The 54,304-nt window shown below is 62.7% G+C and carries 61 protein-coding genes, 1 tRNA gene and 1 pseudogene (2 of these 63 running past the window's edge); 27 read left to right on the forward strand and 36 right to left on the reverse strand.

Going from position 1 to position 54,304, the window contains the following annotated elements:
• From purB to AB4Z43_RS14890, 3 genes are all read right to left on the reverse strand, one after another.
• Window positions 1-528, reverse strand: the start of a protein-coding gene (gene purB, locus AB4Z43_RS14880) for an adenylosuccinate lyase (RefSeq protein ID WP_038646437.1). 780 nt of this gene lie to the left of the window's left edge; the window shows 528 of its 1,308 coding nt (coding positions 1-528); the start codon lies at window positions 526-528; its stop codon lies beyond the left edge, outside the window.
• Window positions 529-686: 158 nt separating this feature from the next.
• Window positions 687-1,199 (reverse strand): hypothetical protein, encoded by a 513-nt coding sequence (locus AB4Z43_RS14885; protein ID WP_441938105.1) that lies wholly within the window; start codon window positions 1,197-1,199, stop codon window positions 687-689.
• Window positions 1,196-1,921 carry a DUF2259 domain-containing protein gene (locus AB4Z43_RS14890; RefSeq protein ID WP_038646442.1) on the reverse strand — a complete coding sequence of 242 codons (726 nt, stop codon included), beginning with the start codon at window positions 1,919-1,921 and terminating at the stop codon, window positions 1,196-1,198. The genes AB4Z43_RS14885 and AB4Z43_RS14890 overlap by 4 nt, the downstream gene beginning before the upstream one ends.
• Before the next feature lie 131 nt (window positions 1,922-2,052).
• Here AB4Z43_RS14890 and AB4Z43_RS14895 point away from each other — a divergent pair, with 131 nt between their 5' ends.
• On the forward strand, window positions 2,053-2,307 hold the full coding sequence (locus AB4Z43_RS14895; protein WP_010909112.1) for a DUF2171 domain-containing protein: 255 nt from the start codon (window positions 2,053-2,055) through the stop codon (window positions 2,305-2,307).
• Window positions 2,308-2,316: 9 nt separating this feature from the next.
• Here AB4Z43_RS14895 and AB4Z43_RS14900 read toward each other — a convergent pair whose 3' ends face one another.
• The gene (locus AB4Z43_RS14900; RefSeq protein WP_441938107.1) at window positions 2,317-3,342 is read right to left on the reverse strand and encodes a P1 family peptidase; all 1,026 of its coding nucleotides are present in this window, start codon (window positions 3,340-3,342) and stop codon (window positions 2,317-2,319) included.
• On the reverse strand, window positions 3,342-4,409 hold the full coding sequence (locus tag AB4Z43_RS14905) for a branched-chain amino acid ABC transporter substrate-binding protein (protein ID WP_019857799.1): 1,068 nt from the start codon (window positions 4,407-4,409) through the stop codon (window positions 3,342-3,344). The genes AB4Z43_RS14900 and AB4Z43_RS14905 overlap by 1 nt, the downstream gene beginning before the upstream one ends.
• Window positions 4,410-4,589: 180 nt before the next feature.
• Between AB4Z43_RS14905 and AB4Z43_RS14910 the strand changes: the two genes are divergently transcribed.
• The 7 genes from AB4Z43_RS14910 to AB4Z43_RS14940 are packed head-to-tail and all read left to right on the forward strand — an operon-like array spanning window position 4,590 to window position 10,937.
• The gene (locus AB4Z43_RS14910) at window positions 4,590-5,117 is read left to right on the forward strand and encodes a flavin reductase (protein WP_019857800.1); all 528 of its coding nucleotides are present in this window, start codon (window positions 4,590-4,592) and stop codon (window positions 5,115-5,117) included.
• Window positions 5,114-6,043, forward strand: a complete 930-nt coding sequence (locus AB4Z43_RS14915) for an AAA family ATPase (RefSeq protein ID WP_019857801.1) — start codon at window positions 5,114-5,116, stop codon at window positions 6,041-6,043. Before AB4Z43_RS14910 ends, AB4Z43_RS14915 begins: the two co-directional genes overlap by 4 nt.
• A 4-nt stretch (window positions 6,044-6,047) precedes the next feature.
• Window positions 6,048-7,298 (forward strand): vWA domain-containing protein, encoded by a 1,251-nt coding sequence (locus AB4Z43_RS14920; protein WP_441938111.1) that lies wholly within the window; start codon window positions 6,048-6,050, stop codon window positions 7,296-7,298.
• A 50-nt stretch (window positions 7,299-7,348) separates the two neighbouring features.
• Complete coding sequence (locus tag AB4Z43_RS14925) at window positions 7,349-7,687, forward strand: XdhC family protein (RefSeq protein ID WP_027046774.1); 339 nt, start codon at window positions 7,349-7,351, stop codon at window positions 7,685-7,687.
• 6 nt (window positions 7,688-7,693) lie between these two features.
• Window positions 7,694-8,398, forward strand: a complete 705-nt coding sequence (locus tag AB4Z43_RS14930; RefSeq protein ID WP_064982768.1) for an XdhC family protein — start codon at window positions 7,694-7,696, stop codon at window positions 8,396-8,398.
• Window positions 8,395-10,005, forward strand: a complete 1,611-nt coding sequence (locus AB4Z43_RS14935) for an NTP transferase domain-containing protein (protein WP_441938113.1) — start codon at window positions 8,395-8,397, stop codon at window positions 10,003-10,005. Before AB4Z43_RS14930 ends, AB4Z43_RS14935 begins: the two co-directional genes overlap by 4 nt.
• Before the next feature lie 32 nt (window positions 10,006-10,037).
• Window positions 10,038-10,937 (forward strand): alpha/beta hydrolase family protein, encoded by a 900-nt coding sequence (locus tag AB4Z43_RS14940; protein ID WP_202360102.1) that lies wholly within the window; start codon window positions 10,038-10,040, stop codon window positions 10,935-10,937.
• A gap of 26 nt (window positions 10,938-10,963) precedes the next feature.
• On the opposite strand, the gene AB4Z43_RS14945 is transcribed toward AB4Z43_RS14940, so the two are convergent.
• Window positions 10,964-12,016 (reverse strand): DUF1176 domain-containing protein, encoded by a 1,053-nt coding sequence (locus AB4Z43_RS14945; RefSeq protein ID WP_019857807.1) that lies wholly within the window; start codon window positions 12,014-12,016, stop codon window positions 10,964-10,966.
• A 140-nt stretch (window positions 12,017-12,156) separates the two neighbouring features.
• Between AB4Z43_RS14945 and AB4Z43_RS14950 the strand changes: the two genes are divergently transcribed.
• A complete protein-coding gene (locus tag AB4Z43_RS14950) occupies window positions 12,157-12,663 on the forward strand; it encodes a DUF1993 domain-containing protein (RefSeq protein ID WP_027046775.1) in 507 nt (168 codons plus the stop codon).
• Window positions 12,664-12,718: 55 nt separating this feature from the next.
• Here AB4Z43_RS14950 and AB4Z43_RS14955 read toward each other — a convergent pair whose 3' ends face one another.
• A complete protein-coding gene (locus AB4Z43_RS14955) occupies window positions 12,719-12,883 on the reverse strand; it encodes a hypothetical protein (protein ID WP_019857809.1) in 165 nt (54 codons plus the stop codon).
• A 385-nt stretch (window positions 12,884-13,268) separates the two neighbouring features.
• Here AB4Z43_RS14955 and AB4Z43_RS14960 point away from each other — a divergent pair, with 385 nt between their 5' ends.
• From AB4Z43_RS14960 to AB4Z43_RS14970, 3 genes are all read left to right on the forward strand, one after another.
• Window positions 13,269-13,730 carry a hypothetical protein gene (locus tag AB4Z43_RS14960; protein WP_081296003.1) on the forward strand — a complete coding sequence of 154 codons (462 nt, stop codon included), beginning with the start codon at window positions 13,269-13,271 and terminating at the stop codon, window positions 13,728-13,730.
• 114 nt (window positions 13,731-13,844) lie between these two features.
• The gene (locus AB4Z43_RS14965; RefSeq protein ID WP_038646456.1) at window positions 13,845-14,912 is read left to right on the forward strand and encodes an aldo/keto reductase; all 1,068 of its coding nucleotides are present in this window, start codon (window positions 13,845-13,847) and stop codon (window positions 14,910-14,912) included.
• Window positions 14,913-14,956: 44 nt separating this feature from the next.
• Complete coding sequence (locus AB4Z43_RS14970; protein WP_069092002.1) at window positions 14,957-16,225, forward strand: cysteine desulfurase-like protein; 1,269 nt, start codon at window positions 14,957-14,959, stop codon at window positions 16,223-16,225.
• Window positions 16,226-16,240: 15 nt separating this feature from the next.
• On the opposite strand, the gene AB4Z43_RS14975 is transcribed toward AB4Z43_RS14970, so the two are convergent.
• The 5 genes from AB4Z43_RS14975 to AB4Z43_RS14995 all read right to left on the reverse strand — a co-directional run bounded on the left by AB4Z43_RS14975 (window position 16,241) and on the right by AB4Z43_RS14995 (window position 21,942).
• Window positions 16,241-17,269 (reverse strand): histone deacetylase family protein, encoded by a 1,029-nt coding sequence (locus tag AB4Z43_RS14975; RefSeq protein ID WP_019857814.1) that lies wholly within the window; start codon window positions 17,267-17,269, stop codon window positions 16,241-16,243.
• Window positions 17,266-17,769, reverse strand: a complete 504-nt coding sequence (locus AB4Z43_RS14980) for a GNAT family N-acetyltransferase (protein ID WP_019857815.1) — start codon at window positions 17,767-17,769, stop codon at window positions 17,266-17,268. Before AB4Z43_RS14980 ends, AB4Z43_RS14975 begins: the two co-directional genes overlap by 4 nt.
• 211 nt (window positions 17,770-17,980) lie before the next feature.
• The gene (locus tag AB4Z43_RS14985; protein WP_064982779.1) at window positions 17,981-18,910 is read right to left on the reverse strand and encodes a 3-keto-5-aminohexanoate cleavage protein; all 930 of its coding nucleotides are present in this window, start codon (window positions 18,908-18,910) and stop codon (window positions 17,981-17,983) included.
• 4 nt (window positions 18,911-18,914) lie between these two features.
• Window positions 18,915-20,300, reverse strand: coding sequence for an aminotransferase family protein (locus tag AB4Z43_RS14990; protein WP_019857817.1), 1,386 nt, complete (start codon window positions 20,298-20,300; stop codon window positions 18,915-18,917).
• Between the two features lies 1 nt (window position 20,301).
• On the reverse strand, window positions 20,302-21,942 hold the full coding sequence (locus tag AB4Z43_RS14995; RefSeq protein WP_038646470.1) for a N,N-dimethylformamidase beta subunit family domain-containing protein: 1,641 nt from the start codon (window positions 21,940-21,942) through the stop codon (window positions 20,302-20,304).
• 155 nt (window positions 21,943-22,097) lie between these two features.
• Between AB4Z43_RS14995 and AB4Z43_RS15000 the strand changes: the two genes are divergently transcribed.
• The 3 genes from AB4Z43_RS15000 (at window position 22,098) to AB4Z43_RS15010 (ending at window position 23,928) form a co-directional block, all read left to right on the forward strand.
• Window positions 22,098-22,346, forward strand: coding sequence for a ParB N-terminal domain-containing protein (locus AB4Z43_RS15000; RefSeq protein WP_008875526.1), 249 nt, complete (start codon window positions 22,098-22,100; stop codon window positions 22,344-22,346).
• Between the two features lie 118 nt (window positions 22,347-22,464).
• Window positions 22,465-22,950, forward strand: coding sequence for an SRPBCC family protein (locus AB4Z43_RS15005; protein ID WP_038646475.1), 486 nt, complete (start codon window positions 22,465-22,467; stop codon window positions 22,948-22,950).
• 24 nt (window positions 22,951-22,974) lie between these two features.
• A complete protein-coding gene (locus tag AB4Z43_RS15010) occupies window positions 22,975-23,928 on the forward strand; it encodes an alpha/beta fold hydrolase (RefSeq protein ID WP_038646477.1) in 954 nt (317 codons plus the stop codon).
• Window positions 23,929-23,978: 50 nt separating this feature from the next.
• Here AB4Z43_RS15010 and AB4Z43_RS15015 read toward each other — a convergent pair whose 3' ends face one another.
• A complete protein-coding gene (locus AB4Z43_RS15015; protein ID WP_441938120.1) occupies window positions 23,979-25,007 on the reverse strand; it encodes an isopenicillin N synthase family dioxygenase in 1,029 nt (342 codons plus the stop codon).
• Between the two features lie 109 nt (window positions 25,008-25,116).
• Here AB4Z43_RS15015 and AB4Z43_RS15020 point away from each other — a divergent pair, with 109 nt between their 5' ends.
• Complete coding sequence (locus tag AB4Z43_RS15020; RefSeq protein WP_019857821.1) at window positions 25,117-25,515, forward strand: GFA family protein; 399 nt, start codon at window positions 25,117-25,119, stop codon at window positions 25,513-25,515.
• A gap of 149 nt (window positions 25,516-25,664) precedes the next feature.
• Window positions 25,665-25,877: a hypothetical protein gene (locus tag AB4Z43_RS15025; RefSeq protein WP_441938122.1), complete on the forward strand. Its 213-nt coding sequence runs from the start codon at window positions 25,665-25,667 to the stop codon at window positions 25,875-25,877.
• A 6-nt stretch (window positions 25,878-25,883) separates the two neighbouring features.
• Here the strand turns inward: AB4Z43_RS15025 and AB4Z43_RS15030 are convergent, their stop codons facing one another.
• The gene (locus tag AB4Z43_RS15030; protein ID WP_019857823.1) at window positions 25,884-26,789 is read right to left on the reverse strand and encodes a hypothetical protein; all 906 of its coding nucleotides are present in this window, start codon (window positions 26,787-26,789) and stop codon (window positions 25,884-25,886) included.
• A 165-nt stretch (window positions 26,790-26,954) separates the two neighbouring features.
• On the opposite strand from AB4Z43_RS15030, the gene AB4Z43_RS15035 reads away from it, so the two are divergent.
• From AB4Z43_RS15035 to AB4Z43_RS15045, 3 genes are all read left to right on the forward strand, one after another.
• Window positions 26,955-27,827 (forward strand): undecaprenyl-diphosphate phosphatase, encoded by an 873-nt coding sequence (locus AB4Z43_RS15035; protein ID WP_019857825.1) that lies wholly within the window; start codon window positions 26,955-26,957, stop codon window positions 27,825-27,827.
• 135 nt (window positions 27,828-27,962) lie between these two features.
• A complete protein-coding gene (locus AB4Z43_RS15040) occupies window positions 27,963-28,583 on the forward strand; it encodes a transglutaminase-like cysteine peptidase (protein ID WP_038646490.1) in 621 nt (206 codons plus the stop codon).
• Between the two features lie 121 nt (window positions 28,584-28,704).
• Window positions 28,705-29,496, forward strand: a complete 792-nt coding sequence (locus tag AB4Z43_RS15045) for a phosphodiester glycosidase family protein (protein ID WP_441938125.1) — start codon at window positions 28,705-28,707, stop codon at window positions 29,494-29,496.
• Here the strand turns inward: AB4Z43_RS15045 and AB4Z43_RS15050 are convergent.
• Together AB4Z43_RS15050 and AB4Z43_RS15055 are read right to left on the reverse strand one after the other, a co-directional pair.
• Complete coding sequence (locus AB4Z43_RS15050; RefSeq protein WP_441938127.1) at window positions 29,493-30,122, reverse strand: DedA family protein; 630 nt, start codon at window positions 30,120-30,122, stop codon at window positions 29,493-29,495. The genes AB4Z43_RS15045 and AB4Z43_RS15050 overlap by 4 nt on opposite strands.
• Window positions 30,123-30,147: 25 nt before the next feature.
• Window positions 30,148-31,131, reverse strand: coding sequence for a DUF1402 family protein (locus tag AB4Z43_RS15055; RefSeq protein WP_441938129.1), 984 nt, complete (start codon window positions 31,129-31,131; stop codon window positions 30,148-30,150).
• 241 nt (window positions 31,132-31,372) lie between these two features.
• Here AB4Z43_RS15055 and AB4Z43_RS15060 point away from each other — a divergent pair, with 241 nt between their 5' ends.
• Window positions 31,373-32,446 (forward strand): glycoside hydrolase family 25 protein, encoded by a 1,074-nt coding sequence (locus AB4Z43_RS15060; RefSeq protein WP_038646495.1) that lies wholly within the window; start codon window positions 31,373-31,375, stop codon window positions 32,444-32,446.
• Between the two features lie 33 nt (window positions 32,447-32,479).
• On the opposite strand, the gene AB4Z43_RS15065 is transcribed toward AB4Z43_RS15060, so the two are convergent.
• From AB4Z43_RS15065 to AB4Z43_RS15075, 3 genes are all read right to left on the reverse strand, one after another.
• Window positions 32,480-32,668: a hypothetical protein gene (locus AB4Z43_RS15065; RefSeq protein ID WP_019857832.1), complete on the reverse strand. Its 189-nt coding sequence runs from the start codon at window positions 32,666-32,668 to the stop codon at window positions 32,480-32,482.
• Between the two features lie 432 nt (window positions 32,669-33,100).
• Window positions 33,101-33,484: a VOC family protein gene (locus AB4Z43_RS15070; RefSeq protein WP_038646498.1), complete on the reverse strand. Its 384-nt coding sequence runs from the start codon at window positions 33,482-33,484 to the stop codon at window positions 33,101-33,103.
• Between the two features lie 33 nt (window positions 33,485-33,517).
• Window positions 33,518-34,429: a LysR family transcriptional regulator gene (locus AB4Z43_RS15075; protein WP_019857834.1), complete on the reverse strand. Its 912-nt coding sequence runs from the start codon at window positions 34,427-34,429 to the stop codon at window positions 33,518-33,520.
• A 313-nt stretch (window positions 34,430-34,742) separates the two neighbouring features.
• Here AB4Z43_RS15075 and AB4Z43_RS15080 point away from each other — a divergent pair, with 313 nt between their 5' ends.
• The 3 genes from AB4Z43_RS15080 to AB4Z43_RS15090 all read left to right on the forward strand — a co-directional run bounded on the left by AB4Z43_RS15080 (window position 34,743) and on the right by AB4Z43_RS15090 (window position 37,007).
• The gene (locus tag AB4Z43_RS15080; protein ID WP_441938132.1) at window positions 34,743-35,351 is read left to right on the forward strand and encodes a class I SAM-dependent DNA methyltransferase; all 609 of its coding nucleotides are present in this window, start codon (window positions 34,743-34,745) and stop codon (window positions 35,349-35,351) included.
• Between the two features lie 119 nt (window positions 35,352-35,470).
• Complete coding sequence (locus AB4Z43_RS15085) at window positions 35,471-36,442, forward strand: DUF3592 domain-containing protein (protein ID WP_441938134.1); 972 nt, start codon at window positions 35,471-35,473, stop codon at window positions 36,440-36,442.
• Window positions 36,443-36,485: 43 nt separating this feature from the next.
• Window positions 36,486-37,007: a hypothetical protein gene (locus AB4Z43_RS15090; protein ID WP_441938136.1), complete on the forward strand. Its 522-nt coding sequence runs from the start codon at window positions 36,486-36,488 to the stop codon at window positions 37,005-37,007.
• A gap of 90 nt (window positions 37,008-37,097) precedes the next feature.
• Here the strand turns inward: AB4Z43_RS15090 and AB4Z43_RS15095 are convergent, their stop codons facing one another.
• The 8 genes from AB4Z43_RS15095 to AB4Z43_RS15130 form a co-directional block, all read right to left on the reverse strand.
• Window positions 37,098-38,204: an acyltransferase family protein gene (locus AB4Z43_RS15095; RefSeq protein ID WP_441938138.1), complete on the reverse strand. Its 1,107-nt coding sequence runs from the start codon at window positions 38,202-38,204 to the stop codon at window positions 37,098-37,100.
• A complete protein-coding gene (locus tag AB4Z43_RS15100; RefSeq protein ID WP_210184881.1) occupies window positions 38,150-38,560 on the reverse strand; it encodes a hypothetical protein in 411 nt (136 codons plus the stop codon). The genes AB4Z43_RS15095 and AB4Z43_RS15100 overlap by 55 nt, the downstream gene beginning before the upstream one ends.
• Window positions 38,561-39,075: 515 nt before the next feature.
• The gene (locus AB4Z43_RS15105) at window positions 39,076-42,855 is read right to left on the reverse strand and encodes a vitamin B12-dependent ribonucleotide reductase (RefSeq protein WP_027046781.1); all 3,780 of its coding nucleotides are present in this window, start codon (window positions 42,853-42,855) and stop codon (window positions 39,076-39,078) included.
• A gap of 673 nt (window positions 42,856-43,528) precedes the next feature.
• Window positions 43,529-43,840 (reverse strand): PilZ domain-containing protein, encoded by a 312-nt coding sequence (locus AB4Z43_RS15110; protein WP_441938140.1) that lies wholly within the window; start codon window positions 43,838-43,840, stop codon window positions 43,529-43,531.
• 106 nt (window positions 43,841-43,946) lie between these two features.
• Window positions 43,947-44,435: an NUDIX hydrolase gene (locus tag AB4Z43_RS15115; RefSeq protein ID WP_019857844.1), complete on the reverse strand. Its 489-nt coding sequence runs from the start codon at window positions 44,433-44,435 to the stop codon at window positions 43,947-43,949.
• Between the two features lie 209 nt (window positions 44,436-44,644).
• A complete protein-coding gene (gene gpt, locus AB4Z43_RS15120) occupies window positions 44,645-45,145 on the reverse strand; it encodes a xanthine phosphoribosyltransferase (RefSeq protein ID WP_010909158.1) in 501 nt (166 codons plus the stop codon).
• A 116-nt stretch (window positions 45,146-45,261) separates the two neighbouring features.
• Entirely contained in the window at window positions 45,262-46,095 is an 834-nt protein-coding gene (locus AB4Z43_RS15125) for a universal stress protein (RefSeq protein ID WP_441938143.1), read from the reverse strand.
• Window positions 46,096-46,177: 82 nt separating this feature from the next.
• A complete protein-coding gene (locus AB4Z43_RS15130) occupies window positions 46,178-46,921 on the reverse strand; it encodes a competence/damage-inducible protein A (protein WP_019857846.1) in 744 nt (247 codons plus the stop codon).
• A 152-nt stretch (window positions 46,922-47,073) separates the two neighbouring features.
• Between AB4Z43_RS15130 and AB4Z43_RS15135 the strand changes: the two genes are divergently transcribed.
• Together AB4Z43_RS15135 and AB4Z43_RS15140 are read left to right on the forward strand one after the other, a co-directional pair.
• A complete protein-coding gene (locus AB4Z43_RS15135; protein WP_019857847.1) occupies window positions 47,074-48,075 on the forward strand; it encodes an alpha/beta fold hydrolase in 1,002 nt (333 codons plus the stop codon).
• Window positions 48,076-48,129: 54 nt separating this feature from the next.
• Window positions 48,130-48,408: a hypothetical protein gene (locus AB4Z43_RS15140; protein WP_038646526.1), complete on the forward strand. Its 279-nt coding sequence runs from the start codon at window positions 48,130-48,132 to the stop codon at window positions 48,406-48,408.
• 102 nt (window positions 48,409-48,510) lie between these two features.
• Here AB4Z43_RS15140 and AB4Z43_RS15145 read toward each other — a convergent pair whose 3' ends face one another.
• The 4 genes and pseudogenes from AB4Z43_RS15145 to AB4Z43_RS15160 form a co-directional block, all read right to left on the reverse strand.
• Window positions 48,511-48,750 (reverse strand): DUF2188 domain-containing protein, encoded by a 240-nt coding sequence (locus AB4Z43_RS15145; RefSeq protein ID WP_019857848.1) that lies wholly within the window; start codon window positions 48,748-48,750, stop codon window positions 48,511-48,513.
• A 29-nt stretch (window positions 48,751-48,779) separates the two neighbouring features.
• On the reverse strand, window positions 48,780-49,058 hold the full coding sequence (locus AB4Z43_RS15150) for a DUF982 domain-containing protein (protein ID WP_019857850.1): 279 nt from the start codon (window positions 49,056-49,058) through the stop codon (window positions 48,780-48,782).
• A gap of 109 nt (window positions 49,059-49,167) precedes the next feature.
• Window positions 49,168-49,485: an SH3 domain-containing protein gene (locus AB4Z43_RS15155; RefSeq protein WP_064982808.1), complete on the reverse strand. Its 318-nt coding sequence runs from the start codon at window positions 49,483-49,485 to the stop codon at window positions 49,168-49,170.
• Window positions 49,486-49,614: 129 nt separating this feature from the next.
• Window positions 49,615-50,631, reverse strand: a pseudogene (locus tag AB4Z43_RS15160) (NADH:flavin oxidoreductase/NADH oxidase); the annotation flags it as partial.
• A 219-nt stretch (window positions 50,632-50,850) separates the two neighbouring features.
• On the opposite strand from AB4Z43_RS15160, the gene AB4Z43_RS15165 reads away from it, so the two are divergent.
• The gene (locus AB4Z43_RS15165) at window positions 50,851-51,162 is read left to right on the forward strand and encodes a hypothetical protein (protein ID WP_441938147.1); all 312 of its coding nucleotides are present in this window, start codon (window positions 50,851-50,853) and stop codon (window positions 51,160-51,162) included.
• 44 nt (window positions 51,163-51,206) lie between these two features.
• Here the strand turns inward: AB4Z43_RS15165 and AB4Z43_RS15170 are convergent, their stop codons facing one another.
• The 5 genes from AB4Z43_RS15170 to AB4Z43_RS15190 all read right to left on the reverse strand — a co-directional run.
• On the reverse strand, window positions 51,207-51,500 hold the full coding sequence (locus tag AB4Z43_RS15170; protein WP_441938149.1) for a hypothetical protein: 294 nt from the start codon (window positions 51,498-51,500) through the stop codon (window positions 51,207-51,209).
• Between the two features lie 30 nt (window positions 51,501-51,530).
• A complete protein-coding gene (locus AB4Z43_RS15175; protein ID WP_441938151.1) occupies window positions 51,531-51,749 on the reverse strand; it encodes a hypothetical protein in 219 nt (72 codons plus the stop codon).
• Window positions 51,750-51,754: 5 nt separating this feature from the next.
• Window positions 51,755-53,260: an HAL/PAL/TAL family ammonia-lyase gene (locus AB4Z43_RS15180; protein WP_441938153.1), complete on the reverse strand. Its 1,506-nt coding sequence runs from the start codon at window positions 53,258-53,260 to the stop codon at window positions 51,755-51,757.
• Between the two features lie 342 nt (window positions 53,261-53,602).
• Window positions 53,603-53,688: transfer RNA gene (locus AB4Z43_RS15185), tRNA-Leu, on the reverse strand.
• Window positions 53,689-53,968: 280 nt separating this feature from the next.
• On the reverse strand, window positions 53,969-54,304 hold the 3' portion of the coding sequence (locus AB4Z43_RS15190) for an outer membrane protein (protein ID WP_441938155.1). Its footprint extends 330 nt past the window's final position; the window shows 336 of its 666 coding nt (coding positions 331-666); its start codon lies beyond the right edge, outside the window — the gene reads right to left on this strand; its stop codon occupies window positions 53,969-53,971.

The following is a 54,304-nucleotide window of genomic DNA, read 5'->3' on the forward strand; positions in this document are numbered from 1 at the left end:
TTCGCGCGCGTGCACCAGCCGCTCGCGGCAGCGCGAGAATTCGGCATAGGCCTGCGCCAGCTTGATGCCGAAGGTTGTCGGCTCGGCATGGATGCCGTGGCTGCGGCCGATGGTAACGGTGTCCTTGTGTTCGAAGGCGCGGCGCTTGAGCGCGGCAAGCAGGCCGTCAATGTCGGCGAGCAGAATGTCGCTGGCGCGGGTAAGCTGGACGGCAAAGCAGGTGTCCAGGACATCCGAAGACGTCATGCCCTGGTGGATGAAACGCGCATCCGGTCCGACGAACTCGGCAAGATGTGTGAGGAAGGCGATGACGTCATGCTTAGTGACCCGTTCGATCTCGTCGATCTTCTCGACGTCGAATTTCGCGGCACCGCCCTTTTCCCAGATGGTCTTTGCCGCTTCCTTCGGGATGACGCCGAGTTCGGCCAGCGCGTCGCAGGCATGGGCCTCGATTTCGAACCAGATGCGAAACCGGGTTTCGGGCGACCAGATGGCGACCATTTCCGGCCGGGAATAGCGAGGGATCATCGGTCAGTCCTGATGTGTCTAGAGCAATTCCAGGAAAAGTGTGCAGCGGTTTTCCCACAGGAATTGCGAAAAAGAAGGAGTTAGAGCGGGTCGGCGGTTTTACCAAGCGCTGAACCGCTCAAGGTTAGCCCGCCTCCTAACAGAGACAGACAAAATGCTCAACGCCGCTGCTGTGCAAACCAGAGGCTGGCGGCAAACAAGGCGATGAACCCAAGCGGAAAATAGAGCCTGATGCCCAGCACCATGAACTGGTAGGACGCCACCGCCATCGTGAAGGCGAGCTGAAACCCCCAGGTGAGGGTGAAGACCGGTGCATGCCATTCGGCATAGTACGACCGGTATTGCAAGGCATAGAACCCGGCGGTCAGCCCGATCGTCGCGGCGGCAAGGCACACCATTGCCGCCGCGAAGGCGACCTCCCGGCCCCTTCCGAGCGAGACCAGCCGTGCCGCGAACAGGCCGACCGGAAAGGCCAGCGCGCCGCCGCCCGCAAACAGCAGCGACACGGTGTGGATTTTCTCCGGAGTCACCCAATTATCCAGCAACAGGTTGATGAGCGCGCTCGTGCCCATGGTTGCGGCCCACAAGAACGACCCGAAAAGCGTCGCGCGCCACCCTGGCAAGGCGCGGCGGACGTAGTTCACGTTGAGTGTGGCGGCGTACGGTGTCACAGGCGGCCGGTCACGGCGATCCAGCGGAAGTCCGGACCCTCGAAGCCATATTGGCGCACAGCGATCAGCACCGCATAGGCGCTGAGGCTATCCATGGAGAATGTCTGGACCGCACCGATGCGGTAGCCGTTCGGGCAGCCGCGGCTTTTGGGGATAGACTTGTCCTCATGCAGCAATTTGGTGGTGCCGCCATCCTGCGCTTCGATGCGCAGCAGCCGGAAGCCATTGATCTCGCCCTGACTGTCGCAGCCTTCGGTGTTGTTCATGCCGATCTCGTCCAGCCGAAACTCGAGCGGTTGGTCGACCGGAGAGAAGATAGGGCGCGGATTGACCGCCATGCGGTGCGGATCGGCCGAAAGCTCGGTCACCGGGTTGAAGCCGGCGGTGATGCCGCGGTTGGCGCTCAACTCGGCCTGGCTGACAATGGCCTCGCCCTTTTGCCGGGCCTGGAGGCGCGCCGCGTCGAGCTTGGCGTTCTCGTCGTCGAGCCGGACCCTGATCGGCGTGCCCTTGAGAAAGCTGTCGGTGCTCGTGTCGATGTAATAGCGGTTGGCATAGGGGAAGCCCGACCCGTCCTGGACGCCGTATTCCTCGAAGGCGAACACGCCGCCATCCTTGCTGAAGCCAAGGATTTCAAGCTCGGCGACATCGCCGGCCTGGACGGCGATCGACGCTGAAAGCTGTACTGCCAGGGAGATGGCAAACAGGAAAAGCATCCGCATCTTTTTCACTCCCGCAGCCGTGATCGTTGCAATCCCTAGCACGTCGAAATCAAAACGTCGTGCAGGCCGAAGCCGATGCATCCAATCGGCTCGTCATTTGTTATTGTCGGCAGTCCCAATGGAGAACCACCATGACCGACACCAGCAAAATTCGTGAGCATATGGAAGTCGTGGGCGCCGATGGCGTGCATCTCGGCACTGTCGACAAGGTCGACGGCCAGCGCATCAAGCTGACCAAGGCCGACAGCGGCGAGGGCGCTCACAAAGGTCATCACCACTACATTCCTCTGGCCCTGGTTGCAGAAGTCGATGGCAAGAAGGTGTGGCTGTCAGCGAATTCCGACGTGGCGGTGACGTTCGAGGAAGAAAAATCCGATCCGGTCTGATCGATCGATTCAGCCCAAACGCGACGACCAGACGGGAAACAGGTCGTTGTCCGCCGGCGTCGCGGCAAACACGCCGCGGCTGATGGCGCGCGCCATGGTGGCGCCGGCTGCGGCATAAAGGTCGATTGCCGCATCGGCCTCGAGCCGGATGCCGCTTGTTCCCGTCGCCAGTGCGAACACAAGATCGCCGTCGGCCGGCGTGTGCGTCGGCCAGATGGCGCGCACGAAGCCGTCATGCGCCGACATTGCCAGGCGTTTCGCAGCGGCCTTGGTGAGAACCGCATCCGTCGCGATGACGGCGATCGTGGTGTTGCCGCCGGATTCCATCTGCCTGTCTGCCTGCCTGTCGCGGTATTTCAGCACGATCGCCTTCGCATCGTCCGGCATGGGCGCGGGATAGCCGAGCCCGCCGTATTCGTCGCTGATTTCGAAGGGCGCCGCCCAGAAATGACGGGTGCGCCCGACGGTCACCGATCCGGTCGGATTGACGGCGGCCAGCGCACCGATGGTGACGCCAGTGTCCAGCAGCGTCGAAGCGGAGCCCAGGCCGCCCTTCAGCCCGGCGGTCAGCGCACCGGTGCCGGCGCCGACCGAGCCCAACTGGAAATCGGTGGCGGCGGATTGCGCTGCCTCATAACCGAGGTCGCGATATGGGGGATAACGACCCCACTCCTTGTTCCCACCGTTGCGCAGGTCGAACAGGATCGCCGCCGGCACGATCGGCACGCGAAATCCGCCCACCTCGAAGCCGATGCCGCGCTCGCGCAATGCCGCCTGCACGCCAGACGCGGCATCAAGGCCGAAAGCCGAACCGCCGGACAGCACCACGGCGTGGATCGCCTCGATCGAATTGTGCGGTTCGAGCAGGTCCGTCTCGCGCGTGCCTGGCGCGCCGCCCAGGATCTGGACACCGGCCACCGCTGGTTCGTCGCAAAGAATAGTCGTCACGCCGGATTTCAGCCGGGCGTCGGAAGAATTGCCGACGCGCAGGCCAGCAACGTCGGTGATCAGATTGCGCGGACCGGTGCGGAACATCAATTGCTTTCCAAAGGCACGAAGCGCGTGCCGTCGAAGCGGAAGACGCGGTAGGGGCTATGGCTGAGGTCGCCCTTGGCATCGAAGCGGACCGGCCCGATCGCCGTGGTGAAATCATGCCCGCTCAGCGCCTCGGTCAGCGGCTTGCCTGGGGACAAGGCCGATGCCGCCTTGGCTATCTCCACCGCCGCATAGGCCGGCAGCGTGTAGCCGTCCGGCACGATCTTTCGCGCGGAGAAACTTTCCAGCACCTTTGCGTCGGCGACATCGGCCCATTCGGGCGGCGCGATCATCAGCGTACCCGTCGCATAGGGCACGTCTCCGGGCGGCGTGCGCAGATTTTCGCCGCCGGCAAAGACGATGCCGGCCTGCAGCTGCGCGGCGTCGCGGCCCATAATGGCGATGTCGTCACCGTCGCCGCCGGCAAAGACGTGCGTAGCGCCGGCCTTCTTCAGCCGCCCGATCATCCCTATCTGGTTGTCGAGCTGCGGCCGGAACGTGTCGACGAACACCGGCTTCAGCGCCGCTTGCTCGGCCGCCGCGCGAAATGTTTCCGCCATCTCGCGCCCATAGATGGTGCCGTCATCGATGATGGCGAACAGCTCCTTCTGCCACAGGCGGGTGAGGGTGGAGGCGACGGCGTTGCGCTCATCGTCGCCGCGCGGCCCCAGGCGATAGACCGTCCAGCCGGTCTTGGCGCGGCGGTCGGTGAGGCTTTCGGTGCGCACGCCGACGGTGATGACCGGGATATTGGCGTCCTTGAGGATCGGCATCGCCGCCTCGATGGCTTCGGTGCAAAGGAAGCCGACCACGACACTGACCTTGGCCGCGGCAAAAGCCCTGGCCGCGGCAGCGCCGCCATCGGCGGTGCAGGCATCATCCTCGGTCTTGAGTTCGACGCCGTTTGCTTGCGCCGCGAGCCCAGCACCGGCCTCGATCTGCTTGCCGAGGATGGCCGACGGTCCCGACAACGGAGCAGCAACGCCGAGCGTCAGCGTCTGAGCGCTGGCGGCGCCGGCCAGGAATAGCCAGGCCAGCGCGGCCGATATCGTTGCCCCGGGTCGCATTCTGAGAAGAGTTCCTCCCAAGCCCGCGATAACAGCGCGAGCGCCAATTCCGCCAAGACCTAAAGGCTGCCCGGCCTTGGTGCAACACGCGAATTCGGGGATATGGGCCAAGCACTTCGCTTGTGGCATGTCATGTCTGGCCATATATAGCGGTAGGGTTCTGGCTATGGACAATTTCCGGTGCTGAAGAAGAATGACATTGGGCCACAGGCCTATCGCGACGCGATGAGCCATTTTGCCGGCCACGTCCATGTGGTCACGACCGACGGGCCGGCCGGCAAGCGCGGCACGACGGTGATCGCTGCCTGCTCGGTGTCGGACACGCCGCCGACCATCTTGGTGTGTCTCAACCGCGAAAATGCCAAGAATGAGCTGTTCGTGAAAAACGGGCGGTTTGCCCTGAACACGCTGGCCTCGCACCAGGAGCCGCTGTCGGTTGGCTTTTCCGGCATGACCGGCCTGCCGGTCGAGGAGCGTTTCGCGCTCGGCGAATGGGACGTGATCTCCACTGGCGCGCCGACGCTGAAGGGGGCGCTGGCCGTATTCGACTGCGAACTGTTCGACACCAAGGATCTGGCCACGCATCGTGTGCTTTTTGGCAAGGTGACAGGCCTGCGCATGGGCGATAATTTGCGGCCGCTGATCTATCACGCCCGCGGCTACCATGTCCTGGACAGCGGAGCGGCGGCGTTCACGGAGAAAGAATGACCGAACTGAAACCGCGCCCCGTACCGCGGACGATCGACGAGACGCTCGATCTCCTGACCGGCGCGGATTATGTGGCGGACCGATCGCTGGCGACCGTGCTTTTCCTGTCGCTGCGTATGAACCGGCCATTGTTCCTCGAGGGCGAGGCCGGTGTCGGCAAGACCGAGATCGCCAAGGTGTTGGCGCAGGCGCTTGGCCGCCGGCTGATCCGCCTGCAGTGCTATGAAGGGCTCGACGTTTCGTCTGCTGTCTACGAGTGGAATTATGCCGCGCAGATGATCGAGATCCGCATGGAGGAGGCTGCCGGCAAGGTCGACCGCACCGCGATGGAGCGCAACGTCTTCTCGGAAAAATACCTGATCCGCCGTCCGGTGCTCGATGCGCTGACCGGCAAGACAGGGGCGGCTCCGGTCTTCCTGATCGACGAACTCGACCGCACCGACGAAGCCTTCGAAGCCTTCCTGCTCGAAATCCTCTCCGACTACCAGGTGACGGTGCCCGAACTCGGCACCATCAAGGCGGAAGAGCCGCCGATCGTCATCATCACCACCAACCGCACCCGCGAGATCCATGACGCGTTGAAGCGGCGCTGCCTGTATCACTGGGTCGATTATCCCAATGCCGAGCGCGAATTGGAGATCGTGCGCCGCAAGGTGCCGCGAGCCAATCAGCGGCTTTCGGCGGAGGTGGTCTCCTTCATCCAGAAACTGCGCCAGATCGAATTGTTCAAGGTGCCGGGCGTTGCCGAGACCATAGATTGGGCCGGCGCGCTGACCGAACTCGACAAGGTGGCGCTTGATCCGGAGACCGTTTCCGACACGATCGGCGTGCTGTTGAAATACCAGGACGACATTGCCCGCATCGGCACGGGCGAGGGCCGGCGCATCCTCGACGAGGTCAAGGCCGAGCTCGCGGCGGCGGAGTAACGCGATGAAGGCGCCGGGTGCTTACCCCAAAGAGGCGACGGCGGACGGGCGCATCGCCGACAACATTGTCTATTTCGCCCGCACCTTGCGCAAGGCAGGCATGCGGGTCGGGCCGGCCTCGGTCAAGGATGCCATCGAGGCGGTGCTGGCCGCAGGCATCGGCTCGCGTGACGATTTCTACTGGACGCTGCATGCGGTGCTGGTGTCCAGGCACGAGGATCACCCGGTCTTCGACGAGGCTTTCCGGCTGTTCTGGAAATCGCGCGAACTGATCGAGAAACTGCTGGCGATGTTTCCGCCGGTGGCGCCCGACATCAAAGAGAAGCAGAAGCCACGCGCGGCCGAAAACCGCGTCAGCCAAGCCATGTTCGAAGGCCATCAGAACAACCAGCCACCTCAGGAAGTCCCTGAGATCGAGGTTGATGCCCGCTTCACCTTTTCCGGCAACGAGGTGTTGCGCGGCAAGGATTTTGCCCAGATGAATGCAGCCGAAATGGCGGACGCGAAGAAGGCGATCGCCGAGCTGCGGCTGCCTTTCGACATGGTGCGGACCAGGCGCTTCAAAGCCGATGCGCATGGCCGCCGCATCGATCCGCGTGCCATGATGCGCTCGGCCGCGCGCACCGGCGGTGAATTGATCCTGCCGAAATTCCGCTCGACCCGCGAAGTCCACCCGCCGCTGGTGGTGCTGGCCGACATTTCCGGTTCGATGAGCCAGTACACGCGCATCTTCCTGCATTTCCTGCACGCGCTGACGGAAAAACGCCGCCGCGTCCACACCTTCGTCTTCGGCACGCGGTTGACCAATCTGACCCGGCAGATGCGCCACCGCGATCCCGATGCCGCCCTTGCCGATTGTTCGGTGGCGGTGAAGGACTGGTCCGGCGGCACGCGTATCGGCGACACACTGGCCGAGTTCAACCTGATATGGTCGCGGCGCGTGCTGGGACAGGGTGCGGTCGTGCTTCTGATCACCGACGGGCTGGAGCGCGACGATGTCGCCGGCCTTTCCGAAGAGATGGAGCGGCTGCACAAATCCTGCCGGCGGCTGATCTGGTTGAACCCGTTGCTGCGCTTCGACGGTTTTCAGGCACGCGCCCGCGGCGTCAAGGCGATGCTGCCGCATGTCGATGAATTCCGCTCGGTACACAATCTCGATGCACTCACCGATCTCTGCGCGTCGCTGGACAAGAAGTCGGCACAGTCCGTTGATCCGCGGCGATGGATGGAAGCTGGCGCGAGGCACGCCGCATAGCCATATGTTTTCCCGGCTCCCTGGAAAAACAGACCCTGAGAGAAGCAACGATGAACGACAGTCTTTATCTCGATGAGGCCCGCGATCCGCTGATCATCGCGGAAGGTTGGATGAAGGATGGCAAGGATGTCGCCATTGCCACCGTGGTCGAGACCTGGGGTTCGGCGCCGAGGCCTGTCGGCAGCCATCTGGTCATTGACGCCGAAGGCAATTTCCACGGCTCGGTCTCGGGCGGTTGCGTCGAGGGCGCCGTGGTGAGCGAGGCGATTGACGTCATCGACTCCGGCAAAGCCAAGATGCTGGAATTCGGCGTCGCCGATGAAACCGCCTGGCAGGTCGGCCTGTCCTGCGGCGGCCGCATCAAGGTGTATGTCGAGCGGTTGGGCTGATCTCAGATGGATCCATACGCCCTGAAGACTTTGAATGCCGAGCGCCGCGCCCGGCGCGCGGCGATCCTCGTCACCGATCTCGGTGATGGCCGCGACCGCATCGTGCGTGAGGGCGACCAGGTCGCCGGCGATCTTGGAGCCGCGATCGCCAGAGCTTTTCGGTCGGGCAATTCCGGTTCGGTCGAGGCCGAAGGGCGGACCTTCTTTCTCAACGCGCATCTGCCGCAGCCCCGCCTCGTGGTGATCGGCGCCGTCCATATCAGCCAGGCGCTGGCGCCGATGGCGAAGATCGCCGGCTATCCCGTCGAGATCATCGATCCGCGCACGGCTTTTGCCACGCCGGACCGGTTTCCCGATGTCGCTCTGCATGCCGAGTGGCCGGAAGATGTGTTGAAGCGCCATCCGCTCGACAGCTACACCGCACTTGCCGCCGTGACCCATGACCCGAAGATCGACGATTTCGCGTTGAAGGCGGCACTCGACGCCAATTGCTTCTACGTCGGCGCGCTTGGCAGCCGCAAGACGCACGCCAAGCGGGTCGAGCGCCTGCTGGCGCTGGGCGCAACTGCCGACCAGATCGCCCGTATCCATGCGCCGATCGGGCTCGATATCGGTGCCGCCAGCCCTGCCGAGATCGCCGTCGCCGTTCTCGCGCAGACCATCCACGCCTTCCGCTCGCGCGGCCTCGATGCCAAAGGCGCAGTGGCGTGAAATTCGGTCCGATTGCGATTGAAGAGGCCGAAGGCGCGGTGCTGGCGCATGCCACCACCGCCGGCGAAAAGCGCTTTCGCAAGGCGCACAGGCTGAGCGCCGAAGATGTTTCCATACTCAAGCGGGCTGGCGTCTCGCAGGTCGTTGGGGCGGTGCTGGCCTCGGATGATCTAGGCGAGGACGCCGCGGCGCAGAGAATTGCCGAGAGCATGAGGTTCAGCGGCATCGAGGTGAGGCCGGCGGCCACCGGCCGGGTCAATCTCCACGCCAAGGCATCAGGCATCTTCACGGTCGATGCTGGGATGATCGACGCCATCAACGCGGTCGATCCCGCCATCACCATTGCCACGCTCGCGCAGCATGCTCCGGTCGAAAAAGGTCAGATGGTGGCGACGGTGAAGATCATCCCCTTTGCGGTCGCCTCCGCCTTGGTCGACACCGTGATGAAAATCTGCGCCGGCGGCGCGATATTTGCCGTCAACGCCTATCAGCCGGTGCGCGTCGGCGTCATCCAGACGGTTCTGCCGGGCATCAAGCCCAGTGTGCTCGACAAGACGCTGCGCGTCACCGAAGCGCGGCTGGCGCGTTCGGGCGGCAGGTTGACGGCGGAGCGCCGCACGCCGCACGAGATCGCGCCCGTGGCGGAGGCTGCTGCCTCGCTGGCGCGCGACAATGACCTGGTGGTGATCTTCGGCGCCTCGGCGATGAGCGACTTCGCCGATGTGGTGCCGGCAGCGATCGAGAGGGCGGGCGGAACAGTTGTCCGCGCGGGCATGCCGGTCGATCCCGGCAATCTGCTGGTGCTCGGTACACTCGGCGGCAAGCGCGTCATCGGCGCGCCCGGTTGCGCCCGCAGTCCCAAGGAAAACGGCTTCGACTGGGTGCTCGACCGGCTGGTTGCCGGCCTCGACGTCACCGCGAAGGATATTGCCGGCATGGGGGTCGGCGGGCTGCTGATGGAGATCCCGACGCGGCCGCAGCCGCGCGAACCGCTGCCGGCCAAGAGCCGGCTCAAGGTCGCCATCGTGCTCCTGGCGGCTGGCCGGTCGAGCCGCATGGGCGGCCCGAACAAGCTCATGGCGCTGTTCGACGGCAAGCCGCTGGTGCGTCGCACTGCAGAGCGCGCTCTCGCCTCGAAGGCGTCGGGCACGATCGTCGTCACCGGCCATCAGCGCGAGCGCGTACGCGCGGCTTTGCCTGGCCTCGACGTCACTTTCGCCGACAATCCCGACTTCGCCGATGGCCTGTCGACCTCACTGAAGGCTGGCATTGCCTATCTCCCCGAAGACACCGCCGGCGCGATGATCGTCCTCGGAGACATGCCTGGCATCGAATCTGACGATCTTGACCGGCTGATCGATGCCTTCCGCGAGGCCGGAGGCAATTCCGTGGTCCGCGCCTCGCATCAGGGCAAGCGCGGCAACCCCGTGCTCCTGCCGCGCGCGCTGTTCCCGGCCATCGCTCATCTCGAAGGTGATACCGGCGCACGCCATCTGGTTGAGGCCGAGGGGCTCGATGTCGTCGATGTCGAGATTGGCGAGGGCGCCTCTGTCGACGTCGACACCCGCGAGGCGCTCGAAGGCGCCGGCGGCGTGCTGCAGGATTGACAAACCCAGGCTGAATTACGCAAGCCTGCGGTATGGCTTTTCGTTTTCTTTCTTCCCTCCACGGGTTCCTGGCTGCGGTTTTTGTTCTTTGCCTTGCCGGCCAGGCCGATGCGCTCGAACTAAAACCCTTCAAGGACGATCTCTTCGCCTATCCGGCGACATTGTCGACCGGCGACGGCGGCGCTTACACCGTCATCGACTACCGCGAGATGCGCGATATCAACCAGCGCGACGAAGTGCCGGAAAAGCGCGTGCATCCGCAGTACACCGACACCGGCGTGCGCAAGGTGCAGCAGGATTTGATGCTGAAGACGGACGCCGGCGATGTCAGGCACGTCGCCGTCGGCAAGACGCAAGACGCCGGCCTCATCGTGCTCTATCTGCACGGCCAGGGCGGCAGCCGCAAGCAGGGCGTCGACGACTTCACGTTCGGCGGCAATTTCAACCGACTGAAGAACCTGATGGCCGGCAATGGCGGGCTTTATCTCTCGCCGGATTTCCCTGATTTCGGCGACAAGGGGGCCGCACAGGTCGCGGCCTTGATCGATCATTATGCCGAACAGTCGCCGGGCGCGAAAATCTTCGTCGCCTGCGGCTCGATGGGTGGCGCGCTGTGCTGGAAGCTTGCCGCGCGCAACGATACCGGCCGGCGCATCAACGGGCTGCTGCTGCTCGGGTCGCTATGGGACGAGAGTTTTCTCGCAAGTCCCGCCTTCAGGCGCCATGTCCCGGTCTTCTTCGGCCAGGGCAGCCATGACGTGGTGTTTCCCGTGGCGAACCAGGAAGCCTTCTTCCGCTCCATCATCGCCAGGTCGAAGGCCTATCCCTATCCGACCCGGTTCGTGCGTTTCGAGACCGGCACGCACGGCACGCCGATCCGCATGGTCGACTGGCGCGGCACGCTGAACTGGATGCTGTCGAAGGCGCCTTGACCGGCGCTGTCTGGCAGCCCCGGCGCTCAGGGCGCGGTGTTGTAGTCGACGACCGTCTGTGGGTTCTCCTCGCCGTCATAGGATGCATCGACGTCATACTGGACCAGCGAGAAATCGCCGTTGCGGAACAGATAGGTTCCCGAATCGGAGGCATCGCCGACGCCACGCCACTTGTCGAAGGTGGTGATTGTGTGGGTGTCCGCGTCATAGTTGGAATTGACCGCCCAACCGGTCGTCTCGAAGCCGACGATGCTCATGCCCAGCAATTTGCCGTCGCTGTTATTGTTCTCGTAGCGGATGTCCATCTTGGGTTCGGCGAACTGCAATTGCCGCACTTCAGACAATTCGTCGGTCATGTAGTAGACCGAACTTTCATTGTAGGCCGCCGCCGAACAGGAGAAATGGAACAGCCGCGTTTCCTTGTCGGGATCGCCGGGCTGCGCATCCTTGTCCTTGTACTTGATCGAAAATACCTCCGGCTCATTGCCCAGGAACTGCTTGTCGCACTGGTCGCTATAGGTCGCCAGGAAGGCTTTCTTGGCCTTCTCGAGTGCCGTATCCTTCTTCGGCGGCGGCGGGCCGTCGCCGCAGCTTGGAGGCAGCGCCGCCTCGAAATCCGCCGTTGAGGGTTTCAGCGCGCCTTTTTCGATGTGGATCGGATCGAAGGGCGGCGCGGCCTGGATCTGCGCATTGACCTGGCGCAGCGTGTAGCAGCCGGCAAAGACCTTTTCGCCGCCGCTCTTGTCGGTGGCACGGATGGCGACCGGGACGTTGTAGAAGATGCTGCCGGCGGCCCCGTCGTCGGAAATAGCTCCGGTCGTGACTTCCACCTTGTCGGTCCCGTCATAACCCTTGACGAAACTGTCAAAATCCTTAGCCGGCTTTGCGTCTCCGTAGTAACCCCAGGCGCGGGCGAATTCGTGCCGGTTGATTGCGCTGTAGAGCGAGCGAATGACCGCCTCGGCGCTCGATCGGTCGTCGACATAGGGTGCTTCGGGCGCGTCGTCGGCGGCCAGCGACGCTTGGCCTGATATGGCAAGGGAGAGAAAGGCAGCCGCTGCAAGAAGGACGCGTCTCATCGGGAATCTCCGGTCGATAACGGAAATTCTACCATGGCGATTGCGGCGGCGTGGTGACGTGGAGCCCACGGCGCTTGAAGAATCGCGCGCGCAGGCGCTACGTCGCTGCGCCGGCGTTCCGACCGGACAGGAGATCTGACGTGACGATATCGATGTATGAGGCATCCGTGCCCGTGTTTTCAGCCAGGCTGAAAGCACTTTCCAATGTGCTGGCGGCTGCCGAACAGAATGCGCTTGACCGCAAGATCGACCCGCAGGTGTTTTTGACGGCGCGGCTCGCACCCGACATGTTCGCCTTGACCCGGCAGGTGCAGATCGCCACCGACCACGCCAAGGGCGCGCCGTCGCGGCTGGCTGGCCGCGAGGTACCAAAATACGAGGACAATGAAGCAAGCTTTGCCGATCTCGAGGCGCGGATCGCCAAGACGCTCGCGCTTCTGGCGACGTTCTCCGCCGCCGATATCGACGGCTCCGACGACAAGGTGATCGAACTGAAACTCGGCGGACGCGAAACGACGTTGGGTGGCATGCAGTATCTGCTGCACGTGGCCATGCCCAATTTCTACTTCCACCTCACCACCGCTTACGACATCCTTCGCCACAATGGCGTGCCGCTGGGCAAGGCGACATTCCTGGGATCGCGTTAAGGGGCAGGCATTCCGAGATGTCCCGGATCCGTCCGGGACATCTCGCGAGACGCATCTAGCGAATGGACATTTCGCGGGCGACGCGCGGAAAATCAGCGGGCTTGATGCCGATATCGGCGCGATCGGCATTGCTCATCGCATGAAGCAGCGCGAGCGCCGCGCGGTATCGCAGATGTTCCTGCGGGCGCGGCCGGGCGAACATTTCCGTGAAGAAACCCATGAATCAGGCTCCTGGTTGGTCCTCCACGCCAGCCAATATAGGTGAATCGTGACAATTGTGCAGTGCAGCATTTGCATGCCTGCTATGTCCGGATAAGTTTCCTAATTTTTTTGCGGCCACTGAAACTTCCGCGTCGCACCAACCGTAGGCTTCGACGCTGGCTCATGGCCAGTTTTTCCTCGCCACTCCTGGCGAATTTCCGGACTGCATGAAAATGCAGTCCGGCTTTTTGTTTTGAGGGACCGGTCGCGATCCTCGAATGGCTAAATTCATTAAGATCGGTGGTATGTATTTTTAACGAGCCGGTTCTATGGTCTGGAAACTTTGACAGTCAGGCAAGGGGGAGGCTGACATCGCTACCAGCGCCAAGCGTGATTTCGCTTCGCTGCTCGACGACCTCTTCGTTGCCTCCGACAAGGGCGACGGTATCGAGGGCGACGAGGCTGGCGCGCGTCCGTCAATTCCGTTCGATTATCTGTCGGTCGCCGATGAACTCCATTCCGGCCGCATCAAGGTATCCGCCGCCGAGTATCGCGAGGCCGGTGCCGACCTGGCGAGCGAATTCGCCGCCTTGCTCGAACACGCTAAGCTGGCGCTGGCTGCCGAGGACCCGAAGCCCGAGGAAAAACTCCCGCCGATCGATCCGGAGTCGATCGCGGCCGAACTGGGCCTGAACCAGCCCAAGAGCGCCGTCGATTTCGGCCGCATGCGCCGCAGCTTTGCTTTCACCAACCATCCCGATCGCGTCGCCCCGCATCTGCGCCAGCGCGCCATGATCCGCATGCAGGTGGCCAACATGCTGATCGACGAGGCCAAGCGCCGCGCCGTTGCTGGTGTCCGCCGCTAGCCAGGCCCGCTGGCTCACGCAAAAGTCGGCTTGGTGAGGCTTGGAGAGCGGCATGGCTTTCCCTATACATGCAGCCTCCTTCCCGCGCAGACTTTCCCTCCGGAGCAAAATTCCATGCACAAACGCCGTCTCGGTCGGACCGATCTCCTTGTTACCCAGATCTGCCTTGGTTCGATGACCTGGGGCCAGCAGAACACCGAGGCCGACGGCCACGCGCAGATGGATCTGGCTTTTTCGCGCGGCGTCAATTTCATCGACACCGCCGAGCTCTACCCGATCCCGCCCAAAGCGGAGACGCAGGGGCGGACGGAGAAGATCATCGGCAGCTGGATGAAGGCCAAGGGCAACCGCGACAAGGTTATCCTTGCCTCCAAGGTCGTCGGCCGCACCGCCAACAGCTGGTTTCGCGGCGACAGGCCGTCGCAACTGGTACGCGCCGATATTTTTGACGCCGTCGACAAATCCCTGACCAAGCTCGGCACGGACTATCTCGACCTCTATCAGATCCACTGGCCGGAGCGGGATATCCCCTGGGGTGCCAACCCGACGCGCGTCGGGGCGGTGGCGCCCCGTGCTGATGCAGTCGGCGCACCGGCCGACGAAACGCCGATCGCCGAGACGCTTGCCGTCTTCGACGAGCTGGTGAAGGCGGGAAAGATCCGCCATTTCGGCCTGTCGAACGAAAGTTCCTGGGGCGTCATGCGGTTTCTTGCCGAGGCCGACAAAGGCGTTGGTCCGCGCGTTGCGTCGATCCAGAACGCCTACAATCTCGTCAACCGCACCTTCGAGGTGAATCTTGCCGAGGTCTGCGAGCGCGAACAGGTGTCGTTGCTGCCTTATTCGCCGCTGGCGCAGGGCTACTTGACCGGCAAATACGACCATGGCGCCCGACCGCAGGGCTCGCGCTCGCAATTGTTCAATCGCGGCCAGCGTTACGAAACGCCGAATGCCGCTGAAGCACTGCTCGAATACAATGAACTGGCGCGCTCCTTTGGCCTAGAACCGGCGCTGTTCGCCAACGCCTATGTCTCGAGCCGGCCCTTCGTTACCTCCAACATTATCGGCGCGACGACCATTCCGCAGCTCGAAATGGCGTTGTCTTCGGTGGATGTCGTCTGGACCGAAGAGATGCAAAACGCGGTGGACGCGATCCATCAGCGGGTCGGCAATCCCTGCCCCTGACCGGCGGGGATAGATTATCATGGAATAACAAAGGGGTGGAGAGAATGGTGGGTTTTTCGATCGAGGCCGTGCGGGGACAATTTCCAGCGCTTTCCCTGACCGACAAGGGCCGCCGTCGCATCTATCTAGACAATCCCGCCGGCACACAGGTGCCGCAGGCCGTCGCCGATGCGGTGTCGCGCTGCCTGCTCACCACCAACGCCAATCTCGGCGGCTATTTCGAAACGACGATCGCGGCTCAATCCGTCGTCGACGAGGCGCATCAGGCGATGGCCGATTTCCTCGGTGCGGCGAGCCTCGAGGAAATCATCATCGGCGCCAATATGACGACGCTGACCTATCACATGTCGCGCACGCTCGGCCGCGCGCTGAAGCCCGGTGACGAGATCATCCTCACTCGCATGGACCATGAGGGCAATGTCTCGCCCTGGCTGCAACTGGCCGAGGATTTGGGCCTCGTCGTGCGCTGGCTGCCATTCGATGAAAAGAGCTGGCAGGTCGAGGAGGCGACGCTGACCGGGCTGTTGTCCGACAAGACACGCCTGGTCGCGTTGAATTATGCCTCGAACCTGACCGGCTCGATCAACCGGGTTAAGTCGCTGACTGCCATCGCAAAACGGGCTGGCGCCCTGGTCTATGTCGACGCCGTCCAGTTCGCGCCGCATGGCCTGATAGACGTGCAAGAGCTCGGCTGCGATTTCCTAATCTGTTCGGCCTACAAATTCTTCGGTCCGCATATGGGCATTTTGTGGGGGCGGCGCGAAATCATCGATGGCCTGAAACCCTACAAATGCCGTTGTTCGTCCAATGGCCTGCCGGAGCGGTTCGAACTTGGCACGCCGCAGATCGAGCTGATGGCCGGTCTTGCGGCGGCCGTCGACTATTTTGCCGGGCTGGGTGCGGCAGCGGGCGAGGGCGGCTCGCGCAGGCAGAAGATCGCCAGGGCGTTCGAGGTTTCCATCGCCTACGAGAATCCGCTGGCGCAAAGGCTGATCGACGGCCTGTCCGACATTCCGGGCCTGACTATCCATGGCATCACCGATCGCAAGCGGCTCGCCGATCGCGTGCCAACGGTGTCCTTCACCGTCGACGGCATCGTACCGGAGACGATCGTGCGGCAGATGAACGCCGAAAACATCTTCCTTTGGTCCGGCCACAACTACGCCTGGGAGATCGTCCACCAGCTCGGCATTCCAGCCGAGCAGGGCGTCGTGCGCATCGGCATCGCCCACTACAACACGGCGGCTGAGATTGATGAGACGCTGGAGAGCGTGCACCGGGTCATCGCCATGCTCAGGCAGCAGCGCTCCTGACGCCCGGAGAAACCGTCACCGCATCCTGCCGCCGAAGCCGGTGAGGAAGGCGGTGAGATTGTCGCCGAGTTCGTCGCAGAGATAGCCGCCTTCCTGGACGATGACGCTCGGCAGGCCGAGTTTGCCAATCGCCTCGCCAATGCGGGAGAAGCCGGGCGTCGTCACCGAGAGCCCGCCGAACGGATCGCCCTGGAAGGCGTCGAGGCCGAGCGCGACCACCAGCGCGTCCGGCGAAAAGGCGCGAATGCGCTGGAACGCAACGCCAAGCGCCTCCAGAAACGCCGCGTCGGCGGATTTGCGCGGCAAGGGCAGGTTGAAATTATAGCCGAGGCCGGGTCCTTCGCCGCGCTCGTCGGCATGACCCCAGAAGAACGGATAGAAGCGCACCGGATCGGCGTGCAGCGAAACGGTAAGCACGTCAGGGCGCGCATAGAAGATGCCTTGCGTGCCGTTGCCGTGGTGCAGATCGACATCGAGGATCGCCACGCGTGCCGCCTGCTTGCGCAGCACCTGCGCCGCAACGGCCGAATTGTTGATGAAGCAGAAGCCGCCGGCGACATCGGCAAAGGCATGGTGGCCGGGCGGACGACACAGCGCATAGGCGGCCGGCGCGCCAGCCATCACCGTTTCCGCTGCCTCGACCGCACTCCAGGCGCTCCACAGCGCGCTTTGCCAGGTTTCGCCTGAGATCGGGCAAGCGGTGTCGGCCATATGGTAGCCGGCCTGGCCGACCGCCGAGGCAGGGTAGGAACCATTGCGCGCGATCGGATGGATGTTGGGGATCACTTCCGCCGAGGCGCCTTCGATGCGCTGCCAGCGCTCGAAAATATGTTCGAGGAAGTCGAGATATTCGGGCGTATGCACCGCCGAGACCGGGCCGAGACCGTGATCGCGGGGCCGCTCGATCGTGCAGCCGGCGGATTTTGCGCCGACTAACAATCTCTCGACGCGCTCCGGTTTTTCCGGGTTGGGCTGCGCCGCACCACTGGAAAGAAACGCCTTCGGGTCGTGGCGCTTCTGCTCTTCGGCGTAAAAGGCCTTCATTCCTGCTCCCCATTGACCGGCGCGTCGGCGAAGGCAAAAAAGGCCTCGCCGATGATTTTCTGCGTCTGTTCGTAACTCGACCAGGCGATGCCCAGCCTTTCATAGAAGGCCTTGGCGCCTTCATTGTCGGTGTCGACCGACAGCCTGAGATAGACGCCGCCGTCCTTCCGGCATTCCGCGGCCACGCACCGCAAAAGCCGCTCGCCGATCTTGCGGCCACGGAACCTGTCCTCGACATAGAGGTCCTGCACATAGACGCCGGGCCGCCCCATCCAGGTCGAAAAGATCGGGAAATACAGGCAAAGACCGGCGAATTCGCCGCTCACCTCGGCGATCAGGGTGAAGAAGGCCGGCTTTTCGCCGAAGCCGTAGCGGCGGAGATCATCTGAAGTGGACGTGATCTCCTGATGCGCGCCGATATGGGTGCCGAGTTTAAGAAGCGCGGCGTGGATGGTGTCGACGTCATCGATGGTGCCGGGACGGAGCGTAATCGCACTCACGACAGGTATGGCGCCAAGGCACCCCCCTCTGTCCTGCCGGACATCTCCCCCGCAAGGGGGGAGATTGGACGGCCGCCAGGCTTTCGCCAATCACAAACGTTCGAGCAGGAGCGGCGAGACTGAAGCTGCCGATCTCCCCCCTTGCGGGGGAGATGGCCGACAGGCCAGAGGGGGGTGTGACGAAACGCAATCATTTCAGATTGTCATCATCTCAAAACGCCACCCGGTCGCCGCCCTTCAGCGCCAGCATCTCACGCGCCTCGGTCGGCGTGGCGACCTCCAGCGACAGGCCGTCGAGGATGCCCCGGATGCGGCGCACCTGGTCGGCGTTGGATTTCGCCAACTGGCGGCCATCGTAGAGACTGTCTTCAAGCCCGACACGGACATTGCCGCCCATCGCAGCCGCGATCGAGATCAGCGGGATCTGCTGGCGGCCGGCAGCCAGCACCGAGAATTGGTAGCTATCGCCGAACAATTTGTCGGCGATGCGCTTCATGTGGATGAGATTGTCCGGATCGGCGCCGATGCCGCCAAGAATGCCGAGCACGAACTGGATGAACAGCGGTCCCGACACCAGCCCTCGGTCCCGGAAATGCGCCAGCGAATAGAGATGGCCGACATCGTAGCATTCGAATTCGAAGCGCGTGCCGCAACCCTTGCCGAGCCGCTCAAGCACGCCTTCCATGTCGGCGAAGGTGTTCTTGAAAATGGTGTCGCGCGTCGCCTCCAGCAGCTTCGGCTCCCAGTCGTGCTGCCATTCCCGTGGCTTGTCGAGCATCGGGAACAGCGCGAAATTCATCGATCCCATATTGAGCGAGCACATTTCGGGCTCCGCTCGCAATGGGGCCGCCAATCGCTGGTCCAGGGTCATCAGGGAAGAGCCGCCGGTGGTGATGTTGATCACCGCATCGGTCGCCTGCTTGATGCGCGGCAGGAACTGCATGAAGACATCAGGATCGGCGGTCGGCCGGCCATCCCTGGGGTCGCGGGCGTGCAGATGCAGGATCGACGCGCCGGCTTCCGCTGCAGCAATGGCATCCGCCGCGATCTGGTCCGGCGTCACCGGCAGATAGGGCGACATGGACGGCGTGTGGACCGAGCCGGTGACGGCGCAGGTGATGATGACCTTTCGCGGCGCCATTCCTTTACCCCCGGCCTTCGACCGGCAGGTCGAGCTCTGATGCCAGAACCTCCAGCGAGTCGCCGATGATGGAGATGATCTCGCCGACCTGCTCGCTGGTGACGATCATCGGTGGCGCGACCATGAAATTGTCGCCGTCGACGCCGCCCTTGACCCGGCGGCCATAGATGATCAGCCCGCGCTCATAGGCGAGGTCGAGCAGACGCTGCGTGGCTTTCCTGCTCTGGTCGATCGGCCGCAGCGTTTCTGGATCGGCAACCATCTCGGCGCCGGTCAGTAGGCCCTTGCCGCGCACGTCGGCGATGAAGGGAAAGCGCTTCGCCAGTCCCTTCAGACCGTCCATCAGCACGCCTCCCATGGCGGCGGCATTGGCGATCAGGTCAAGCCGATCCATCTCGCCCAACACGGCAAGGCCGGCGGCGCAGGCCAGCGGATTGCCGGCATAGGTATGGCCATGCTGGAAGCCGCCGGAAGCCAGCAGCGGCTGCACCAGCCGCATCGGTGCCGCCAGTGCGCCGAGCGGCGCATAGCCCGAGCCCAGCCCCTTCGACAGCGCGACGATGTCGGGCTTGCAGTTCCAGTGGTCGCCGCCGAGGAATTTCCCGGTGCGGCCGGCGCCGCACATCACTTCGTCATGGATGAGCAGAATGCCGTAGCGGTCGCAGATTTCGCGAATGCGCGCATAGTAGCTGTCCGGCGCTACCAGCGCCGCGGTCGCCGCACCGCCGATAGGTTCCATGATGAAGGCGACGACGCTCTCCGGGCCTTCGGCGAGGATCTTCTCCTCCAGCATATCGGCATAGCGGATGCCGCGCTGCTCCATCGAAAGGTTGTCGCGGTCGCGCCAGGCGGTGGGCGCGGGCACGGTCGGCATCACCCGCATCATCGGCGTAAAGGTCTCAGCCAGGGCGTCGTCGCCGGTGATCGAGAGCGAACCCAGCGTGCCGCCATGATAGGAGGGGAAGCGCGTGATCACCTTCCATCGGCTGGCCTGGCCGGTGGCAACGGCCCATTGCCGCGCCAATTTGATGCAGGATTCCGTCGCCTCCGAGCCGCCCGAGACGAAGAAGATGCGGTCCATGCCCTCCGGCAGCTTGGCCGCAAGCTCACGCGCAAGCTCTTCCGCCGGCTCGTTCTCGAAATGCAGCCGATAGGCGAAGGTGGCGCGGTCCATCTGCCGCTTCATGGCGTCCAGCACATTGCGGTTGGAATGGCCGATATTGGCGACCATCGGCCCGCTCGATCCGTCGATGAAGCGGCGGCCGTCTTGCGTCCACATATAGATCCCCTCGGCGCGATCGATCAGCGGCCGGCGCAGGCTGGAGAGGTAGAACAGATGCGATTGGCGCCGGGCCTCGGTATCTCGAGCAGCGGTCTGGGTCTTCGACATGTCAGGACTTTCCAAGGTAGCGATCAAGGACATTTTGGGTGACGCGTTCGACCATCGGGTCTTGTCTTAGCAGGCCGGCGACCCATTCGCAGCTTCCGGCGTGGAACACCTCGCCCTTGCCGCGCGGAAAATTGACGATCATGCCGTTGCCGCGTTTGACTTTTTCGAGATTGGCGTCGCTCGCCTCGCCGAACAAAGTCTCGGCGGTGAAGCGGCCATCCTCGTCGGTCAAAAACTGGTCCTCGATCGGAATATCGGCGCTTTCCTCGACCTGGCTGGCCATGCCGACTGCAAGAACCTGTAAGCCATCCGGCGCTCCGCTGGTCGCGGTGGGGTAGGGCAGGCCGCCGCGGATTTCGAAGTCGAGCCCGTCGACCTCATAGCCATAGACATGGCTGTCGGCGCCGAGCAGGTCGCCATAGTAGATGCCGGTGCCGGCGAACGCCCAGTGTTCCGGCCGGTAGACCGGAAAACCACGCACGCCGCGCGGCGCGCAGCCGCCCCAGCCGGCATAGACGCCGCGCGTCGCGTTGAGGCCGAAGGTTGCTGAACCCGGCCGGCCGATTTCCGGCGCTTCCCAGGAATTGGTGGCACGAGTGACGTCGCCGCCGCGGTAGGCGGGGTCCTCGGTCCGGGCACGATATTTGTAGCAGACCTGCCGCCCGCCTTCGTCCTCGAGCCGCGTCTGCCACATGAAATTGCCGGCGAAACGAGCCGCATGCCCGCCGCGCTCAACATAATTGTCGACCGCATCGCGCATTTCCCATGTCCAGTACTCGTCATGGCCCACGAAGACGGCGCAGTCGTAGCCGTCGAGAATGTCGGGCGAAAAATGCAGATCGTGCTGGCTGGCGAGATCGACATGATAGCCGGCCCGCTCGGCGAAGCGGAAGAAGTGGCTGTCGTAGCTCGCCCAGCCTGACGAGGCGTATTTCTTCGAATGGCCGGTGGCCAGCGCCCATTCCATATGCGGATACCGCGGCACGGTCTTCGGCGGCACGGCGACCTCCAGCGGCACGCGCGGCGCATCTTTGGGCAGCGCGACGAAGCCGCGGCACCAGGGGCGCTGCGTCGACACGATGGGCGAATACTGGTTGCGGTCCGGCCCGGTGATGCCCTGATAATGGTTGGAGCCGCCCCAGGTGTTGTAGGCAAGCCAGGTGCCCGTCGCCGCCACCTGCAGCACACGGCCTGGCTTCCTGCCGGGTTGGGGAGAGACGATGAAGAGATGGTGGCTGTGAATTGGCTTGCCGTCCCGACCATCGGCAATCAGCGTTATCCGATAGGCACCGGACGGCCAGTCGCTCCCGACACGGAATTCGAAGGACGCTTCCCAGCCGCAGCCCTCGGCCGAGCACTGGTCCGGGCTTTCCTGCCAGCGCGATGCAATGCCCGATTTCTCGAACAGTTTTGTCTCGCTGCCGCCGTCGCGGGTAATCGTCATGCTGAACGACGGCGCCGTCGAACTAACATGCAGCGCCACCGTCTCGCCGGCGCGATAGGAAAAGCGGTCCGAGTAGCACCAGATTTCGCCGCGCGCGCCATCCATGCCGGGCCATTCATAGTAATGGCCGCGCACCGCGTGGCGACGCTGCTCGGGCGTCAGCCCGAAATCGGGGAATTCGGTCGGCAGATGGGTCATGAACACCGGAAAGGATCGAAGGTCGCCATTTCGGCCATCTGCCGGCCAAGCGTCAAATGGAAACGATCGGGCCAGCAATTGCTTAGCCGCTCTTGGCCGCACAAGGCAAAGCGACTATTTCAGGCGAGGCGGTATGTTCCGCCCGGGGAGCCAGCATGCTCAGAGTGCAAAAGGTCAAGGTCGACGACATCTACGTGCCGACCGCGCGCAAGAAGACATTGCACCCCGAGACCGTCCGCCATCTGGCCGAGGACATATTGGAGAACGGCATGAAGACGCCGATCCAGGTCCGCCACGATGGCAAGCGCCATATCCTTGTCGAAGGCCTGCACCGGCTGGAAGCGGCCAAGTGGCTCGGCGAGACCGAGATCGACGCCTACCTGGTGCAAGCCAAGCGCCATTGACTCCTCCTTCGTCCTCTCAGCATTGAAAGCCTGCCGGTAATTTTCACTGGGCTTTGTCGGGTTGCGTTCTGTCGGCTCGTCCTTGGGACGGAAGCCAGATCAAACGCAGGAGACCGCCTTGACCACCAAGCTCGACATCGCCCCCGCCAATGACCGCGAACTGGTTCTCGCCCGCATCATCGATGCGCCGCGCGAGAACGTCTATCGCTGCTGGACCGACACCAGGCTTTTGACGCAATGGTTCGCCCCGAAGCCTTGGACGACGCCGCGCGCCGAAATGGATGTGCGCACGGGCGGTTCGAGCCTTGTCGTCATGGCCGGCCCCGACGGCAATGAATTTCCGAACCCCGGGGTGTTCCTGGAAGTCATTCCGGGCAAGAAGATCATCTTCACCGATGCCTACACTCAGGCATGGGAGCCTTCGGAAAAGCCGTTCATGACCGTCGTGCTGACCTTTGAGGACGAAGGCGAGGGCCGGACCCGCTACATCGCGCGCGTCCGCCACTGGAGTGTCGCCGGCCGCGAACAGCACGAGCAGATGGGTTTTCACGCGGGCTGGGGCCAGTGCACCGACCAGCTCGAAGAGCTCGCCAAGACGCTTTGACGCCAACGCACGGAGGAGATCGATATGCCCAAGACCTTGCTTTTCGCTATTCTCGCTTCGGTCGCAGCGCTTCTCAGCTGTCCGAGCACCACAAATGCCGAGGAGGCAAAACCTGCCATGACCACCGAAACGAAATTGGCGAAACCCGAAAAATCCGGCCTGCTGCCGGTCAACGGCCTGAATTACTACTACGCCGTTTACGGCAAGGGCGAACCGCTGCTTCTCCTGCATGGCGGTCTCGGCTCCATCGACATGTTCGCCCCGATCCTGCCCAAGCTCGCCGAAAACCGCACCGTGATCGGCATCGACCTGCAGGGACATGGCCGCACCGCGCTCGGCGACCGGCCGTTCAGCCTGGAGGCGATCGGCGACGACATGGCCGATATCGTCAAGGCGCTCGGTTATCGCCAGGTGGACGTGATGGGCTATTCGCTGGGCGGCGGTGTCGCCTTCCGCATGGCGGTCCAGCATCCCGAGACCGTGCGCCGGCTTGTGTTGGTTTCGACCGGGTATGCCGCCGACGGCTTCTATGACGAGATGCGCCCGCAACAGGCGCAGGTGAGCGCGGCGGCGGCCGAATTCATGAAGGACACGCCGATGTATAAATCCTACGTCGCGGAGGCGCCGCACCCGGAGGATTTTCCGAAACTGCTCGATGCGCTCGGCAATTTCATGCGCCAGGACTACGATTTCTCGGCCGATGTTCCCAAGCTGAAGATGCCGGTCATGCTGGCCTATGGCGACAGCGACATGTACAAGCCCGAGCACGAGATCAAGTTCTACCAGATGCTCGGCGGCGGGCTGAAGGACGCCGGCTGGATGCGCGAGAACCTGTCGCAGAATCGCCTGGCAATCCTGCCCAACCGCACGCACTACGACGTCTTCTTTGCTCCCGAACTGACAGCCGCCGCTTTGCCGTTCCTCAACGGCGAGACCAAGGTGAAGAGCTGGGACGAGGTGGTTAGCGAAACGGAATGACAGCATGCCATTCCCGCCGGCTGTCTCGAGAGGGATGGCCGGCGGATTGTCTAAGAAGCTTTTGCCCGACGCGGCTGCCTGAGATGCTTGATGCCGCTCATCTCGACGAAATTCGTGGCCGCCTCCCAGAGATAGTCGCCGTAGAGAAACGGCTCGAAGGGCGCGGCGCCGCTCAGCGGCAGCGGCGCGATCTCGGCGTCGACACGCGGTTCATAGAAAAACGGGATCGAGAACCGCGCCGTCTTCGGTGCGATCACCCGGTGCCGCGTCGCCCGCACACGCCCGCCGGTCCAGCACTCCAGCAACTGGCCGAAATTGACCGCCAGCGTGCCGTTGGCGGGCGGCACGTCGATCCATTCGCCGGCGAGGTTTTTGGCCTGCAAGCCCTCGACGCCGTCCTGCGCCAGCAAGGTGACGAAACCGGAATCGGCATGCTCGCGGCCGATGATGGTGCGGGTCTCCCCTTTGTGGATCACCGAGAAGTCAGGCCCGCTGATATCGATGCTGGCATTGCCATCACGCAGCGGGTAGCGGATCAGGCGCAGCGTCGAGATGCCATGCTCGAAATACGGATCGAAGATCGTTTCCGGCAGGCCAAGCCCGCGCGCGATCGACCGCATCAGCGCGTTGCCGACCGTCTCCATCGCGCGGTAATAGTCCGCCGCTGCCGCGCGCCAACCAGGCAAGATATCTTCAGCTGGCACCGGCGTCGGCTCGCACAGCGGATCGTCGGAGGCCGAAAAGCCGGCTGCATCGGCGATATCCGGCCCCATGTCGATGCCTTCCTTGTATGAGACGGCTGTCGGCTGCAGCGGAAACCAGCCGCGATAGACATTCTTGCTGGTGCGGTCGAAATTCCAGCGCAGCAATTTCTGCTTCTCGGTGTCGGGAAGAGCGAAGATGCGCAGCAATTGCGCCCGGCGTTCCGGCATCAGCCAGGCGTCTCCGGGAAAATCCCGAACCGCCATGAAGCCTATTCCGGACGCGGCGGCCATGATGCTGATGTCGACGCGGTCGCGGCCGGGCGAGGGCGGCCCGAACAGATCCGCAATGCCGATGGTTTCGATGTCTTGCGTCACGGCTCCACCCGCATCACGGTAATCGATGAAATTGTATCAAAGCTTTTCAATTGACCCAATCCGTCCCGCCATTTACCTCGGCCGTACACTCTCGTCATGGATCACGGTGATGGCTAAACATCAGGGCGGGTGCCTGTGCGGAGCGGTGCGCTACAGCACCGACGCGGCGCCTATCAACGAACGCATCTGCCATTGCCGGCTTTGCCAGAAGGCGATCGGCGCCGCCTTCAACGCCCGCGTTCTGTTTCGCATCGATGATGTGACCATCGAGGGGCCGCTGGCGACAGTGAACACCTCGCCCGATCTCAAGCGCGGTTTTTGCCCGAGCTGCGGCACGACGATGTTTTCGCGCCGCGATTCCGCCGGCATCATCGGCATCACCACCGGCTCGCTCGACGACCCCACTTTCTTCAGGCCGCAGATGCATATTTTCACCGCCTCGAAACAGCCCTGGGTGGTGCTCGACGACGGCCTGCCGCAATATGAAGGCGCTCCGCCGCCAGGCTAGGTCTTCCTTCTCCCGCAAGGTGAAAGGGAAGGTGAGACCATGACCAAAAATTGATCCAAATCATCACGCGATAGCCGGCAAAACGTCATTGGCGGGCCATCATTGTCTTCTTATCTATGCTGCGCGGGCCGGCATCGAGGAGACGACGGATGAACGACAGCATCAGCACCCTGGACGAGCTTTTGAGCGATCCGATGGTCCTGCTTGTCATGGAGCGCGACCGTGTGCGCCCGGAACAGGTGCGCATGCTGCTCGAACGGGTGCACAGCCGGGCGCCCGATGACGCACGCTCCGATCAGCCGGTCGTTCCGCCAGCCCATATAGTGGCCAGAAGTTGCTTCCAGCAATGGCTGCGCAGTTAGGCGCGGTCAGTTGGAGCTAGGCGGCAAATAGCTGTAATGGCTGCGGAAATAGGCAATCCTGAAGCCCAGGCGTGCGTAGTTGCGATAGGCCGGACCGTCGCGTTCCTCGTGCGGTGCCTCGATGTCGGCGACGAACAGTTTCGCGCCGGCCGCAATGCCGTCGCGCACCAGCGCTTCTCCAAGCACCGCGTCGAGATCGAAGCTCGGCGCCATGATGCCCGGCACCGGCGCTTCGATGCCGCTCCAGGCCGCGCCGTCGGCGCCGATGAACAGCGAGCGCACCGCCGCCACTGCGCTATCCCTTTTGGCCATGTAGTGATGCCAGCCCTGTCGGCCGACCAGAGCCAGCAGCCAGGGTGAGGTGGGCAGCCGGTAGCTTTTGTCGATGAAGCCGGCCCATTCGCTTGCCGATGCCTTCGTCACGCGTTCGACCGAAACCCCATCAACCGTGAAGAGCGGCTCGGACGACAGCGGTTCGGCCTCGCGGTAGATCCGCTCCCAGCCGCCCTGGCGCTGCAGGCCGCGTGCCTCGAGCCAGCATCTGAGGCGTGAGGGTTCGCTGTGTGGATTGACATAGAACCAGGGCCGCGAAATGCCGGCGGCGCGGTAGTGCGCCAGCAGCGCGTCGAGCTGGCTTTCGGAGGCCGGGCTGTCGACGCCGAAATTCTTCACGCAGTTGAAATGGACGAACGGGATCGTGGTGCAGGTGGTCCAGGCGAGGTCGCCTTCTCCCGCTATCGAAAGGCTCTGCCTTGCGGCGAAATCGGCCGGCGCGGCGGCATAGAGGTCGAGCCAGGCGTTCACCTCGGCGCGCTCGATAATACGGCTGAGGTCGCGCGAGACATCCTCGATCGCGATGGCTGGCGAGTGCGGTTCGGGCAAGGGCTGTAATTCTGACAGGGCGGTCAGCATGGCTCTCCTCCGTCATTTAACTTACAGTGTAAGATTGGCGGAGAATAATATGAACGGGCGGCTTGTCAAGCGGCGCCTTACAAATCCGTAAATAGGATTCCGCGCATCGCGAGTCTATTGCTCGCGCGGATCGCTCTTCAAGATTCTCCGACGGAAAGGCTCGACATGGCTGACATCTGCACCCAGGGCCTGGATACGGGCTTTGTCGGCCTGGGATATGCCAAGGTCGCCTTTCTCGGCCTGGTGCAAGGCATCACCGAATTGCTGCCGATTTCCTCGACCGCCCATATGCGCATAGTCCCGGCGGTACTTGGCTGGCAGGACCCGGGCTCCGCCTTCTCCGCCGCCATGCAGCTTGCCGCCCTTGCCGCCGTGATCAGTTATTTCTGGGGCGATGTCAGGGATCTCCTGTTCGGCTCGCTCGACGCGCTCACGCGGCGCGATTTTTCCGACCGGCATTTCCGGCTGGCGTCCTGGATTGTGCTGGCGACGATCCCGATCGTCATTGCCGGCGTCGCGCTATCGGGTGTTCTCAATGCTTGCAATTCGCCGCTGCGCAGCCTGGGCGTGATCGGCTGGTCGTGCATCGCCATGGCGATCCTGCTGGCTCTGGCCGAGATTTTCGCCCGCCACAAGCGCACTATCGCAGAAGCGTCGCTCGCCGATGCGCTGCTTGTCGGCGTCGCCCAGATCGGCGCGCTGATCCCCGGCGTCTCGCGCTCGGGCTCGACCCTGACGGCGGCGCTGGGGCTCGGCTTCAAGCGGGCCGAGGCGGCGCGCTTCTCGTTCCTGCTCGGGCTGCCGGCGATCGCGCTTGCCGGTCTCAAGGAACTGTGGGAGCTGCACAAGGTTCATCTCGACGCCCATGGCTGGTCGGTTCTTGCCACCGGGTTGGTCGTCGCCTCGATCTCCGCCTTCTTTGCCATCTGGGGCCTGATGCGGGTGCTGGAACGCTTCTCCGCCTGGCCTTTCGTCATCTATCGCGGCCTGCTCGGCGTCGTCCTGTTGCTCGGCCTTGCGATGGGATGGCTGGCTTAGCGGGCCTAGTGTTGCGCGCCGGCAACCACTTTAGCGCATGAGTCGATCCCTCGCAGATGTGATCGCTAGGGTTGATTGACTTCGGAATGTAACCGCCCTTAACATTCTGTTAACAAAACAGATGGGTGGGGCCGGATGGCATCCTCGATGGGTTGGCGCCGCAAGGCGAAGGGGCTGGCGGTTGCCGCGGCCGTCTTTTGTTCGGTGGCGGGTTCGGCCTATGCCGCGCCTGCCTCCATGGTTGTCGGCGGCTCGACCTCCCAGCCGATCGGCCACTATGATTTTTGCAAGATCCATGTCACCGAATGCTCGATCCGCTCGCCAGACAGCGTGCCGGAACGCCTGACCAGCAAGCTGCTGCACGATATCTCGGCGGTGAACCTCTCGGTCAACACGCGCGTCAAGCCGATGAGCGACATGGACAATTACGGCAAGGACGAGTGGTGGGCCTATCCGGACAACGGTTTTGGCGACTGCGAGGATTACGCGCTAGAAAAGCGGCGTGAGCTCAACAGCCTGGGCATTGCCATAGCCAATCTTTTGATGACGGTGGTTCGCAAGCCTGATGGCGAGGGTCACGCCGTGCTGACGGTGCGTACCGACAAGGGCGACTTCATCCTCGACAATCTGACCGACAAGGTCCGCCTTTGGAACCAGACGAGCTATCGCTACCTGAAGCGTCAGGCGAGCGACAACACCGGGCACTGGGTCTCCATTCTGGGTGGCGACGAACAACTGGTCAGCGCCGTCAAATAGTCTGGCCGGCTCCGCCGCGTCCGAGCTTGAACCTCGATCCGATCCTTTGGTGCCGGTCTTCCATCGTGCCGGCAAGTGGTGATAACCACGACAGCTGATTGAGGCTGGCATCCGCGGGCGCATGGATTTTCTGACACTTCTGAACTCGGCGCCCCTGCTTGCGGGCCTGGTCAAAGCCGCGCTGCCGCAGGCCGTCGCCGGCACGATGGCATTCAGCCAATGGTTCGTGTCGCTGCCGCCGTGCCGCGACTTCGCCTTCGAGGCGACCAGCTATCTCGTCTGCGAGGTCGATCCGAAGCTGTATTCGATCGAGCTGTTCTGGAAGGATCCGGCCGGCAAGCCATTTCAGTCGCTGCACAATCTCGACGCTGCCCAGCGCGCGGCCGGCCGCATCATGCTTTTCGCCGTCAACGCCGGCATGTATCATCCGGACCTCAGGCCGGTTGGCCTCTATGTCGAGCGTGGCCAGGAAATGGCCGGCGTGAAGACGGGATCGGGAAGCGGCAATTTTTCGCTGCAGCCGAATGGCATCTTCTACGTCAGCGGCGGCAAGGCAGCGGTCCGGGCGACCAGGGACTTCGTCAGGAACCGGCCGTCCACCGACTATGCCACGCAATCGGGACCGATGCTGGTGGTCGACGGCCAACTCCATCCGAAATTCCGGTCCGACGGCACCTCGCGCAAGACCCGCGACGGCGTCGGGGTGCGCAAGGACGGCGTCGCGGTCTTTGCAATTTCGAACGGCAGTGTGAATTTCCATGCATTCGCCCGGCTGTTCCGCGATGCGCTCGACTGCGACAATGCGCTGTTTCTCGACGGCACGATATCGAGCCTGTTCGCGCCTGCCTTCGGCCGCAACGACGACTACTGGAATCTGGGGCCGATGATTGGTGTGTTCAGGAAGCGCGGCTAGGCGCGGGCGGTTCGTCTGCTCCGGAGCTTGAGCGCGATCACTGCTATGATGATCAGGGCGACCACGCCGATCGCCGCCAGCCCGAACAGGCTCGTCACGTCGAGTTCGGGGATGCTGCCGGCGCCCTTGGCAACGAGCCAACCCGGCGACAGCACGATCGGCGCCCAGATGATCGCCGACAGGATGTTGGCGATCTGGAAGCGACGCCGGTGCATGCCCATCATGCCGGCGACCAGCGGTACGGTGGCGCGGACCGGGCCGAAGAAACGGCCGACGAAAACCGCTGCAAAGCCATAACGATGGAAGAACAGCCGCGCCCTGGCGACCTCGCGGCGGTAACGGTTGAGCGGCCATTTGTGGACGACGCCGCGCCCCAGCCATCTGCCGAGAAAGTAGGAAATGGTATCGCCCAGCGCCGCCCCGATCATCGCGGCAAGAAGGACCGGCAAAGGCTGGACGATGCCGGCCCCGACCAGGCCGCCGACGATGATGAGCACCGTAGTGCCGGGCAGGAGGATGCCGACCAGCACGAGCGCCTCGCCGAAGGCCAGCAGCCCGACCACGAGGCCGGCCCATGCCTGATGGTTCTCGATGAAACAAACGCTCTGGTCGATGAACGCCTGCACGCAAGCTCCTGTTTAAAAGCGTTTCTCAGCTGCCACTGTCGAGCAGGCTTCTGAGTTCGTCGAGCTTGTCATTGACGAGCCAGCCGTAATAGTTCTCGACCGGCAATTTGCGGCCCTTGCCGCCGGCAAGCGCCGCGTGCAGGTCGGCCGCCCGCTGCCGGGGCTGGCCGACATTGTAGAGCGTGGCGGTGATGCCTGGATTGCCCGAGATGTCGAAGCCCTGTTCCTTGTAGGCGTCGATGGCGTCGCGCACGATCGCGGCGATGTAGACGATGCTGCGATCGGGATCCATGACATCGCGATAGATCGCCTGCGGATGATCCGGAGTCAGCCTGTCATAGCCGCTCACCTTGTTGACCAGATCGGTCACCTCGAGCGCGGTCAGCGAGCTGATCTGGCCGAGGCCGAATGTCTGGCCGGCGAAGAAGGGCTGGAAGAAGGCCTGCTGGAAGGTCATCGCGTCATAATTGACGCCGTCGACCGTCTTGCCGCGGAAATGGTCGACCCACACTTTGTCGCGGCAGCTCCACAGGGAGGCACTGTCTTTCGCCTCGGCGCAGGCCGCGAATTCCGGCCGCTGGACAAAGGTCTGCACCGGCACGCCCTTGTAGCGGAACGCAAAGTCGAGGCCGGAATAGGACAGCGCCTTCACATAGTAGGTCTGGACCGAGCCGACGGCCGTCACATTGTAGGTGTGTTCGCCGACCAGCGCGCCGACGATATGGATAGGGTCGATATCGTAGCCCGCCGCGACCTGCTTGATATGCGCCACCAGCTTCTTCTCGCGCTTCAGCAGCGCGACGATCTTCTCGTATTTTTCCGCATAGGTGGTCTTGAAGGCGCGGGTTCGCGTCGCCGATGCATCCGGGATCGGCGGCTGCGTCTCGGAGCGATTGCCAGGGGGAACGACGATCAGCGGGCTGGCATGCGCAGCCTCGGCCAGCAGGGCGCCGCCGCAGGAGAGGGCCGCGAGCAGGGGGACCAGGAGAAGCCGCTGCAACGCAATCATTGGGCGCCTTTTGTAAAAATCGTGTGGAAAATGCCTGCGGCAAACACCGCCTTCCGTCTCAACAGCCACATCATGGCACTGTCAAGGCTGGGCCGGCGGCGTCGACGGCGAATGTCTGAAACGGGTCACAGTCATGGTAAAAAACTTGATTCAAACTTTATTGGTAATTTCTCGTTCATAACTGGCCCGGTTGTCCGTCGGCCGTTGCCTTCGGTCTGTTGTGTTTTGAGTACAGGTCCAGATGCGGTTATCAGGCGCCATCAGTTTCGTGATCGCATCGCTGTGCCTCGCCGGCTGCTCTTCGACATCGGGCATGGACGCGCTCGACGTGCAGAAGCCCTCGAATGAGACCACCAGTTCGGTGGTGCGGCCAAGCGCACCGATCGGATCCGTTCCGGTGAGTAAAGCCGGCAATGCGCGCAAGCTGGCCGAGACCGCGCCCGAGGACGGTCCTGATCGGCCCTTTGGACTGGCGGAGGAAGAAACCGTGGCGCTTTCGGCGCCCGAACTGCCGGACAATGTCGATCCGCCCATTGAACCCGCGGCCTTGGTGTCGCCGCCGAAACTCTTGTCGCGCGCTGCACCGGCGATGCTTGCCGGGCCGGTCACGCGCTACGGTTTTCGCGATGCCAAGCCGATCAATTTCGGCCGGGCCTCGCCCCGGCACCTTGCCGTGCACGGGGTCGACGTGTCGCGCTGGCAAGGCGACGTGAACTGGGAGAAGCTGCGCACCCAGGGCGCCAACTTCGCCTACATCAAGGCGACCGACGGCGGCGACCATCTCGATCCGATGTTCATGAGGAACTGGCGCAATGCCGATGCCGCCGGGCTGAAGCGCGGCGCCTATCATTTCTTCTACTGGTGCCGCACCGCCGGCGAGCAGGCCGACTGGTTCATCCGCAACGTGCCGAAGGTCGATGGCGCGCTCCCGCCGGTGATCGACGTCGAATGGAATGGCGATTCCAGCTGCAAGCGGCGCCCATCACGGGAAAAGGTGCTGGAGAAGATGCAGGTGTTCATGGACAAGCTTGAACGCCACTACGGTCAGCGCCCGATCATCTATACCTCCCCCGATTTCTATCGCGACAACCTCCAGGGCGCTTTCCTCGACTACCCGTTCTGGCTGCGCGCGGTGGCGCGGCACCCGTCAAAGGTCTATCCCGGCCGCAAATGGCTCTTCTGGCAGTATTCCGGATCCGGCCTGTCGCACGGTGTGACCGGCCGCATCGACCTCAACGTCTTCCATGGCGACGAGCGGCAATGGCGCGCCTGGGCCGGCGGCGGCGGCCGTCAGATGATGGCCGACGCGGACTAGGGTTCGCGTCGCCATTCGTTCCGGTCCTGCCGTCTATTGGAGCTGATTGCTCCCGTCATTCCTTTCCTCGCTCAGCCGCAGCTTTCTCCGCAGCGCCATGATCTCGGCAATCGCAGCATCGATCATGGTGAGAAGCGTAATCGTATCGTGCTGGGTGGGATCGGCTCTGACGTAGGCGAGCTGGTTGACGATGTCGGTGTCGTCCTCGTTTTCGTCGCTCATGACCGCTTTCCGGTTGTTATCTTCCAGACGTTCTCATTCGATCCGATCCGCCGTCAAATTGCACCGATATCACTTCGTCGTGTGAATGGTCGCCCGACCGCCCATCCAACCGGTCCGACTGCCTTATTTTGGACGACGGCGACGCGATTCGTCGAAGGTGGCAAAAGCCAGAACCGCGGAAAATGATGCGAAGCTGAACAGGACTGCGGCGATAACCATGAGGTCGTAAGTCGACACGTTCGTTCTCCCTGGGATGATAGCCAAGGAGCAAGGAGACAGCACGGGCGATGCGTCCGCGTTGATCTGGATCAACCGATCGGCCGATGCCGGCGCCGTGCGCAACAGGGGGTGACTGTGGCCGAGGCGGCGGCTGGCGGGGCGAGATGTATGTCGTCCCTTCGTCATTCTCGGCTCTATCGGGGCTGCCGCGCCCTAGGAGGAAGCCGCGGGCTCGTTGATCATTGCCTCGATGTTGTAGCCATCGGGGTCGAGCACGAAGCAGGCGTAGTAATTCTCCGCATAATCGGGACGCGGGCCGGGCGCGCCATTGTCTTGGGCGCCGGCTGCCAGCGCCGACTGGTGGAACGCATCGACTTCTGCCTTGCTGCCGACGCGGAAGGCAACATGCAGATGGGTGAGCGGCGGCGCCTCGCCGGTTCGCTGGATCTCGAACAGGCAGCCATTGCCAACATCGAAGGCCCAGAACACGCCCTCCTTGCCGAAGGACAGGCGATAGCCCAGGGGCACGAAAGCGCGTTCGTAGAAGAGCTTGCTCTTCTCCAGGTCAGCCACTTCGATGGTTATGTGATCGATCATCTGGTCCTCTGTTGCGAGTGAACCCCCGTAGGCCTATGTCTGGCGCGCTTCCTGTTCTCGAATGTCCGCGGTCTGGGCCAGCACCCAATCCCTAAACACCTTGATCTTCGGGACGTTGCGGCGACTTTCCAGGTGCACCAGCCAATAGCCGTCGCCGTCGGACCCGACGATGTCAAAAGGCTTCATCAACTGCCCCTTGGCCAACAGCGCGCTGTAGAGGTTTTGCGTGAGGATTGCAGCGCCCTTATCGGTCAGTGCCGCCATGGCGTCATAGGCCTGCCCGCCAAGCGCCGGACCGGGGATGACCCGAGCAGGATCGAAGGGCACGCCGGCTGCTTCGAACCAGATTTTCCACCAGGGATCGTTGGGGCCGCACAGCGCCACCTTGTAGAGATCCTCGGGGTGGCGGATGCCGCCGACGCTCTCGGCCAGTTTTGGACTGAGCATGGGCGTGTAGTCCGCCTTGAACAGATAGTGGGCGGTCAGGCCGGGCCATTTGCCGGTGCCCGTCCGGATCCCGATATCCATGGCCTCGCGCCCGAAATCGACCAGCCGGGACGATGTATCAACCTTCACGGCGAGGTCTGGATGCATCAGTTGGAATGTTCCCAGCCAGACGGCCAGCCAGTTCGATGCAAATGTCCCCATGGTCGTCACCGACAGCACGCCGGTCGCTCCGCCCTTGGTGGCGACCCAGGCATCCGCCAGGACCGAGAACGCGCCGGATGCATGCGGCGCCAGCTGCTGTCCGGCCTCGGTCAAGGCAATCTGCCTTGTTTTTCTTATGAAAAGCGGCGTTCCGGCGCGTTCTTCCAACACCTTGATCTGATAGCTGGCCGCCGACTGGGTCATGCCGAGTTCTTCGGCCGCCTTGGTGAAGCTGCCCAGTCGCGCGGCGGCTTCAAACACCCTGATAGCCCCTAGTGGTGGTAGCTCCCAACTCATGATGCATCAATCCTCCTGATGCATGGTACGCGACGTTCGATTGGAATCCAAGGCCGCGACCAGGCATGATCTGGTCATCAACCCGAACCCGAAAGGACCACGGCAACGACCACCACCCTCTACAGCACGCTTCGTCGTCCGATGCTTGAGCTCTTCACCGTGCCGTTCAGGTCCCGCAGGCGCGGCCTGCTTGACCAGCGTTCGCTGTCGGATCATTTCCTGCGCGACATCGGCGTCCTCGACGGACACGTGCCTCCCGGCACCCTTCGCTGAAGAAGCTTTTTTGACTCACATGGATGCAAGGGAGGGCAAGATGGATGTGTTGTCGCAGGCTCTGGCGAAGAGCCGTCAAACGATCAGCGCCTATGAGGATTATGCGGATCGCTACGATGCCATCGTGCGGCATGTTCCCAACGAGAGAGAGCAGGCATCGCTGAAGCGCCTTGTGGCGATTGCAGGCACTGCCGGCCAGATTCTGGAAGTCGGGTCCGGAGCGGGCTACGATGCGGACTTTCTGGAGGGCCTGGGCGTCAAGGTTCGGCGCACCGACGCGACAAAACGGTTTCTCGAGCTGCAGGCCGCGCGTGGCAAGCATGGTGAGCTTCTCGATCTCCTCACCGACGATCTCGGCGGCCCCTATGACGCCGTCCTGGCGCTCGCCGTCCTGATCCATGTGCCGCGCGATCAGACCGACCAGGTGCTTGCCAAGATAGCCCGGTCGCTGCGGCCAGGCGGCGCCTTGCTCGTATCGATGCGCAATGGCGATGGCGAGACATCAGGCAACTATCATACGGTCTTGTGGCGCAGGGACGACTTCGCGGCCCGTCTCGAAGCCGCCGGGCTGGTGCTTCTCAGGGACGATTTCAACGTGGGCCGCAACAGCGAGGAATGGAACACCTTCCTGGCTGTGAAGCCGGCATGACGCTTGGGAGAAGGAAGGCGCGCGTTACGCCCGACCGCTCATCTCGACTTTGCGAATAAACGAGACATTGTCGCCAACGTGCTGTCTAGTGCCTGTTCCTGCACTCCGGGGGGATCAGGGTGGAGCTGGAACTCAAATTTCTGCTTGTCGGATTTGCCTGCGCGGTCTCCGGCATGCTGTCGCTCATCACCTTCGTGAAATGGCGAGAGGTGCAGGCGCTCAGCCGCTGGTTGCCGACGCCGGGAAAGATCATCTCGTCGCGCGTCGAGGCGCGTGAGGTCAGAAGCTCGGGCTCTGGTTCGGACAGCACCGATACCACGGAGATGCGGAATTTTCCGGCCATCACCTTCGAATACAAGGTCGGCGGCAAGAAATTTCAAAGCTCGCGCTACAGCGTGAAGGAGAATTTGGGGAACTTCGAGGTCCGCGAAACCCTTGCGCAGTTTCCCCGCGGCGCGGAGGTGACCGTCTTTTACAATCCGGCCGATCCGAGCAAGGCCGTGATCGAGCGCACCATGCCGGACGGCGCCTTCAAGTTCATGTTCCAGCTTTCGGCCGGGTTGGTGATCGGCACGGCGGTTCTGGTGTTTTCCATCGGCGGCGTGCTCGAGGCGATCCGGCCACATCTAGCCAAGCCGCAGAATCTCGGTGCCGCGGCATTGTTGCTGTTCATGGGCCTGTTCGCGCTACGCATGGGCTTTGCCCAGAAATCGCTTGCCGAGCAGGCGGCAAAATGGCCGGTCGCCCCCGGCCGCATTGAGTCCTCAGGTCTGCAGGCGCTGCGAAACTATAGCAGCTATCGACGCTGGCGCACCGTCTTCAAATCCCGCATCGTCTACAGCTATGGCGTCGCCGGCCAGCGCTACAGCGCCGACCGCGTCACCTTCGGCGCCACGGTCACGGCTTCGCTGCCCGGCCTCGTCGGCGGTCAGGCGCGAAAGTATGTCGAGGGCAGCAAGGTCGACGTGCATTATGACCCCGCCAATCCTGGCTCGGCGGTGCTCGAATGCCGGGTGCGCGGGCTCTGGCTGCTGTGGGTCTGTGCGGCAGGATTTCTCGGCGGCGCTGCCTTTCTGGTCGGGCTGGTGTGAGGACAGGCTTTTGGCTTCCACAACGCTTTCCCGGAGATATCCTGTGATCCTTCGCAAACTGGCTTTCGTTTTCCTGGGCCTGCTCGGCCCGATCCAGATGGCGAATGCCAAGGAATGCCTGCTGAGCCACGCCACCTACCTCGAGCCGCGCTCGGGCGCTGTCCTGCAATTCCGGCCACTGGCCAATGAGCCGGCGGCGCTGACGGCGCAGGTGTTCTCGCTGAGCGTACCCAACACCGACAAAAACCTGCCGGCCGACATCACCTGGACCAACGGCAAGAATTCCTTTCCGCTCGGCACCATCCGCCATGCCTGCACCGACGACGATCGCGAAGCGGGCCTGCAGGATGGCAGCGGACTGTGCAGGATATGGGACGGTCAGGTCTATGCCTTGACCGGCGGCGGGGCCGAACAGTTGAACTCGCGCGAAGCGACACCGGCGCCGAAAGGGCTGCTGTTGCCCGATTTTGGTGTGGCTTTCACCGAATGGGCCGATTTCGCCAACGCCAATCCGGACGGCTCGGCCTGGGATGCCTTCACTCTGACAGGATGCGGCGATGGCTAGCGCCGTGAGATCGATCAGGTCGCGTTGCGTGCAGGCGCCTAGACCAGTGCCGCTGCCGACCCACCTCCTGGCCCGCCCCCGGAGGTCACGCTAGGTCCGCGCCACTGGGCGGTTCCTTCTGGCGTACGCCGATCCAGCTGATGCGATGTGATCGATGGCAGACGTCAAACCGCGGATAAGCGGCTTGCGTAGCGGCGTTTCGACAAAACGCCAGATCAAGAAGGAAGCAAGGAGCACCGCGAGCAAAACGACAAAGAACGCAGCGTTCTTGCCGATTAATGGGGCCAGTGCGTTGAGAGAGAGATAACCTATGTACTGGTGCAGAAGATACAGCGGGTAAGTCAATCCGCCGAGCATCAGAACGGTTTTCGAAGGGGCCACAAGGGAGCGGATCAGGAGTGCGCCTGCGAAAATCCCAAAGACAAATCCATTGGCGACCAAGAGAGCGGGATAGGGAATGGCCATTCCGTAATGCTCCTGCATCCAGCCCTGATTGAATGTGATCGTCTGGCACGACAACAGGAAGGCTGCGACAAGAAGGATGAGCGCCGCCGGCGAACGACCTTTTGCGACGACCTGTTGAGCCAAAATACCGACGGCAAAAAAAGGCGCGTAGCTTGTGATAAGCAAAATTCGTATCGCCGTGTTCCCGAAGAAGAACTCATTTCCTGCCGAAATCACGAGCCAGATGGCAACGATCGGTAACTTCCAACGCTGGAAGGCACCCGCAAAAATAAGCGCCGCAACCCAGCCATAGAATACGATCTCGAGCATGATCGACCAGTAGACACCATCCATGGACGGCCTGCCGAATGCGCGGGCGAACATGGAAAGATTGGCGACATAGGTCGAAAAACTCGTCGGAAATCTAGGGTTGTTGGCGATTGAGAGAGCGACAAACGTCAATGTCATGCAGAGCAGAAATCCAGGATAGAGCCGCACGAAGCGCGCGACGGCGAAATCCTGCCACTTTCGCCCCTCAGCCGACCACGTGATGACAAAACCGCTGATCAGGAAAAACAGGCTGACACCGAGATAGCCATAGATAGCAAACGGGGCAGCCGCAGGATATCCAGCGTCGATATCTCCGGTAATCGGCCCCCGATAAAGGTAGTGAAAGCACACAACCGCCAAGGCTGCGATCAATCGCAGAAGGTCGAGTGATGCCAGGCGCGATGAGTTGGTGTTGCCAACCATTTCCATTGCCCCTCTTCGCCATACAGGACCCTTTGACCCTGACCAAAAGCCTGGTCCCAAGGCTTCAGCGTCACAGAGAGAGGTCTATCGAGCGCGTATCGATAGTGCTTGTCGCTTCGGGCTAAATCATCGTGCGTTTGCATGAGTTCGGCCCCGCCAGAACGGGACTGAAGGTTCACAACGCTCTCAGAATAAAATGCGCGTGACGATATCACCGTGACCACTTGAAGCCGATCAGGGGCAGGGTAAGAACCAATACCGTGCCGGCTCTTGACCGCGCGCATGTTCAACAATGTCAACAACGCATAGACCAGCCCAGGCAAGGTCTTCAGCCGCTTTCGGATGTAGACCGCCATTGCAACGTTCCATACAACCGGAGCAAAGCGCGAGCCCTATCGCGGCACCCAATGGGCCGTAGATCTGTATCCCGATAACGCAGCCGATGACGCAATAGCCGCGCCCACCATCATCGTCCCAGCGGCCGCCCTCTTGTTCCCTGTCATGGTCAAGAGATTCAATTGCGGTCCGCATAAGGCCACGAATACGTACCCAGGCATGAACACCCGCGCGATGGGCGCCCCTGTACCAAAGTCGTCACGCACCAGCTCAAGAGCGGTCGAACAATCACTGGCAAAGGGATTGCCCATTGCCAGTGCGACGCCTCCGGCTGGTTCCGAGCGCTCACCCCCGGCTTCAGCCTAGACGTGAACCAGGAGGCCCCGACATTGATCCAGGCCTCCTGCCTTTTTCCGTTTGCTCACCTCTCAAAAACGAGGGTGAGCAAACTTCGTGTGTCGAATGAGCAGTTTACCTTGACGTCGAGCGAGATACAGTGACGCGTCGTCAGTCAGTCAGGGCGCGCTTCAAATTCTCAGCTGCACCCGCTCGTGGCGCCGCACGTGTCGCACTTCTCGCAGGTCCCGTTCCGCACCATCGTGAAATTCTGGCATTCGGAGCAGGAATTGCCGGTGTAGCCCTGCAGCAGTGACTTGGCGCGGCGGTCGGCGGCGAGTTTCTTCGCCTCGGCCGCTTCGTTCGCTGCCGCGTCGGTGAACAGCGCCGCCGTGGCATCCGAAGTCTCCGAAACCGCTTCCTCGAAGGCGATGTCCTCGGCCAGTTCCTTGGCCCGCTCCTCATAGTCGCGCTTGTAGGCGACCGCCTCGTCGCTGGCCGGCTTCAGCGCCAGCACGTTGGAGCCGGAGAAGGCGGTCGGCGCCGAGCGGGCAGGGGTGCCTGTCGAGCCGCCGGCAAAGCCCTTCGGCTCGTTGCCGATTGCCCTCGACACCAGCTTCACCGGCGAACCGCGAGTCAGACCCTTGGAAACGGCGTCGGTCTTGCCTTCGCTGATGCCGCGGCCGAGCGCGGTGTTGGAAAAATCCGACTGGTCGACATGGGCGAGGTCGTTGCGGCCGAGATAGGAGATAGCCAGTTCGCGGAACACATAGTCGAGGATCGACGTCGCACTCTTGATGGCATCGTTGCCGATGACCATGCCGGCCGGCTCGAACTTGGTGAAGGTGAAGGCGTGCACATATTCGTCGAGCGGCACGCCGTATTGCAGGCCGAGCGAAATCGCGATGGCGAAGTTGTTGAGCAGGCCACGCAGCGTGGCGCCTTCCTTGTTCATGTCGATGAAGATCTCGCCGAGGCGGCCATCATCATATTCGCCGGTGCGCAGGAAGATGGTGTTGCCACCGATCTTAGCCTTCTGCGTGTAACCCTTGCGGCGGCCAGGCAGCTTTTCCTGCTCGCGCGACACGCGCTCGATGATGCGCTCGACGATCCGCTCGGTGATCTGCGCCGCGCGCGCTGCGGCCGGAGCCTGGATCAACTGCTCGACGGCTTCGTCCTCATCCTCCTCGCCATCGGCGAGCAGCGAGGCGTTCAGCGGCTGCGACAGCTTCGAGCCGTCGCGGTAGAGCGCGTTGGCCTTCAGCGCCAGCTTCCACGACAGCATGTAGGCGCCCTTGGCGTCTTCCACCGTCGCATCGTTGGGCATGTTGATGGTCTTGGAGATGGCGCCCGAGATGAAGGGCTGTGCGGCCGCCATCATCTGGATGTGGCTGTTGATCGAAAGCGAGCGCTTGCCGATCTTGCCGCAGGGGCTGGCGCAGTCGAACACGGCGAGGTGTTCGGCTTTGAGGAAGGGTGCGCCTTCCAGCGTCATGGCACCGCAGACATGGATGTTGGCGGCCTCGATGTCCTTCCTGGAGAAGCCCATCGCCGGCAGCATCTCGAACGAGAAGTCGTTGAGCTGCTCGTCGGTGAATCCAAAAGTCTCCTTCACCCAGTCGGCGCCGAGCGTCCACTGGTTGAAGACGAACTTGATGTCGAAGGCCGACTTCAGCGCCGCATTGAGCGCGGCGATCTTGTCGTCGCTGAAACCCTTGGCCTTGAGCGAGCCGGGGTTGATGCCAGGCGCCTGGTTGAGATTGCCGTGGCCGACCGCATAGGCCTCGATCTCGGCGATCTGGCTCTCGGAATAGCCGAGCGTGCGCAGTGCTTCCGGCACGGCGCGGTTGATGATCTTGAAATAGCCGCCGCCGGCGAGCTTCTTGAACTTCACCAGCGCGAAATCGGGCTCGATGCCGGTGGTGTCGCAATCCATGACAAGGCCGATCGTGCCGGTCGGCGCGATCACGGTCGCCTGCGCATTGCGGTAGCCGTGCTCCTCGCCGAGCTCGATGGCGCGGTCCCAGGCGGCTTTCGCATGCTCGGCAAGCGCCTGCTGCTTGAGGTCGGAAGCGACCAGCGGCACCGGGTTGACGGCGAGCTTCTCGTAGCCGTCCTTGTCGCCATAGGCGGCGCGGCGATGGTTGCGCATGACGCGCAGCATGTTCTGGGCGTTGCGGTCATAGTCGGGGAAGGCGCCGAGTTCGGAGGCCATTTCCGCCGAGGTGGAGTAGGCGACACCAGTCATGATCGCGGTGAGCGCGGCGCAGATGGCGCGGCCCTCGTCGGAATCATAGGGAATGCCCGAGGTCATCAGCAGGCCGCCAATATTGGCGTAGCCGAGGCCGAGCGTGCGGTATTCGTAGGAGAGCTTGGCGATCTCCTTCGACGGGAACTGCGCCATCATCACCGAGATTTCGAGCACGATGGTCCACAGACGCACGGTATGCTCGTAGGCGGCGATATCGATCGTGCCGTCGGCGTTGCGGTAGGGCAGCAGGTTGATCGAGGCGAGGTTGCAGGCCGTGTCGTCGAGGAACATGTATTCCGAGCACGGGTTGGAGGCCCGGATCGCACCGGCCGAAGCGCAGGTGTGCCAGTCGTTCATCGTCGTGTTGAAATGCAGACCCGGATCCGCCGACGCCCAGGCGGCGTAGCCGATCTTTTCCCACAGGTCCCTGGCCTTCAGCGTCTTCAAGACCTTGCCGTCCTTGCGGGCCGTCAGGTGCCAGTCGGCATCGTCCTCGACGGCGCGCAGGAAATTGTCCTTCAGCGACACCGAATTGTTGGAGTTCTGGCCCGAAACCGTCAGGTAGGCATCCGAATCCCAGTCGGTGTCGTAGGTCTTGAACGACATCGAGGTGTAGCCCTGCTTGGCGAACTGGATGACGCGGTAGATGTAATTCTCCGGCACCGCCGACTTCTTGGCTGCCTTGATCTCGCGCTTCAGCGCCGTGTTGATGGCCGGATCGAAGCAGTCCTCGCCATTGCCTTCGCAATTGACGCAGGCCTTCATGATGGCTTCGAGATGCTTCTTGACGATCTTGGAGCCGGTCACCAGCGAGGCGACCTTCTGCTCTTCATTGACCTTCCAGTCGATGAATTCCTCGATATCGGGGTGGTCGGCGTCGACGATGACCATTTTAGCCGCGCGGCGCGTCGTGCCGCCCGACTTGATGGCGCCCGCGGCGCGGTCGCCGATCTTGAGGAAGCTCATCAGGCCGGACGAGCGGCCGCCGCCCGACAGCTTTTCGCCTTCGCCGCGCAGCAGCGAGAAGTTCGAACCGGTGCCCGAGCCATATTTGAACAGGCGCGCCTCGCGCACCCACAAATCCATGATGCCGCCCTCGTTGACGAGGTCGTCCTGCACGCCCTGGATGAAGCAGGCATGCGGCTGCGGGTGTTCGTAGGAGGACTTCGACTTGGTCAGCTTGCCGGTGAAGGGGTCGACATAGAAGTGGCCCTGGCTCGGACCGTCAATGCCGTATGCCCAGTGCAACCCAGTGTTGAACCATTGCGGCGAATTCGGCGCGACACGCTGAGTGGCCAGCATATAGGCGAGCTCGTCGCGGAAAGCCCGCGCGTCTTCCTCCGACTTGAAGTAGCCGCCCTTCCAGCCCCAATAGGTCCAGGTGCCGGCCAGACGGTCGAAGACCTGGCGGGCGTCGATCTCGGAACCGTAGCGCTCGGCTTCCGGCAGCTTGGCCAGTTCAGCTTCGTCGGCGACGGAGCGCCACAGGAAGGAGGGGACGTCGTTCTCCTCGACCTTCTTCAGCCGCGCGGGCACGCCGGCCTTGCGGAAATATTTCTGCGCCAGGATATCGGCGGCGACCTGGGAGAACTGCGCCGGGACATCGATGTTGTCGAGGCGGAACACCACCGAGCCATCCGGATTCTTGATCTCGGAAAGCGCCTTGCGGAATTCGATCTCCGCATAAGCCGATTGCCCTTGCTTGGTGAAGCGACGCTCGATGCGCATTGGTCCGGTCCTTTTGTCTATATATAGCGCTTTTCCCCAGGGATTTCTCCCCCTGATGCGAAACGCGCATGTCCGCCGTCTGCCGGCGTTCGAAAACGGCCGGCTCTCCATTCCGCGATCTCCCCCAGCATTTGCAGCCTGGGCTTCTCGTGAAGCCTCTGTCACAACGCGCCGGCGAACCCCGCGGGTCCCTCAAATCTGATTTTTTCGATTCCCTCACTCGAGGGAAATTCACACTATCTAGCGTCGAACCTACCTGCAAACACTAAATATAGTATTAACAGACAATTTATTCCAGTCCGACAATTCTCCCTTTCGTCGCCCCACCACCCCACAACCCCAACGCTTCCGCCGGCCTCGTAAACGGGCGGAAATGCGGGCAAAAACGCACATAATCCGGGAAAAAGACCGGGCTCAGAACTTTCCGGTCGCGCTCTCAACAGGAGCACATGGCCTATAAAAGGCGACTCGTTTTGCGCCGTCAAGGATTCGTTTGCGTAGCTTTTGTGACCCCAACATCTTGTGTGTCACACATGTGGATAACGGGGATAGAACTGCGCCGCCGCGATTGCCGTTTCGACCGGCGGATCTGCGGCCTTTGACCGCCGGGAGGCGTCCGTCGTGAGCAAATCTGGTCGGCCTCGAAAGCCCTGTCGGGCCGATATGCCAGATATCAGCCGTAATGCAGCTTCGGCTTCGGCTCGGTGCCAGTGAATTGTACGCCGACCCGGTCGTTGCGGCGCCAGCGGACCTCGCAGCGATAGGCGACGCCGTCGGGCGGCACATAAAGCAGGAAACGATCGGGCACCCGCGCCTCGAGCGGTATTTTCAATTCGGCGCCGCCCGCATGCTGGTTGCGCAGCATCACGGCGATTTCCGAGTTTTGAATCCCGGTGATGACGGTTCCACCCTTGAGCACGCGTGGACGGTGCTCGCGCTCGGGCTCGCCGGTATGTTGCTGAAGTGGGTCTACAGGATTCGCCATAATCAAACGCCAGATAGGCCGATTCTTAGCGAATAAGGATTAGCAAACCTTTCATGCTCGACACATCACAGGGTTGTGAATCTGCCCTGGAGAATGCCGAGGTCAGCTAGGAGAATCTGTGCGGGTCGGCGCAGAAATAGGCGATGATCTGGCAAAGGTCCGGCTCATTGATCATACGCACGGCTTCGCTGGAATTGACCCACTTGCGGGTGCGGGAGTGCTTTTCCTTCCAGCGGTCGGCGATCTTGTCCACGTGCAGCGGAAACACCAGCACCTCGCAGGGCACTTCTTCACCCGAAGCGAGAACCTTGGCATAGAAGTAGCGGCCGGCTTCGAGATGCGAGACGGTTCCGCGCAATCCGGCTTCCTCGCCGGCCTCTCGCGCCGCCGCCTCGCAGAGCGGCTCCTTGGCTTCCGGCCAGCCCTTCGGCAACACCCAGCGGCCCGTGTCGCGGCTGGTGATCAGCATGATCTCGACGCCATTCCCGGTATCACGCCAGGGCAGCGCGGCAACCTGCAGACGGCACGGCGCGGTGCCGAAGAGTCGCCGGACCCTTTCGGCCAGATGGTTGTGCGTCGTTGGCCTTGTCAACATCGGAGAAGCTAGCCCCAGCCTCCAGAATCGTTTGCCGCCTTACGAATCTTACGGCTAATTCTGACCAATAATAGTAAAAACTTTGATCAGCCTAGCCGATTCCCGCCAATAGAGGTCGATTTCACAGGATATCCTGTCCCTGGGAGCCGCCCACGGAAGCAAATATTGTCGTCGGTGGCGGCTTAGTTGGAAAAGGGGCGTGTCGCGAATCAGCCGGCGTGGTCGTCGGCGATCGGCTTCTGGTAGGTGAAGCCCATGTCCCAGGGGAAATAGATCCAGGTATCCTGGCTGACCTCGGTGACGAAAGTATCGACCAGCGGCCGGCCCTTCGGCTTGGCGTAGACGGTGGCGAAATGCGCCTTCGGCATCATTGCGCGCACGATGCCGGCGGTCTTGCCAGTGTCGGTCAGGTCGTCGATGATCAACACGCCGGCGCCGTCGTCGGCGAGCAGTGCCGGCGTAATCTCCTTCAGCACCTGCAACTGCCCCTGGCTGGTGTAGTCGTGGTAGGAGGCGACGCAGACTGTCTCGATGACGCGGATGCCGAGCTCGCGCGCGATGATCGCCGCCGGAACCAGCCCGCCGCGCGTGATGCAGACGATCGCCTTCCATTGCCCCTTGTTGGCGCCGGAAAGCCGCCAGGAAAGCGCGCGGGCGTCACGATGGAACTGGTCCCAGGAGACCGGGAAGGCTTTTTCGGGAAGAGACATTTTTCGCGCACTCCGCAGCACGCGAAGACCGCGTGCACAAAAACAGGGGAATGCGCGCGGAATTAACTGGAAAGCCTCGGCCTTGGCAAGGGCGGCTGGCAGCGATGGCTGTGGACTTATCGCGACAGGAAGGCCGCTACCTGTCCCGTGCGCAGCACCGTGCGCGTCACTCCGCCGAACAGCAGCTGGCGCAGCCAGGAGTGGCTGTAGGCGCCAAGCACCAGCAGATCGGCGCCGGTCTCGGCGACCCTGTTCTGGATCATGTCGTCGACCGAGGTGCCGCCCGATTTCTGCACCGAGACGCTTACATTGGCGCCGTGGCGTGACAGCGCCGACGCGATTTCGGCGCCGGCGGCCTCTGGGCTTTCGTCGAACGTATCGGGCGGATCGATGACCAATATGTCGGTCTTCTCGGCCTCGATGATGAAGGGCAGGGCGTCGAAGGCGGCGCGGGCGGCCTCCTTGCTGCCGTTCCAAGCGAGCAGGACACGTTTGAACGTGGTGACCAGCGGACCGGCACTCGGCACCACCAGCACCGGCCGGCCGGCGTCATAGACCAGCGTGTCGACATCGGCGCTCGGATCGCCGCCGGTTTCGCGCTGGGCGGCAATGATAAGATCGGCGGCGCGCACGCTTGAAATGCCGGTCAACGCGCTGTCGCCTGAGAAGCTCTCCAGGCTGCGCCACTCGAAGGAGAGGCCGGAAACCTCGATGCGCCTGAGGAAGACGGCCTGCAGCTTGTCGGCCCGCTCCCGGCTCATGTCGGCCGAGACCTGCAGGAACTCGGTATCGGGAAAGCCGGTCGCCGACGTGTAGGGCACCGGAAGCGCCTCGGCGTGGATGCCGATCAGATGGCTCTCGTAGCGGTTGGCGAGCGGAATGGCGCAGTCGAGCACGCGCTCGGCGTCCTGCTCGTTCTGCAGAATGGCAACGATGGTCTTGAAGCGCATGGTGATCCCTCAATCTGGCGAGTGTTTGAACTCGCGTGAAAGCAACGCCGGCGCGCCACGCTTTGTTCCGGCCAGAACCGGTTCAACTCGCCTTGGCGGCGAAACCCGCCACCATTGCCTCGACATCGGCACGCGCGGCGTCGAGGACCTCCTGGCTGCGGGCGCGAACGACCAGTTCGGTCCAGAACTTGCCGTCGCCATACTTTGGATAGGAGCCGATGATCGTATCCGGGTGCGCTTTCTGGATCTCACCCAACGGCTCGCCGACAAGGCCTTCGCCGAACGGACAGTGCACCGTCGCCGACAGCATCTTCGTGCCGGTCTTCAGCGTCGGCACGACGTTGTCGAGCATGGCCTGGAAGATCGAGGGCACGCCGGCCATGACGTGGACGTTGCCGATGCGAAAGCCGGGCGCTACCGACACCGGGTTATCGATATGGTCGGCGCCGCGCGGCATCCGCGCCATGCGCTTGCGTGCCTCGGTGTATTCGATACCGCGCGCCGCATAGCTTGCCTCCAGCAGCGCATAGGCCTTGGCATCGTATTCGCAGGGCACGCCGAACGCCTTGGCAATCGAATCGGCGGTGATGTCGTCATGGGTCGGGCCGATGCCGCCGGTGGTGAACACATAGGTGTAGCGCGCACGCACGGCATTCACCGCCGCGACGATCTCGTCTTCCTGGTCGGGAACGATGCGCACTTCCTTGAGGTCGATGCCGACGGCCGTCATAATGTCGGCGAGGTGGCCGATGTTCTTGTCCTTGGTGCGGCCGGAGAGAATCTCATCGCCGATGACGAGCATGGCGGCGGTAACGATTTCGGTCATGGAGGGCTCCGGCAGGACGGGTCGCCTGAAATAGCGCGGCGCGTGGCTATCGGCAATGCCACCTCGGCGGTGAACATCCGTGCCTGGACGATGCGAGGTTACAGCATGACCGGATGCAGGTAAGCTCAAACGGGTTCTGGTCCGGGTAAACAATGCCGATATCGATCCTGTCGTGGCTGGCCCTGCTGTTCCTGCTGGCGGTCCTGGGGATCGCCTGCCTGGTGCTGGCGACGCTATGGATCGCGGCGAAGGCGCAAAGGCTGGTGCCGCCGGTCGGAAAATTCATCGAGATCGACGGCAACCGCATCCACTATGTCGATGTGGGCGAGGGGCGGCCGATCGTCTTCCTGCATGGGCTTGGCGCGCAACTCCACCACTTCCGGCACACGCTGTTCGGACATTTCGGCCCAGGCTATCGGCTGATCGCGCTCGATCGTCCGGGATCAGGCTATTCGACCCGCGCGAACGGTGCCACCGGCCGCTTGCCTGAACAGGCGGCCCTGGTGCGCCGCTTCATCGAAAAATTGGAGCTGGAAAGGCCGTTGGTGGTGGGCCACTCGCTGGGTGGCGCCGTCACATTGACCCTGGCCGTGGAACATCCCGAGGCAATTTCGGGCATCGCCTTGCTGGCGCCGCTGACGCATCTGGAAACCAGGGCGCGGCAAGGATTTGACCTGCTCTATATCCCCTCTCGCCTGCGGCGCTGGATCATGGCCTATACCGTGGCGATACCGCTGAGCCTGCGCTTTGCGCGGCCGACAATGGAATTCATCTTCGCGCCGCAGGTCTTTCCCGCGGACTACATGATCGACGGCGGCGGGTGGCTTGGGCTGCGGCCAGTCCATTTCCAGGCAACATCAGCCGATGTCGTGGCCGTCGAACAGGATCTCGGCCGCATCGAACAGCGCTATGGCGAGCTTGTCATGCCTGCCGGCATCCTCTTCGGAACCGCCGACCGCGTCATCGACATCCGTATCCATGGCGAGCCGATGCAAGGCAAGATCGCAGGGCTTGACTTCGAACCCGTCGACGGCGTCGGCCATATGCCGCAATTCGTTGAGCCCAAGCGTGTGATTGGCTTCATCGAGCGGATTGCCGCCCGCGCGTTTCCATCACCACAGCCTCACGACAATTTCAATGAACCATTCGGCTGACTGCCGGGTTTACCCCGTGTCGCACCCAAGGCGACCAAGACACGGAGTAATGCAATGTACAGGAAATTTATCGCAGCATCGGTTCTGACGATCGGTCTCGCCACATCGGCGATGGCCCAGCCATCGGAAGGCACATATTCCAACCATCACAACTGGTTCGGCAACGAACAGTCTTCCGGTGTCGACCAGAACACGACCGGGAGCATCAATGGCGACCGCTCAGGGCTGGACAGCCTTGGCAATTCGGGGCCTGCCGGACCTTGTGCCTCCAATACAGCTGGTCCTGATGCCAATGCTGGATTGAACGTCAACGATCACTATTGCGGCAAATAATTCAGCCGCTGGGCAGCCGCTGACCGTGGGACGTCGTCTCTCCAGACGTCCGCGGTCGGCGCCCTGCCTGTTCCTGCCGGGAAATTGTCTTCTGAGGAGAGACTAGTCGGAAACCTCGGTCTGCGGCCGATCCCGACCGTCGGCCAGTTCCTCGTGCCATTTGCCGTCGGCATCCTCATACTGGATGCCGTCCGTCGCGCCCGCCACCTGCTGCTCGGCCGAGGCGATCTCGGCGGCGCGCAAAGCATCCTGATGGGTCGGAAATGTCTCCGAGAAGGTCGAACCGACCTTGTAGGCCCAGCCGCCGTCATGCTCGACGATCTTGTAAGTCAGCTTCGCCATAAAAACCTCCGGTTGAAAGGTCCGCCTGCTCAATGCAGCCGGTCGTCGGATAGCCGGTCGTCGGGCACCAGCACTTCCGATTCCCTGGCGGCCTCGATCAGTGCCCGTCGCGCTTCCGCTGTCGAACGATAACCTTCCAGCACTTTGAGGCAAGTGTCGAGGGCATCACGATGACGCGGGCCGCGATTGAGTGGCCAGACCGTCATGAGGCACTCCGCCGCTTCCTGGGTGCTGCGGATATGGCGATATTTGCCGACATGGCCGAGTTCGACCACGACCGGCGTTTCAAAAGGTTTGTTGTCCATCATGGCCGCAACGCAAAGCAGCCAATTTGGTTGCAAAAGTGGCCCGGAACCTGCGCCCAAAAGTCGCGTCTCGTTTCGCGGCGCGCTTTTTGGGTGACATGTTTCGGCGTACTCAGTAGCCGCAGTCGTTGCGCAGCCAGCGTGCGTTCGCCCAGCCGGTGGTCCCGCCGATTTCGACCTTGTACCAGTTGCCGCGCCGGTCGAAAATCTCGACGTGGTCTCCATTGAACAGCTGGCCGATCATCCGCGATGACGAGTTGGGCCGTGTCCGCACGGCGAGAAAGCCGCTGCCGGTCGCCAGATTGTAGCGGCCAGACAGGCCGTGCACCGTCCCCTCGCAATATTGCGCCACGCTCGGCGTCGATGCGCCGAGCCAAAGGCCGGCGACAGTCACAAGCATCGCAGCCGGCAAGAATGCCCTGAACGACATGATCTCCTCCCAAGCCCGGCCGCGCCCGCCGCAGCCTCGCCCAGCGTAACAGTTTGCCGCCAGAATTGAAGCGGGCTGTGGCAAAACGGGCTGGGCGGGATCGCGCCTGTGTCAGGAGGGCGGGCCGGTTCAGCCCGCAGCCTTCATCCAGTGCTCCATCGTCGTTACCGAGCGGGCGAGCTGCGGCGCCGGATGGATCTTTTCCTTGAATGTGGCGGCCGCGCGCCAGCCCCAGCGCGGATCGGCGAGGAAGGCGCGCGCCAGCGCCACCATGTCGGCACGGCCTTCGGCGATAACAGCCTCGGCCTGCTGGGGATCGTCGATCAGGCCGACCGCGCGGGTCGGAATGCCGGCGCCCTTGCGCACGGCTTCCGCCAGATGCACCTGATAGCCGGGACCGGTGGGCAATTTCTGCAACGGCGAATTGCCGCCGCTGGAGCAACAGAGATAGGCGATACCCTCGTCCTTCAGGGCCTTCGCCACCTCGATCGCATCCTCGACGTCGAAGCCGCCGTCGACCCAGTCCTTCACCGACAGCCGCGCGCCGAGCATCAGCTTCGGCACCGCCTTCTTCACCGCCCTGGCGATTTCGACGACAAGACGCATCCGGTTTTCCAGCGAGCCCCCCCAGCGGTCGGTGCGCTGGTTGGACAGCGGCGACAGGAACTGGAAGATCAGGTAGCCATGTGCTGCGTGCAGTTCGATGAAATCGAAGCCGGCGCGTTCGGCCCGCCTGGCGGCTTGGGCGAACCGCTCGATGAGCTGCAGGATCTCTTCCTCATCGAGCGCGCGCGGTACGTTCCAGCCGGTGTCGTAGGCGATGGCCGACGCCGAGACGGTCTGCCAGGGGTCTTCGTTCGGCTGCAGTGGCCCGCCGCCCTCCCAGGGCTTGCGGTTCGAGGCCTTGCGGCCGGCATGCGCAAGCTGCGTGCCGAATTTCGTGCCCGGCGCGGCGACGCGTCGTGCCGCATCCAGAGTGCGGCGCGCGGCGGCCTCGTTGTCGTCGGAGTAAAGCCCGAGGCAACCATGGGTGATGCGCCCGCGGCGCTCGACATCGGTCATCTCCACCGTGACCATGCCGGCGCCGGACATGGCCAGGTTCATCCAGTGGTAAAGATGCCAGTCGCTGGCTGACCCATCCTCGGCGGGCCGTCCTGGCTAGGCTTCGCCTCACGCCGTCGGCGTCAGGCTGGGTCGTTACGACATCGTCGATACCAAAAACGCTTCGGGCATCGTATATTAGCAATATACGATATATTAATGGCTATAACGCAAACTTTGGGCACAGGGGCGGAAATACCGCCCATCGACGTTCCGACATGCGCCCTGAGCACCGGAACGCTAGACCAATGCGGAGTAAAACGCATGAGTGTCGGAGCCGCTCTCGAACAGTTGCTGCGGCTGATTTATCGCCGGGCCATGAAACTGGCGATGTTGCCGGAGGATGAAAGGGATTCCCACTACGATCACATCCGTCTGTCATGTTGTGCGGCCGCCGAGCACATTGGGCAAGATCCCGACAGGGCAGCCATCACGGCGAACGATATGGTTGAGTTTGTTCGCGCGCTGGTCGGAATCATCGAGGTAGGTTCTGGGCCAGACCATGAGCGAAGCGCCGATCAGCCACCACCGGTGCCACATTCTGGCGGCCGAGAGGGTGGCGCTACGCGCATCTAGCAAACAGGGGAGAACGCCACCGTGGGGCAGCGGGAACGAGGCGGCTAACGCTGGCGCTGTACGACGTAGCTGCTGGTGATGGCGTCGTCGCCCCGCCCACGAGTCACAAAAACCCTTGTATAGCCGACCGGCAAGCCATCTTTGACGGTCGCATCGACGAGGCGACACCGCCCAACGGTCTCGCCGTTCGGAGCGCTTGCCAGCCTGTCCTTCAGCGAAGCCATGCATAAGTCGAGCGACGCATACATGGTCGGCGCCATATCGACGGGTTTGCAGACAGAACCCTCAACCGGGCTGCACTGGAGCAAAACCATCACTGCCGCAGTTGCCGGATCCATTTTCAAAGATCTCCCGCGTTTTGACGACCCTCAACGCGGAAATGCATCCTTTGTTTCGCCTTTGCTAAAAAACGAATGCGGATGGCCGTTCTCGATACGGTTGCCCCGGAAGAGGGCGAGGACATGGAGGTCCTGGACAATGCCGCTCGACGAGCCGGCCGGCACAGCCGACGACTGCATCGTCGATGCCAAATCCAGCATCTGAAGCTGAACCCGATGAAGGCCTAGCTCTCGAAGCTGGCCGAGCATTTGCCTTACGAACTGTGCCGCGGACAGGCCGGCACGTCCATTTCGCGGATGAAGTTGCGCAAGGCTTCCATGTCCCGGGACAGAGGCCGATCGTCGGAATAGTGCGCGATATTGTCCCGGACCATTCGATAGATGGTGTCGGTACCAGGCGCACGCGCACCGCGCACGGCCAGAAAATCATGGGCCTGCGCGGCCGCCATGAGCTCGATCGCCAGAATGTATTCGGCGTTGTCGATAACCGCCAGCAGCTTGTTGGCTGCGACGGTTGGATGAGCCAGAAAATCCTCTTGCAGGCCGGATGTGACGCCGCCGTCGGTCGCCGCCGGGGCGGCCAGACGCCGGTTGACGTTGCTGAGCGATGTGGCCGTGTATTGCGCGATCATGAAGCCGGAATTGGCTCCGTCCTCATCGGCAAGGAAGGCCGGCAAATTGTTGACAAGCGGATTGACGAGACGATCGATGCGACGCTCGCTCATTCCAGCCACCTGAGCCAAGGCGATGGTCAGGCCGTCAGCGGCCTGCCCGAGAGCGGGCGCTACCGCATGCGCCTCTGAAACGACCTGAGGATCGTTCGGAGACCCGAATACTGCGGGATTGTCGGTGACGGCTGCCAGTTCGCGGTCGACAAGCTCGGCGGACCGGTCCAGCACCTCCCGGGCGGCGCCATGAACATGCGGCACGGCGCGAAGACTGAGTGCGTCCTGCGTGCGACTGCCATGAGCCAGCGCGATAAGTTCGCTGCCATGAAGCCAGCCACGCAGCGATTTGCCCACGTCCTGAATGCCGGGTGAGGGCCTCATCGCCAGGATTGCCTCGCCAAAAGCCGGCATTTGCGCGCCTGCGGCTTCAAGAGTTAAAGCAGCCGCCGCGTCAGCCCATCCCAACAAACGCTCCGCGCGCAGCACGGCGATGCTTATCAGGCCGGTTGCGCATGCGGTGCCGTTGACGAGGCTCAAGCCCTCCTTGGCGCCAAGCTCCAATGGTTCCAGACCCATTTCAGCCAGGGCCGCGAGCCCGCTCATAGAGCGGCCTGCCACGGTTGCACTGCCTTCGCCGATCAGGACCAGTGCTACATGCGCGTTGTGCGTCAAATACCCTGCCGATCCCCGGGACGGCACGTCGGGAACGCAGTCGCGCTCGATAAAGGTGAGCAGATTGCGAACGATCGTAGGGCCAACGCCCGAATGGCCATGCGCGAAATTTGCCACTTGAGCAGCAATGATGGCGCGCACGCCGCATCTCGGCACGAGGTCGCCGACGCCGCAGGCGTGACTGCGAATGATATTGCGCGACAATTTCTTTTGCAGGGCAGGCGCCACGATCTTGCTTGCCAAGGCGCCGACCCCGGTATTGACGCCGTAGGCGCGGATCCCTTTTTCGACGATCGCCGCCACGATCTGGTTCGCAAAAGCGATCCTCTCCCACGCTGCCTGGCTAAGCGCCAGGGATTCGCCTTCGCTCACGCGTGCGATGTCGCGCCAGCTGGCGTTTCTATTTATGGTTATTGTCATTGGCCGTTCCGAATAGCTTTGCGAATGCGCAGGCGGCTGTTGGCCCGCTCGAAAGGCGGCGTGAGAACCGCTGCTTCGGCACCGTACCGCCCAACCGCGGGCATAATGGCGATGGAATTGCCGGCTGATGCGACTGTAGCGACGTCGTTGGCCATAAAAGACATGCCGCCTGCGATCCGGCGCTGAAAATCCGGCGCCCCCTTTTGAAATCACTTCGAGGATGACGTCGAAGACTTATCGGATCAGCAGCTCACGCGGCATATGCGGCGGCCAGCCCGTGCGTGCGTTTTTGACGGAGCCGAGCTTTGGGTGGCCTGCCACCGAAGCTCGAAGAGCGAAGGCTGGTGCGGACGACGGGAATCGAACCCGTACGATCAGAGATCGAGGGATTTTAAGTCCCTTGCGTCTACCAATTCCGCCACGTCCGCAGATCAGCCCTTTTCAGATGCCAGGCACAGGCCGTCAAGTCGTGTTCTTGGCCATCCTGAACACACACCCCAGAGGAGTGGGCGCAGTGATACTGGTGTGATCGCGGAATTTAGCGCGGCGCTCGCAATGCGTAGGGTGTTTGCAAGGCGGACTTGATCCGCCGAGGCCGGCGTCTACCAGGCCCAACCCATTCCCCCGCCCACTGGGGGCGCCGGCCGCCCCTCATCGACTTTGGTGATCACGTCACAGCTGTCGCTCGCCGATCGATGCCGGCGAGGCTCAGAACTTGTAGCTGAGATTGATGCCCACGGTGTTAAGCTTCGTATTCTGGTCGCGGCCGACGAAGTCGCTGGACCCGTCATAGTGCTCGGAGCCGAAATCGTAGTAGCGATACTTGGCGCCGACGACGAACTTGTCGGTCAGCGCGTAGTCGACGCCGGCGCCCAGGGTCCAGCCGACATTCGGGCGTGTCTCGGAGAAGGCGGAGCCTGCCGATTGCGAGGTTTCGATCCCGGCGAAGGCAATGCCGCCTATGCCGTAGACCAGCACACGATCCATCGCATATCCGGCCTTGGCGTTGACCGATCCGAACCATTTGATGTCGGTGCCGAAATT

It is taken from the genome of Mesorhizobium sp. 2RAF45 (assembly GCF_052115225.1).
In the GTDB taxonomy this organism is placed as follows: domain Bacteria; phylum Pseudomonadota; class Alphaproteobacteria; order Rhizobiales; family Rhizobiaceae; genus Mesorhizobium; species Mesorhizobium jarvisii.

Coding starts and splice junctions, on each gene's coding strand:
- AB4Z43_RS14925 (WP_027046774.1), top strand. CDS start 7,349: ATGAACGACAGTCTTTATCTCGATGAGGCCCGCGATCCGCTGATCATC.
- AB4Z43_RS15030 (WP_019857823.1), bottom strand. CDS start 26,789: ATGCTGACCGCCCTGTCAGAATTACAGCCCTTGCCCGAACCGCACTCG.
- AB4Z43_RS15035 (WP_019857825.1), top strand. CDS start 26,955: ATGGCTGACATCTGCACCCAGGGCCTGGATACGGGCTTTGTCGGCCTG.
- AB4Z43_RS15025 (WP_441938122.1), top strand. CDS start 25,665: ATGAACGACAGCATCAGCACCCTGGACGAGCTTTTGAGCGATCCGATG.
- AB4Z43_RS15000 (WP_008875526.1), top strand. CDS start 22,098: ATGCTCAGAGTGCAAAAGGTCAAGGTCGACGACATCTACGTGCCGACC.
- AB4Z43_RS14965 (WP_038646456.1), top strand. CDS start 13,845: ATGCACAAACGCCGTCTCGGTCGGACCGATCTCCTTGTTACCCAGATC.
- AB4Z43_RS15135 (WP_019857847.1), top strand. CDS start 47,074: ATGCCGATATCGATCCTGTCGTGGCTGGCCCTGCTGTTCCTGCTGGCG.
- AB4Z43_RS15170 (WP_441938149.1), bottom strand. CDS start 51,500: ATGGATCCGGCAACTGCGGCAGTGATGGTTTTGCTCCAGTGCAGCCCG.
- AB4Z43_RS14970 (WP_069092002.1), top strand. CDS start 14,957: ATGGTGGGTTTTTCGATCGAGGCCGTGCGGGGACAATTTCCAGCGCTT.
- AB4Z43_RS14995 (WP_038646470.1), bottom strand. CDS start 21,942: ATGACCCATCTGCCGACCGAATTCCCCGATTTCGGGCTGACGCCCGAG.
- AB4Z43_RS14920 (WP_441938111.1), top strand. CDS start 6,048: ATGAAGGCGCCGGGTGCTTACCCCAAAGAGGCGACGGCGGACGGGCGC.
- AB4Z43_RS15105 (WP_027046781.1), bottom strand. CDS start 42,855: ATGCGCATCGAGCGTCGCTTCACCAAGCAAGGGCAATCGGCTTATGCG.
- AB4Z43_RS14945 (WP_019857807.1), bottom strand. CDS start 12,016: ATGAGACGCGTCCTTCTTGCAGCGGCTGCCTTTCTCTCCCTTGCCATA.
- AB4Z43_RS15150 (WP_019857850.1), bottom strand. CDS start 49,058: ATGATGGACAACAAACCTTTTGAAACGCCGGTCGTGGTCGAACTCGGC.
- AB4Z43_RS14940 (WP_202360102.1), top strand. CDS start 10,038: ATGGCTTTTCGTTTTCTTTCTTCCCTCCACGGGTTCCTGGCTGCGGTT.
- AB4Z43_RS15145 (WP_019857848.1), bottom strand. CDS start 48,750: ATGGCGAAGCTGACTTACAAGATCGTCGAGCATGACGGCGGCTGGGCC.
- AB4Z43_RS14890 (WP_038646442.1), bottom strand. CDS start 1,921: ATGCGGATGCTTTTCCTGTTTGCCATCTCCCTGGCAGTACAGCTTTCA.
- AB4Z43_RS15055 (WP_441938129.1), bottom strand. CDS start 31,131: ATGATTGCGTTGCAGCGGCTTCTCCTGGTCCCCCTGCTCGCGGCCCTC.
- AB4Z43_RS14900 (WP_441938107.1), bottom strand. CDS start 3,342: ATGTTCCGCACCGGTCCGCGCAATCTGATCACCGACGTTGCTGGCCTG.
- AB4Z43_RS14975 (WP_019857814.1), bottom strand. CDS start 17,269: ATGAAGGCCTTTTACGCCGAAGAGCAGAAGCGCCACGACCCGAAGGCG.
- AB4Z43_RS14955 (WP_019857809.1), bottom strand. CDS start 12,883: ATGGGTTTCTTCACGGAAATGTTCGCCCGGCCGCGCCCGCAGGAACAT.
- AB4Z43_RS15140 (WP_038646526.1), top strand. CDS start 48,130: ATGTACAGGAAATTTATCGCAGCATCGGTTCTGACGATCGGTCTCGCC.
- AB4Z43_RS15075 (WP_019857834.1), bottom strand. CDS start 34,429: ATGAGTTGGGAGCTACCACCACTAGGGGCTATCAGGGTGTTTGAAGCC.
- AB4Z43_RS14985 (WP_064982779.1), bottom strand. CDS start 18,910: ATGGCGCCGCGAAAGGTCATCATCACCTGCGCCGTCACCGGCTCGGTC.
- AB4Z43_RS14990 (WP_019857817.1), bottom strand. CDS start 20,300: ATGTCGAAGACCCAGACCGCTGCTCGAGATACCGAGGCCCGGCGCCAA.
- AB4Z43_RS15070 (WP_038646498.1), bottom strand. CDS start 33,484: ATGATCGATCACATAACCATCGAAGTGGCTGACCTGGAGAAGAGCAAG.
- AB4Z43_RS15080 (WP_441938132.1), top strand. CDS start 34,743: ATGGATGTGTTGTCGCAGGCTCTGGCGAAGAGCCGTCAAACGATCAGC.
- AB4Z43_RS14895 (WP_010909112.1), top strand. CDS start 2,053: ATGACCGACACCAGCAAAATTCGTGAGCATATGGAAGTCGTGGGCGCC.
- AB4Z43_RS15175 (WP_441938151.1), bottom strand. CDS start 51,749: ATGCTCGGCCAGCTTCGAGAGCTAGGCCTTCATCGGGTTCAGCTTCAG.
- AB4Z43_RS15010 (WP_038646477.1), top strand. CDS start 22,975: ATGCCCAAGACCTTGCTTTTCGCTATTCTCGCTTCGGTCGCAGCGCTT.
- AB4Z43_RS14915 (WP_019857801.1), top strand. CDS start 5,114: ATGACCGAACTGAAACCGCGCCCCGTACCGCGGACGATCGACGAGACG.
- AB4Z43_RS15065 (WP_019857832.1), bottom strand. CDS start 32,668: ATGAGCGACGAAAACGAGGACGACACCGACATCGTCAACCAGCTCGCC.
- AB4Z43_RS14930 (WP_064982768.1), top strand. CDS start 7,694: ATGGATCCATACGCCCTGAAGACTTTGAATGCCGAGCGCCGCGCCCGG.
- AB4Z43_RS15180 (WP_441938153.1), bottom strand. CDS start 53,260: ATGACAATAACCATAAATAGAAACGCCAGCTGGCGCGACATCGCACGC.
- gpt (WP_010909158.1), bottom strand. CDS start 45,145: ATGTCTCTTCCCGAAAAAGCCTTCCCGGTCTCCTGGGACCAGTTCCAT.
- AB4Z43_RS14905 (WP_019857799.1), bottom strand. CDS start 4,409: ATGCGACCCGGGGCAACGATATCGGCCGCGCTGGCCTGGCTATTCCTG.
- AB4Z43_RS15095 (WP_441938138.1), bottom strand. CDS start 38,204: ATGGTTGGCAACACCAACTCATCGCGCCTGGCATCACTCGACCTTCTG.
- AB4Z43_RS15045 (WP_441938125.1), top strand. CDS start 28,705: ATGGATTTTCTGACACTTCTGAACTCGGCGCCCCTGCTTGCGGGCCTG.
- AB4Z43_RS15100 (WP_210184881.1), bottom strand. CDS start 38,560: ATGGCGGTCTACATCCGAAAGCGGCTGAAGACCTTGCCTGGGCTGGTC.
- AB4Z43_RS15110 (WP_441938140.1), bottom strand. CDS start 43,840: ATGGCGAATCCTGTAGACCCACTTCAGCAACATACCGGCGAGCCCGAG.
- AB4Z43_RS15115 (WP_019857844.1), bottom strand. CDS start 44,435: ATGTTGACAAGGCCAACGACGCACAACCATCTGGCCGAAAGGGTCCGG.
- AB4Z43_RS15060 (WP_038646495.1), top strand. CDS start 31,373: ATGCGGTTATCAGGCGCCATCAGTTTCGTGATCGCATCGCTGTGCCTC.
- AB4Z43_RS15125 (WP_441938143.1), bottom strand. CDS start 46,095: ATGCGCTTCAAGACCATCGTTGCCATTCTGCAGAACGAGCAGGACGCC.
- AB4Z43_RS15165 (WP_441938147.1), top strand. CDS start 50,851: ATGAGTGTCGGAGCCGCTCTCGAACAGTTGCTGCGGCTGATTTATCGC.
- AB4Z43_RS15040 (WP_038646490.1), top strand. CDS start 27,963: ATGGCATCCTCGATGGGTTGGCGCCGCAAGGCGAAGGGGCTGGCGGTT.
- AB4Z43_RS15020 (WP_019857821.1), top strand. CDS start 25,117: ATGGCTAAACATCAGGGCGGGTGCCTGTGCGGAGCGGTGCGCTACAGC.
- AB4Z43_RS15130 (WP_019857846.1), bottom strand. CDS start 46,921: ATGACCGAAATCGTTACCGCCGCCATGCTCGTCATCGGCGATGAGATT.
- AB4Z43_RS15155 (WP_064982808.1), bottom strand. CDS start 49,485: ATGTCGTTCAGGGCATTCTTGCCGGCTGCGATGCTTGTGACTGTCGCC.